This is a genomic window from Thiospirochaeta perfilievii (genome assembly GCF_008329945.1).
GTDB lineage: Bacteria > Spirochaetota > Spirochaetia > DSM-2461 > DSM-2461 > Thiospirochaeta > Thiospirochaeta perfilievii.
On sequence record NZ_CP035807.1, the window covers coordinates 173,015 to 230,685 of the forward strand.

Here is a 57,671-nt window from a genome sequence, read left to right on the forward strand (position 1 = left end):
GCATTATCTAGAGTAATTCCGAAAATACCGTTTTCATCCTTTCCTCTATAAGTTGATGCCATACATTCAAGATATTCAGATTCCTTCTCTTGAAAATATTTAACTAAAGTAATATTAGGTTTATCTTTTCTATACCTTGCTACAATAATAGGAGTAAATAAAAAATACTTAGCTCTAGTTTGGATTGTTGATAGACCAGGAAATAGAGAGTCAGATATAACATCCCTACTAACACCAATTCCTAGTTCATCGACTACCCCTTTACCTTTTAAAACACTTATAATAGCTAAACTTCTATCTCTATCTTTACTTGAAAAGTTTATCCAACCCCAACCTGATTCCATATTTTTTATTTCCTATTTATAGATTTAACTTAAAAAGTATCAAAATAGCTTATTTTATTAGCAATTTTAACATTTTATCTATATAAGAGTTTTTGTCGTCTGTCATAAATAGAACATGATTGTCTTCAAGTTTTTTCTGATCAACACCCCAACGTAGTTGTGGGAATTGGGTCCATGAAATGATAAAACTATTAAGAATAATATCCGGTTTATTGAAACGTAATTCCAGGTCTTTTATCTTTTTATGGAATTGGATTTTTGGATCTCCAAGGCCACTTCCTGTTAAAATACCATGTGGTTCTATAAATGTTATATATTGCTTATCACCTACTATCATCCAAAGGATAAAATCGGGATAAAAGCCACCAGCCTCAAAGAAGCCAACACCTTTTCCACGGCTTAAATTACGTAATAAAAAGAGTTCAACTCCATCATTAGTTAGTTCTTTTTCATTAACTTCAGACCACTCTTTAAGGTCAGTTACAAACTGGAACTCACTTTCATTTAGTGAAACTGGCAATATTGTAATCTTACCCCCTTTTCGTACATGGAATAGGGGTTGGAAAAGATGCATTCCAAATCTACAAGCTTGTAAATCTCTTGCTTTTAATAGTGAATCTTTATTCTCTTCAAGATCTTTTTGCATTTTTTCTATTCCGAGAATAACTTGATCTTCATTTCCGTCTACAATTAGCTGATAATACTCTTCCTGGGGAATATTATCATCATCGGGACTAAGTTCTCGAAGTTCTAGACGTGGCTCTATAAAAGCTCGTTTACAATAATTATAATAATGATCTGCAAATCTTTTAAGTAGTTCAGTACATACTTGTTGTAAAAGTAATACTCCCTCAAAATTTACTGGATTTAATCTAGCTGTGGGTAGGAATAATGTGTACCAGTTTTTATTTAACAATAGTTGTTTTATTGCTGCTTTACTTATATTTAAATTGTACCAACTTCTTTCTCTTTTAAATCGCTCAAGCTCAAAGTAAATTGAATCAATATTTATTAAGGTTAGATGTTTTTCATCAATTTTCACTTCATCTTTGATTGACGAATCAGCTGTTTTATTCGATTGGATACTTTGAATTCTTGGATACCAATCTGAAATAATAGGATGAATCTTTAAATAGTCATCTAATGTTCCTAATGTTGGAACAGGTGCATCCTTTTTAAAATCATATTCGTTTCCATCGTCTGTTTTTCTTTTTGGTCTAATAATTTGTAATTTTTTACCAAAATCGTATGTTACATTTAAAGGAATATTAAAAACCCGGCGTTTTTCGTTTCCTGGTAGACCTTCATCTATGAGAAATTGGCGAAATTTTTCCATAAAATCTGCTTCTATTCCAAAAACATTTAGAGTTTCCAGTTCAGAGATGTGTAATGGTATTGTTGGTGCATTAGCATGACCACTACGTTTTAAACTCCAGTCGTAACCTTTTAGACGAACACCACGTCCAAATAGCTGGATTATTTGTGCTCCTTCACTTTTACCTACATGCATTAGTCCTAAAGTACTTACTCGCCAACAGTCCCAACCTTCTACAAATTTCTTTGAACCTATTAATAAATTAACAGGAGATGTAGAATCTTTTACAGTTTCAAATGTAGCCTCTGAGAAGTCGCTATCATGAACAGTAAGGGATAGGCCATTTTGTCTTGAAACTGTTTCTATATGGTCTATAAGAGCTTTAGCATCACCAACATTAATTAATCCAAATGGTGTCTCTGAAGTTCCAACTCGTAGTTCTATCTCACCGGATTCACCTTTAACCCTATAAAGAGCTAAATGGCCCCCTGAATTTGAATTAAAAAGTTTGGTTAAAATTCCATGGTAAAGATCTTCATAAGTTTTGCCACTTTGGTTTTTAGCCAACCAGTTAAAACTGCCTTCAAAGATATCAACTCCATTAGTATCCAATAACCCTGTATCCTGTCCACTTCCTGTTAAAATTTCTTCCATACGTCTTAATGCATTTGTTTTATTTGATAAAAAATCTGCAAAAAAAGTTATAATTTGAGCGACATCTGTAGCAACAATCTCGTCATCTTTACCTAATTTTCCACTGGATACTGTACTTCCAACAAATACCCATAAGGGTTTTTCTATATTAAATGATACAAATAATTTTGATTTTTCATGATATATATCTAATTGCTGATAAAATTTTAAAAGACATGCTGTAAGGTAAATTGATTTTGTCTCATCAAAGGATTTTGGTAAGTTTAAAATTTGATAATCTTTTCCAAATCCATCTTCATAAAACCATCTATAGGAATAATCGAAGATAACTGTTTTGGCATAGTCATCTTCATGGCTTGTTCCAGAAACTGCCTGATCAAAGGTGGCTGAATATTCGAAGGTAAATCCCTTTTCACATAGTGATTCCCTATTTCTAAACCAAGTATTATCTACACTTCCACCTGATAGTCCTCTATGGCCTTCATCTACTAAAAGTAGGTTTTGATCCCCTAAACTTCTAGTTGCTATAGTATTAGGGCCTTCTTTATCTGCTAATTTTGTTATTTCAATAACATCTACTCGCATTGTACCGTTAGCATTTGTAAATAGATTATGACCCTCTTTTGAAAAGTGTGAAGCATCTATATTACTTTCTGAAAACTCAACTATATGCTGTTCACTTAATCTTTCATTTGGAGATATTAAAATAGCACGGGAAAGTTCTCGTCCTTTTCCATAATGCTTAGAAAAATGCCTATATTGTAGTACATTTACATGCATTAACAGTGTTTTTCCAGATCCTGTTGCGTTCTGTAATGATAATTTATTTAAATCATCGTAGGTAAAATATGAAATATTACTATAATCCAGCCATTTACTATTAAACTGATCGACATAGGTGTTTAGGGATTTTAATAAGAAATCCCTGTCTCCAAAGTATTTATCTAAATATATTTCTACAAAGAGTAATGATAGCCACTGGTAATATTTCCAGACAATTTTTCTATTTCTTCTCTCATTAATGGCCATAGTATGCCTTACGATGTTCTCTTCATATACTAATAACTGAGCTCTGGTTATTGGGTTTACTTCATCGAAAAAGAGTTCACTTTCTGTAAGTACATGGAAAAAATGATGTAGATTATCATGATCCAAACCTTCCATTTTAGAACCTTTTAACGATGTAGCCAGTTTATGAAATGGACGTGTTTTATCTTCTGATAGAGGATTTATGCCAAATTGAGTAAGTAACCACTGGTTTAATATTAGTTTATCCCTAAATTTATGTTGCTTAGGTCCTTTTGCTTTACTTTTTGCCATTATTTATGTTCCTTTTTACTGGAGGATTCTATCTTTTTCATCTCTCTATCTAGATCGCTCTCGAATAGTCTATCTTGAACTATTCTATATTTCTCAAATTCACTATGTGCAAACTCTTTTGCTATTTGTGCTGATATGGTTCCTGCATCCTGGAGTATTTCTCTATCATCAAACTCTAGGAACTGATCCAGTCTTTTTGACCAATCTTCCATGGTCATGGTAATTTTTCTAAGAGCTCTACCTTCTGCAAGCTCAAGGTATGCATTAACAATTCTACTAAGTCCATCTATCTCTTGTTTAGTTAGATAATTTTTGGCAACAGATACATCTGTTTTTACAATCTTTCCATCTGGGGAGTTTTTCCATGAAGTAAGCCCCATATTAGATTTGTCACTATCTGCCCTTTCTTTTATTAATTCTGAAGCAGTATGTCCATGTATAGCAAAATGTAGTTTGTTTTGAACCTTAGAGAAAAATTCTTTGGTTAGTGGTGCATTTTTATTGTAATCTACACTTGTTGCATAAATATCAGCAATTTTTTGGTAAAACCTTCTTTCTGAAAGTCTTATCTCTCTAATTTCTGCTAAAAGATGTTCAAAATAATCTTCACCAAGGAAAGAACCATTTTCCATTCGCTCTTTATCTATAACAAAACCTTTAATTGCAAACTCTCTTAGTATCTGGGTAGCCCACTGTCTAAACTGTGTTGCACGGACAGAATTCACCCTATATCCAACAGATATAATTGCATCGAGATTATAATGTTTTGTGTTATAATTTTTTCCATCAGAGGCAGTTATCCGGAAATCCCGGATAACTGAATCGATGTTTAATTCCTCTGATTTAAATATGTTTTTAAGGTGCTCGTTAATAGTTCTAACATCTACATTAAATAGTTGTGCCATTAGTTTTTGAGTTAACCAAATAGTATTATCTTCATACCTAGATTCGATACTCTTTTCACCTGATTGTGCAGTAAATATTAGAAATTCAGCTGTAGAGTTACGAATTAATTTCTGTTTAGAATCATCACTTTCTGGCATTAGGAGTTATCCCCTGTATCCCACATTTTTTTATGAAACTCTTCTTCTATTAACCGAACTTTCCAGTTCTCATCATCCTGTTTTAAATTAGGTAGATTATTAGAACCGTTAATATATATAGTATCAAATTCAAAATCTGTAGTAGATAGTCTATATTTCTTAAACCATTCATCTAACATTAAATTATCTTCTTCTAAATTACCTGTAAGGTTTCTCCAAACTATTAATACCTTCTCTTTTAGTCCATTATTAGGACTATTAGAGTTAGCAGGAACCCAACCTTCTATTTTTCTAAATAACCACTTACCTGTTTCAGATAGAGTAATTTTCCCATCTAATACAAGTTTTGTATGTTGATCTTCAGGTAGTTCAGGATCTGGATTTCGAATAAAACTAGCACTAAATGATTGTGTTCGTGCCATATTCTCCAAACGTAGCCCAATTAAATAGTTAAATGTCTCAATTATATCTATATTTTTTGTTACTTGTTCATCACTCCCTGGCTTTTTAACTTTAAGAGAATATCCAAATGGATTAGAAAAATTATCAATATTTAATAATGACTGACTTCCCCTAGTCTCTACATCTAACATATAACGAAGCATATAATCTTCCCGTAAAGAGTTATTCTTCTCCATTAATCTATTACGATTAGTATCTTCATCAAAGGATAGATTATTAAGTGTATCTTCATAGGATTCTAAACGTAGATATTTAAAACACTGTGATATTCCACTATCCCGAGAAACTGGTTTACCATCTTTCCAATCTGTAGAGTAAATAACCTTAACTATTCGTGGTTTAGTGACTGTATCAAAATAGTCACCCATCTCAACAAGGATAAACTTACGGTTACCACCATCTTCACGATTAAGATTGATAACAGCATGACCTGTAGTTCCTGAACCAGCGAAGTAGTCTAAATATAGGGAAGAATCTCCTATTTTTAATAAATAGCCAATTAAATCCTTTGGTTTAGGATAACTAAAATATATTTTCATGTGTTCTAGTTCATATTTCATCTTTTCTGTTGTAGTAAAATTTCTTAATACAGAAACAATATTTCTTGAAGCTTCTTTTTCCTTTATATAATAAACCGTACCTTTTTCTGATAAATAAAATGCTATAACTCCATCCTCGTCATAGTAAGAAACACAATCATTTTCTATAAACTTCTGAAGTTTATTTAAATTTGCCCAGCCAGCTGAAACCTTTAAAGGAGCTAATAATTTACCACCAGAGAAATAAGCATCATTGAATTTTATAGGAAAATTTACATTATATTTTTTGTTTAAATTACGTGGATAATATGACAAACTTCCTAATTCATCAAAATACCCAACAGATGGAACATCTTTATTAATAATACCTTCATTACCTTTAACAGGAAAACCAATAGGTAAAGTTACCTCTGAATAAGGATTTGCAACACCATTTTTTGTGATAGAATTTTCTGCTATATTCTTCCAAAGATTACTTTCTTTCCTTGTGTTCGGGTCTATAACATTCCCATATGTAGATTTAGGTGTTTTCTGGGCCAGAGTAATGTATTCATGGTTAACTTTAACTTCAAACTGATTATCTGTACGGCCATCAGTATTCCAAATAAGATTTGTTTTGAAATAAAATGTGTTTTGAAATAAAAGATTTTTTAGGTGATCATTTTCATTATCATCGTTGCTAATAAACAATAAAGAATCCGTAGACAATATTGTCTTAACCTTTGATAAAGAAGAATTCATTAGTGAACTCCAGGTAGAACTTCTATACCCATCTTTATATATAAAACCATCTTTCCCTGTATTATACGGAGGATCAATATAAACACACTTAACCTGTTCTCTATATCTGTCTTGTAATAAATTTAATGCCTGAAAGTTTTCTGAATGTATTAATAACCCATCACATTGTTCATCAAAATCATTTATAGATTCAATAAGTTTTGCTTTGAAATCTTCTGAGAAGAAGGCTGTATCTAAGACTAACTTATCATTAGTTTTTAGGAAATCTATAGTTAATGGATTTGTATATGATGGAGTTGTATTAGTTAATAGATCACCATTTGTACCTTGTATATCATCTATAGCAAATAGTTTTATCCACTCTTCTCTTTGTTCGTTGTTATCTGCTATTTCCTGATATAACTCTTTAGGAACTCTATCAAGGGTTATACAGTAGTTTGTTTCTGTTACAAACTTCTTTTTAAGCCACAGTTTTTTCTGGAAGTCCTCTAGTTGAGCAAGGAACTCTATAAGTTTTGTTGATATTTTTCTAATTACTTTTATTTTTGCTAAGTAACTCTCTACAGTTGGTGCTTCTGCATTTTCTATGTCATCAAGATTCATAACTTCATTTTTAATATAAAAATCTAACTCTCTTTTAAGGAAGCCACTTAAATCTTTATGTATAAAATAATCGCAGGTATTTCTTGCCGTATATTGGTTTATATATTTTACAAGTATAGGACGATTAGGGGATTTATCTGTTGGTGCTTTTAATGAAAGTAAGTCTTTGTATTGTTTCGATCCTTCTAGGTTTTCAAGGGTATCTAAGACTATTTTACCAATATTTAGATTAGGTAAATCGCCTTTATTAATACCTTTACCATAAATTTCTTTTAATTCTTTTTCAGTTTTTGCATCAACATCGTTCTTTCCACCTGGGAGAGTTTTATATTCAAAGTTTATTACAAGTTCTTGTTTCTCATTAAATTCTACAGGACTTCCATCGTATAAAACAAAGAATCTTTTTTTATCTTCAGTTGCTTTAACATTACCATGTTCACCCTCTGCGGCATCTACAATTCTAAAGTGAACCTTTAGGGATTCAGGAATAGAGAGAGAACTTCTCTCTAATTCACTCATTTTTTTAATATCTGCAGATTGAGTTATATCAAAAGTAAAGTTAGAGAAATATTCTGCTGTTTTAATATAATACTGGTCAGCATTTGCCCAGTGAAGTTTAACTTCCTCTCCATTATAAGGAATAGAAAATGGTGCAGCTTTTCCGCTGTTCTCTTTACTATAATAACGTCTTGAGATAAAGTCACCCTCATCGTAATAACGTTCAAAAAAACGATATAAATGATCGTAAACATCGGCTTCTGCACCAGCAGAACTTAAAATAGCATCATATTTTTTTCTAGCCTCTTTTACCCCATCTGTTAATTCTGGGTCTGGAGCACCATATTTTATTGCTTGCTCAATTGCTTTATGAATCTCATCGGAGACTTCTGTTTTTCTATTTTCATCAACCTGCCCAAATGCATCCTCAATAATTTGAAGTAAATCCTTATCTATAAAAGTAGATATTTGTTCTGCTTTTGCATGCATTATTCTATAAAAACCAAAATCTAGGTCAGGTTGATCTAATTGAAATAGTTCTGTTAGCTTATTTAAAAGTTTTTTCTTGTATTTTTCTGTAGTAACCATGTTATATCTCCTAAATTAAACAACAACCCAACGGATTGTAAATAAATCGTCTATTTTTGTTTTTTGTACCATTCTTTTTGTCAATTGAAGAACTAAAGAGTCTCGCTTTTCTGATATTTCATCTTCAACTTCAAATATCTTTTGCTGTTGAGTTCTACGTATTTTTTCAAGGGATTTTAACTCATTTTGTAATTCTGCCTGATCCTGTATGTTCTCAGCTAATCTCACATTTCTTCTTATCTCAGCTATTTGCCGTTTAGTATCATCCATCTCTTTAGACGCTGCTTTTTCCATGTCTTCTGCCCATTTATCCAACTGGATACAAGCTTCTGACAAGTGCTTATTATTTTCTTCAAGATTTTTAGCAATTGTAGATTGAATATGACATTCACTATCCTGCTTTAATCTTTTAATAATATCATCTGGAATTGTTATATCATCTTTTTCGTAACCTATACAATTGAAAATCTTTTCACAAGTCTCCTGGGATAAGTTTTTACCAAAATTATCAAATCCGCTAAAAAGCAGATATTCTTCAACTTCGAAGGATAAAACTTCTAATTTTTGCAATATTAACCAACCAGATTTACCCTTTAAATTTTCAACAAGACTAATTTTAGTGGGATTATTTGTTATGTCAAAATAGACAACCTTAGAATCTCCACTGTATTTAGATGCAATAGAGAGTACATTTTCACCAAGAGGGTGACTTAATCTGTAAAGAAATTCGTTATTTTGTATATCCCTATTTTTTGTAACAAGATTATATGTTCCAACTCTAATATTATTTTTTTGTGGTTCATGTAAATTAAAGCTATAATTTATATCATTAAAGTCTGCTTCTTTATTTAAAACATATTTTGTAACATCCCAGAATAGTTTTCCTATTTTATCTAGTTTATCTTTAGCTCCTGCAAGGTTTACTTTTAAACGTTCATGGACATCTTCATCGAAGTTTTCAAGGAGAGTCTTCCTTGTATCTGTCATTCTAGCCTGTATTGTTTGATCTAATTCATCTTGTAATTTTTTAAAGGCCGATTTAATCTCTTTTTCACTTCTGCATTCCTGATAAATTTCCAACACTCTTCTTTCAAAGTCAACACCGGATTCTATACTTCCTAAAACATCATCAGATGCGCCAAAAACTCCACTAAATAGATTGAACTTTTGATCTAGTAGTTCGTAAACTCTTATATCAGCTTGGTTTTTCTCATTTAAAAAATTAATTACTACAACATCAAATTTCTGCCCATAACGGTGACAACGACCAATTCTCTGCTCAATTCGTTGGGGATTCCATGGTAAATCATAATTTACAAGTAAGGAACAAAATTGCATATTTAAGCCTTCAGCTCCTGCTTCAGTTGCAATAAGAATCTTTGCATCATTTTTAAAAAAATCAAGAATTGCAGCACGCATATCTATTTGCCTTGAACCTGTTATTCTCCCTGTATCTTTATTATCATTAACCCAATTAGCATAAATTGTTTTATTTAATTCACTTTTGTTAGTTCCATTAAATGTAACTACTTTATTGGCATAACCATTATTTTCAAGATATGTATATAACCAGTCCTGACTACGTCTTGATTCGGTAAAGATAACAGCTTTTTCAGCTGCACCCATTTCTAACATTTGTTCAAAACCAATATCTAAGGCTGTTAAAAGAGCTTTAGTTTTTGTATCTACCCCAATATCTTCAGCCCAGTGGATATAACTCTCTATTTCTTTTATCTCTTCTTTTAGTTTTTTTATCTCAATAATTTTCTTAGTATTTAAATCATCAGTTGGAGCAATATCTTGTTTTTCAGAATATTCATCATCATCTTCTAAGATTTCATCTAATAGATCAGAATCAATATCGTCTTCTGCAATTAGGATTTCTGTAAAGTTTGCACTTTCTTTGGTATTGTCGTAAAGTTTTACAAGCCTATCTTTTATTATATTTAGGGTTCCAATGAGAGCTATTGGAGATGATGAGAGTACTTTTCTAATAAGCATTATTAACAAGTGCTTTTGTCTAATTGGGAAAGCATAGGTATCGTCACGCATTAGATAATCTGAAATTTCAACATACAATTTATGTTCTTGTTCTGTTGGCTTAAATGGTCTGGTGATTAAATTTCTTTTTGTATAAGGGACATATTCAACAACTTGACTTCTTAGGGTTCTACTACAAAAACTTTGTAGACGGTCCCGTAGAGTGCTAAGATCCCCGCCATTATTTATAAACTGTGACCTGAATGAGGATAAATCTCCAAAAATATTTTCGTCAATAATAGTAGATAACCCATACAGCTCTAAAAGGGAGTTTTGTAAAGGTGTAGCTGTTAATAGTATTTTTTTTCTACCTAAAGTAGCAAGTTTTACTGCTTGCCCTATTCTATTGCTTTCACGGTATGCATTTCTTAATTTATGTGCTTCATCAATTACAACTAGATCCCAGGGTATTGAAGTTACTTCTATAGATTTGCTTGCTATAAAATTCATGGAACAAATAATAATTTTTTTTTCATGGAATGGATTTGGGTTTCCTCTCTTTTGGATATCTTTAAATGTTTTAGAATCCAATATTTGGGAAGGTAGATTAAATTTCTCTTCCATTTCCACAGCCCACTGTTTTCTTAAAGAGGCTGGGCAAATTACTATAATGCATCTTTTATTCTCGGACCAACTTTGACATAGGACTAAACCGGCTTCTATAGTTTTACCTAGCCCTACTTCATCTGCTAATAGTACACCTTTAGATAGTGGTGATCTTAGGGCAAACATTGCAGCTTCGATTTGGTGTGGATTTAAATCAACACAAGCATCAAAAAGTGCTTTACCTAGTCGGTCTACGCCGTTACCACCAACTCTATTCAGTTCATGGGCATAATATTTTACATGATATTTTGTTAGTTTGGAATCATTCATTTTTAATTATTACCCCTTGAACTATGTTTTTTAAATTTGTATTAGTAAAATCCTTACATTAAAATAGTAAGCTGCATGTTTTAATAGTTTACAATAATTATTAAATTCAGTGAACCATATTTTTTGGCTATGATTTAATACAAATTGTCTTTTTTAATCCTATTTACTAAAATCTAAATATGTTAGATAGTAACTCTTGTTATGTTGGTATAGACACATTGTTGTCCATTTTAAATATATTTTTATTTATTAATCCCTAGCTTAATACTTCCTCCAAATTTAAAGTACTTTCCTCTATTTCAAGAGTACCAACATCTTTAAGCTTTCTAATTATTGCATTTGTTCTAGTATTTTTAAGATGATCAATAGAATTTGCAGCTGAACTTATTTGCTTATGAACTTTTTCTAAGTGATCTTCGAATTTAACAAACTCTGTTTTTACCTCTTCTAAAACCTTCCAAACTTCGCTACTTTTCTTTTGTACTGCCAAAGTTCTGAAACCCATATTAAGGCTACTTAATAACGCAGAAAGTGTCGTAGGACCTGTTACAGAGATTTTATATTTTTTTTGTAACGTTTCTACAATACCTGGTTCCCTTAATACTTCTGCAAAAAGACCTTCTACTGGTAAAAACATAATTGCAAAATCTGTGGTGTGTGGAGGATCAAGATATTTAGTTGAAATATCTTTTGCAAAACTCTCAATAGATTTAATTAGATTTTTTCTTGAAAGTTCTATCCCTACAGTATCACCTTCATCATAAGCTGTTACAAGCCTTTCATAATTTTCAATTGGAAATTTAGAATCAATTGGTAACCACACCTCTTTTTCATCTGACTTCCCAGGTAATACTACCGCATACTCAACATTAGCCTGACTACCTTTTTTTGTAGCAACATTATGCGAATACTGCTGAGGTGATAAAATCTCTTCTAAAATATTCCCTAATTGATATTCACCTAGAATACCTCGCGTTTTAACATTAGATAAGACCTTCTTTAAATCTCCAACACCTGTTGCTATTGTTTGCATTTCTCCTAGACCTTTATGAACAAGTTCAAGTCTTTCGCTTACCTGCTTAAAAGATTCCCCTATTCTTTTTTCTAAAGTGGATTGAAGTTTCTCGTCTACTGTATTTCTCATTTCGTTAATCTGTTTAGTATTCTCTTCTCGCAAATGATTAAGATGTTTTTCAATTGATTCTTTTATCTCTTTTAATCTAATTTCAGAATCTTTATTCGCATCTGTGTTTTGTTTATTAAACTCTGTAAATCGAGTCTGTAATAGATCTTTAATTTCTTTAATATTTTCTGTAGTATTTTTGTTTAGATCTTGTTGGTTCATTGAAAACTTAGTGAAGTTCTTTTCTAAAAGTTCTCCTAAATCCTTAGTATTAGTTTTAAACTCTTCTTTAAAAGAGTTAATTGTTATTATCTGAGATTCTTTGAAGGAATTTAACGTAGTAGATTGTTCTTCTCTATTATTCTTAGCCTGTTCATTTATCTCTGTTCTATTAGTTTTAAAGTCTTCTTTAATATCTTTATTTGATTTTTCTAATAAAATATCAAATTTTAATATTTGATCTTCCAATTCTTTTAACTGGGGTTTAATGTCTATATTAACTTTTCGCTTTATAGTCAGAATTATATTAACTATAACTACAAGAATTAATACACCTAATAAAATATTTGTCATAACTACCACCTTTTTATATATATTTTAAAATAATTATCTAATCTTAAAGCGAAAGGTTGGTTCGCATTATAAGTGTTCTAACTCGATTTTCAATTTTTTGTGTAACTACTACATAACAGATGTATTGTAAAACGCAATTTCATTTAACTGTTATATAAGTTGGCCACTCTTCATATCGTCTTAAGTATACTTTTTTATCCCTCTCTTTTAATTCTATTATCTGTTTTTGTATATCAGAATGAAATGGAAAGTATTTTAATTCTCTATCGGTATAACTAGGTTTCCAGGCACCCACACCCTGATCAAAAATGATCTCAGTTTTTGTATTATTATCCCATGTAATTGTTAAAACTCGACCATGGGGTAAATTTCTCTGATCGATTACAGTAAAATGCACATTTGTATCTAATTTTTCAAACAACCAGTTGTTGGCTACTTTTTCTAAGTAACTCTGATTACTCCAATCATTATCTAAGAAATTGCATTCACCAGCGCCTCTGTAATTCATCGATGTCTCAATATGTATTTTAGGTTTATTTTTTCCAATTATTGCTTCAAGAAGGTTACCAAGTAATAATATTGACCAAGGAGACCTTAAATACCTATCACTATAGCTAACTTCAATAATGTTATTAGTTGTCATTTTATTATAAAAAGTTGAAGCATGTTCTTTGAATAAATTGTGTAGCTTATTCTTCATATTATAAGTGGGACCATCTAGCTCTCTAATAACATTAATAATGTTTGCATTTGCTTCATTTTTTATTTCAGGTATATCTATTTCTACTAGATCTGCAGAGACACTGATAGTTGTACTAACCCATGTAGCAGGTTCATTAGAGTTTAACCAGAACTCTCCTGGAATGTTAGAATTTTCATTATTTGAATATAAATTATAGCTATTTAATTCAGATTCTATTGATACTGAAATAAAACAATTATGAGCGTTGCTCGTGTGTGTATAAAATGTCACTTCATTGTCTATAAACCTTCTAATAATATTTGATTCTATTTTTTTAAAATTGTAATTTTCCGAAAAAACAAGATTCAAGTTAAGACTATACTCTAATTTCCATAACAATAATTTGTTAATAAAATTAGGGTTCATAAGATCAAATTCATCACTATCTGAATTTAGATATACATAGATATCTTTAATTTTGTCATTAGAGTTATTCCTTAATGAATTTTCTATATAAGGAATGGGGCCATAGGAGCAATACCTTGGATTCTCTAGTGTATCGAAATCATTTGAAGTTGTTAAGTAATTAAGTATTTTTGTTCTTTCTACCCACTCGAGAGTTAGTTTCCTGTCTAATTCACTTCTTTCTATTCTACTATCACCAGCAGCTAAACAATGTGAACATACATTTTCGCAATTTGCCGGGCAATTTAATTTATTAAAAGCATTTCTAAGAATATTATTGATATCTTCAAGTGCAGTTGTACAAAAACCAGCTCCACCACTTGCATTATCATAAATCTGAATTACAGTTCGTGTTACTCCTGTATCAATATCCTTTTCAGCCCTTGTATTAAATCCCATTTCTGTACTTAAAACTCCTAGATAGTCAGCAATTGAATCTCTAATAGCAACAGACAAAGTAGTTGTTATTATTTTATCTTCAGGACTGTCAGAAAGCCATGAATTTTCGATTAATGGATTTCGTAGAATTATTTCAATAACATCTGTATTTATATGAAATCCTAAATTTAAATCTTTAATAACATGCTCTGCACTACATTTTATATCTTTACCAGAAGGAGCTATTCCACCTAAAGGTCTATGTTCTGTTCCTAATTTCAAAGATGAAGGTAATTCTCCATTTTTTGTCATAGATTCTGCTTTTCCACATTGAAAACAGATAGCAAACCCTTTATTAAACTCTCCTGAAGATTGATATAAAACTTTTCCACCATCTCCATAACGAATAAAACCACATCTGTAATCAGGTAATGCTAATTGGATTCCATCTAACTGAACCTTTGGTTTATCCATTTTAATAAATTTCTGACTACTTACATCGTTTGTTGTAGGTGTAAAAAAATCTGTTCTAAAACCTAGTGGTCTTAAATATTTTTTTATTTTTTCGTTAGGAATCTCTTTATTACAATTTGAGCAATATACTTCATTATTACTATAGAATTTTTCAACTATTCCGGTCTGACCACAATTAGGACAACTCCATGAAATATTTATTTTTTGTGATTTCCAGTTTAAATTTACACCATGGGATGTATAAACCCTTCCATCAATAACAATCTGAGAACCAGGTGCATATTCTCTTATAGCTATTTCTAGACTTCTAGATGGTTGTTCTTTATAGTCGAACATACTATCTTCCCGGGAGTTAATTATCTTTTTCTTTTCTTGATATTTAAAATCAGCTATATTGTAAGTATTTAAATTAACTACATTAGTTGGGAATCCATAGACAGGAAGATAACCTCTTGTTGAAAGCTCTCTAAGAAGATATTCACTTTCATGATTTTTTAATTCAAACTCTAGTGCTTTTTTGTAAGCTTGTTGATCAGCATCTTTACTTTTTTCTACACTTTCTATTTTTGAATTAATTTTATTGAAATCATTAATCCATCTTTCTTCCAATGTTTCTATATATATTATTGAATCATTTAAAATAATATTTAAATGTTTTGATTGTAAAACCGTTCCAAAAATTAATTCACGAATATTTAGCCCAATATCATTGTTACAATTTCTTAGCCAATCTTTATATCCTTTACAATTTGAATTATTACCTTTATAAAACCATGAAACAGTCAACTTCATCCTATCACCATTATTATCTGTGCAAGTTCTTAGGTATGTAGATAGGAGTAAAGAGTTAACATGCCTTTCTACTATTCGTTTTGAACTAAGTGTTATAGAAGGTGCAGGTATTTCTGTTACAAAGGGCCATTTAGAGTTTAAAAAAGCTCTTTGATTGTGGGGATCTGATTTACAAAGAGTATATGCAATGGCTCGTGATTCATTCCTTCTACCTGCTCGCCCAGCTCTTTGTAAATAATTTGCAGGATGTGGTGGAACATTATTCATTACAACTGCTGATACACCACCTATATCAACTCCCATTTCCATAGTTGTGGAACAATTAAGTACATTGATATCCCCAGTTTTAAATAGTTCCACATATTCATCTAATCTTGTAGAAGATTGCTGGGCAGAATGCTCTGCCGTTCTATAATAAAAGCCCCCTTCTACTATTCTATCACTAAGGTCAGTCCATAAATTATGACTTCTTAGTTTCTGAATCTCATTATTACTTAATATTTTATTTCGAATATCAGAAATCTGATCTTCAACATTTGATGGAGATGACAGAGATACAAAGTTTGGAAGCTTAACTTTTTCACAAAATAACTTCGTCCTTTTCTGTTATTAGGTAGATATGGTGTTAAACCACAAAAAGTGGTATCTAATAATCTATTAGTTACAGGACATATCCAGGCTTCATTTGGTAAAGAAAATGTCATTGAATCTAAATCTAATGAGTAGTTTGGCATAAATTGGCTAATTATTTTTGTTTTATCTACTAAATCTATCCATGCATGTTCAAGCCAGCTATTAATTTTGTCTTTATCCTCAGGATTTTTTTTATCTAAACCTGTAGCTTCTTCAAGAAGTTTAACAAGCCTATTCGCTTGACCTTGTTTGTATTTGGGCCATTTTTTGTGTTGTGTGCTATCTTTAGATTCACTTTTAGGAGGTAAAAAATCTTTGGGATAGAATTTACTTCCCATCCACTGTTTTGTATTATCGTCTATACGAATATAACTACTTTCCCGAACAAAAAAATCTAATGTTACTTTTAGAAAATCTAACCAATCTTTAAGTGTTAGTGCTACAACATACTCTTTGTTTTCATCATTTAATTTGGTTACGGAGGTCGATTCCCAAAATAGTGGAGAAGTTGATATAGTATCTAAATTTCTATAGCCAACTTTTACAATTCCTAAAGACTCTAAACTGTTTTGATTTTTTGGTCTTCTTGAAAACTCTCGAGTTAACAATAACCTTGCCATTGATTTCCCGCTATCATTGTCTGAGAAAAACATTGGATTTGCATATTTATTGTATCTAAGAATAGATCTTTTTATATCATTTAAACTTGAGAGTTTATGAACCATGTCATCCCATATAATTATGGCAGGGATATATTCTTTTGAATTATCTTTTATATTTAATGCCTTATTTTTAAAATCTTCAGACATGTTTTTATCTATTGATTTAAGATCGTCATGAAGTTTCATTAGTTGATCATAGGTATAACCTTCATCATTCCGTAAAGGATCAGTAATTATCCTTTTACTTTGAGCATTTCTTAATATTTCAAAAACTAATCCCCTAAGCTTTGATCTTTCAGCTTCCTGTTGCATACGTACAGCCATTCTAGCCGTTCCTTGTCTACTATCCGTGAATGTTATTAATTTACGTCCTCTGCCTGGTAATTCTTCTGGGGTTCTATCCTTACTTTCTTTTTGATCTGCATCAGGACAGTACTCTAAAACGGTAGGCACAGCATTAGCTATGTAAAATGGTGCTCCTAAATAAGCAAAACGCATAAAACCTTTATCTGTATTAGAAAACTCACATTTTGAACACAAACTCATTGATTCATCTATAAATTTAATATCTATTCTATTAGTTCCCAGTAAAGAACCTATTTCCATTGTATCCGTATTAAAACTAATCTTTTGATAAGAATCATTTAAGGAATAATATGGTGCGATTATCAACTTATTTCCAGGAGTTTTCATACTCGGTTCATCTGTATTAGATTCATCATAAATTTCATCTGATAATGAGAATTCATCTTCAGTAAACTGACTCTGTTGTATTAGCTTTCCTTTTTTATCCTCTACGATCAAATGGGGTTCATTACAGTCATTACAAAATCCAACTTCATATACTGGAGCACCACAAAAACATCGACTTTTCTGATTAACATAAACATTCCCAAAACCCCAATCTGATAAATGCTGACTTTTACAATTACATTTTGGATCTATGCAACTCCAAAGGCCATGAAACATTCTTTGAAAAAGATGCATTCTAATTTTTAGAAATGGAGGGTCATATTCTGTTTTTTTTGTCCCAGTCATGAGATCTATCCACTCTAAAATATTCATTTCAGAAATAGAACAACCCCTATTTTCTTGGAATGTTTTAATTTCATCAATTGTCAGAGGTCTTAAACTACTTAAAATACTATCTCTTATACTGTATGCAATTGTAGATTTTTCTAATGAGCTATATCTATCTACAGAGATTTCTTTATCCCTGTCTATACCTTTTAATTCTAAAAGACTAAGGCTATTCATTTCTTTATTACTTTTTAATAATGGCCATGTTCTTGAGCCGGTAATAACTTCTACTTGATTAATAAGAACTCCAGCTAAATTAGATAAGTATAATCTAAGCTTTTCAGTAGCTCCTTCCCCTGCAATTGTTGCAGAAGTAGCGACAAACCTTATTTCTTTAGATTTTTTACCAAAGGCCTGTACGACTCTCCTTAATAGTAGAGAGATTTCTGCAGCTTGAGAACCAACATATGTATGTGCTTCATCTAATACAATCCATCTAAGTGATTTTGCATTCTTTGATATTTCTAAAATGGGGTTATCCACTTGTCTAACAAGCATATACTCTAACATTGTCGCATTTGTCATTAATATTGGGCTTGGTTCTTTTCTTAATAACTCCCTAGATAAAATTTGATTGGGAGCAATATTTTTTTGCTCTTTTCTAACCTTAAATTCATTTTCTAGAGTCTTCCCATTATATAAACAAAATCTAATGTTGCTACCATAATCATTTGTCCAGGCGTTAAGTCTTTCTTGTTGTGAATTAATTAGCGCATTTAACGGATATAAAAAAAGAGCTCTAACTCCTATTAATGGCTGTTTAATTTCTTTGTGTTCCCGTATTAAATCCTGTAATATAGGAATCATAAAACACTCTGTTTTTCCAGAACCTGTACCAGTTGTAACAACAATTGATTTTGGAGTTTTATGAGAAAGTGTTTCCCAGGCTTTTATCTGATGCTCATACGGCATCATATCGGATTTAAAACTATATGTTTTTGCATTTTCTAACGTTGTTACTATTTCATTTGATAATAGTTTTCCACCTAAATCTTTAAATGATTGAGTACCCTGCTTCCATCCAAATGTATGCTCAATAACTGGCTTTGATAGAAAACAATTCTCATCACCTAGATTATTTGACATTTCTTCTGATAAGTGTTCTCTAAGGCCAGAATTACTAATACCAAGCATGCTTAATGTAGCTTCTTTTGTTCTAGAAAGACTTTGTAATATCAATTTTTTATAAAATGCCACTATTTTCTCCATTTATAGAATATTTACTATTAACTAAAACTGATAACATCATGGAATAAACTGATGAATACCAACTATTATCAAAATCAGATATCTTGTAGATATAGAATTTAAGCTTATTTAATGTTACGCCTAAGTCTTCTAATTTCGCATCACCCATGGTTACACGTGCCATGAACATAGGTAAGTAGGTAACAGAATTGCTAAAGTGTGTTTTTGAAGTATTAATCTCAACGATATCAAGATTTTTGTTTGCCCAAAATAATAATTCATCATTCAATCCCACAGGCCATCTATCTTCCATGTGATCTCTTCTTAAATTTTGATACATTATCTCTAATGATTTACAAACAGAGAATTTTAGAGGTTCATTTATTTTATGAATAATAAAATCTTCTATAAATTGTATTCCACTAATAACCTTTTTTAAAACTTCAATCTTATTTAAACCTAATCTTTTTATCAATTCTTCAGAGAAATCACCATTACGAACCTGCCAACTAATAAAATTGTGATATCCATCTATCCACTTATTTAATGGTATAGATTCCCAAACAACGGATAGTTCATCCCTTAACTTATTACAGAAATCTAAATTACAATCAATTCTATAAAAAAAAGTAACAAGGGCATCTATGTTTCTTGATAAAGAGAGCCATGATTCAAAGGCATTTAAATGTATATATTGAAAGTTTTCTTTTAAGTAATAAATATAATTCCAGCTCTTATGATTATAATTATTTGCCATGGAATTTATAACTTTATCAATAACGTATGGATTATCTATTGGGTGATATACTTTCGCAGCTCTTTCTAATGTCTCTGCATTTGAGGATAAGACATAATTATTTTCTGGTAGAAAAAGCTTAGGCCTAAATTGAGGAGAGTCTGAATCAGCCGGAATAATTAACCATGGTCCTTCTTTACTCATTATTGGTCGAAGAGAATAGTAACCCGTAGCTACGTCCTCAGATAGTATTTCAGGCAATATATTATCGTTTATTTTAGGATCTGAGAGCTGAATTGCTATTGGTTTAAACTTCGCAAGAGAGTATTTATTATCAAGATCTATAATTTCAAAATTATCATTGTATAACTGCACATAACCCTTATATCTCCTTATATTTAATTCGAGGATTTTTTTGGACTTAATATGGACTAATAATTTAATATATGCGTCTTGGTCATCCGTTGTGGAAAGGATTTGTAGGAATTCAGATTTTAGACTAAAGAGACTTACTTTAACAGTTTCATTTGATACTTTATAGCTGGTGTTAATTCTTGGGTTGAATTTATGTTTTTTAGAAATTAATTCTAATTCAAGATCAAATGTTTCAATACTATCTGTGGTAGAATTAAGGTACAAATACTTCCCTAAAAGCTCATTTAAAGCGATATTATTTGATTTTATTCGGACTCCATTTTCATCAAAAACAGAGGCTCCTAAGACAGGGTAAGAACATTTTATATAAATTGGGTTGTTACAGTTTATACTCTTCAATTTTATTTCAAAAAGAGGAGTCCTCTCTGAATCTAGTTGCCTAAGTATAAACTTCTTGCTTATTTCAGAATCTATCTCTATTGAAGAGATATTATCACCTAAAATAAACAGCTCATCATCATTAATGCCCCAAACTTCTAAAATAGCATTGATATTTCTAAAATCAGGAACAATTTTCATTTTAAAATCTTTAGGAAGTACACCTATAAATTTACGTAATAAAGTCGATCCATTATTATCCTTTATAACATAAGAGAATTTCCCTGAGATCGAACCGTCCCAAAATTTATTTTCACAGCCATCTATGTAGACCTTAAGATCATTATAACTAGAAACGTTGTCTTGATCGTTTATTAGTCGAGGCAGCCCATGATAAGTAATTTTAGGAATGGTATCTAATATGCTACAGTTACCTGCAAGTGACAATTTTAAAGGATTATTATTACAATTAAGTTTTATATTCAAGATATCATCCTTTAATTTAACTATAGCATTATTTTCAATACCTACCCAAATAGAGAATTTATTTCCTATTCCAACTCTTTTCGCATTTATAGATTCAACATTCCAACCTCTTGGTTGCCAAATTACTAATTTATCATCTGGAGAATTATAACTAGCATTTGAAAGAAGCTTTATTTTAATATCATCTGGATTATTAATATTTTCGAATATTAATGGCCCTGAAGTATCTAAAATACTATCTTCGATTGTTATACTCTTTATAAGTACTCCATTTGTCATTAGTTTAATGCTCAGCTCTTCGTCGATTTTTTTTCTTCTGATTGTTACAATATTCTTTGGAAATTTAAACTGAACACTTAATTCTAGTTTTTCACAATAAGTAGTTCCTAAACACTCTCTTGGTGTCGATCCTTCGTATAGATATATTTCAAACCTTAAAGTTGATAATAAACTAAAGTCTATATCAAACTTATAACTTTTAGGAAATACAATTTGTGATTCAATATTCCAAAGTGATAATTTACCTACCTGATAATGACTCGATTCAAACAGATTTTGCTCCGCTATCAACTTTTCTCTATGCTCTTTTTTTGCATCTAAAAGCCATTCAGATACGAGTTTTGTTGCATTTTCTTCATCAATAGGTAAAGGAAAAGATGAACGCCAGTCTGGAGAGTATCTATCTAAATATTCAATTATATTTTCATGATCTTTTAGTTTACTACTTCTTACAATCATCATTAAACTATCTACAATACCTGCTAGAAGATTTAATGTATCTTTATCTTGATGAGCATTAGGTAAATAGTGACTATACCCATCAATTATTTGAGTAATGTCGGTATTACCATTTAAAGTTTTATGAAATTCTTTAATTCCTCTGTTAACTATTCGCCCAAAACCTGTATGTGGATTTTGTACAAGTGTCCACGGAAGGCCACCTTCTAAGAAAAGAGAGCCGAGGAGGTCTCTATCTTTTCCATTAAGCCCTCTTGTTCTAATAGGCCTTTTCCAATATTCATTTAAACCAATTTCAACTGCTTTAGCTCTATCATTTTGTTTTAAATTACATCTAATAACATTTTCAATAGTGCTCCATGACCAGCTTTTATCATAATCACGCCGATAATATTCAGAAACAAAAAGGCAAAAAAGTGCAGCCCAACTTCTAAAGAAGTATTCTTCATTTTTACTTGGTAAATGTTCATTAAGGATTTGAGGTATCCTATTATATTCTTCTTTCGTTACTTGATACCGAAACAATAATTTTCCATCTGGTTTTTGTAGTTGCCTTTTTTCGAGAAACTGGTTTAACCATGTTTTTGGACTTGGACTTTCATAAAGTATATTCATCTTTTTCACTTCTTTTTATAAATATTTTTTTATTCATTATACATAGTATTTTTCATATATCAAATACTTTTATAGATCATTTAATGTATTGGAATTTTTAATTTTTTCTGTCATTTCCTTCATTTCTTTAGATTGATAATCCACTAAATGTGTAATACTATAATTTTCACCCATTAATACTAAATGTATTTCTGTTTTGTCGTCTTCCCAGTCTGAAAAATACAATAGATCTCCAATACTTATTGCTAGTCCCCAATCAGAAAAATCATCTTTATATAGATCATCTCTCCATATAACATCTTCTTTTATTGCATTGCTATATTTATCAGTGAGTAGCTCCTTGATGGAATTATAATCCAGTATAAAATCATTTTTATTAGAGTGTTTTTCTGTAAAAAAATATCGTGCTGAAGTTAATATATCCTGAGTAAAAAAATATATTATATAACAGTCTTTACCAGCTACTTTTGATGTGTACATTAAATTGTTTTCATTTGAACCTTCAACTAAACTTGTAGTCTCAATACCCATAACTTCTTTTTTCGTCATACCCCATATTGTTTGTCTAAAAGTTGTACCTGACGATATTAAACTATTTTCTATGACTTCCCAGGTATTATCATCTTTTAATAGGATTTTATTGCCTGATTTTGTAAATACAGTTTCTTCTGCTTGTAAAAAGGATACTGCAATAAGTAGTAACGTTAAAACTATTTTTTTATTCATTTTAATCTCCAATTATTTTTTATATATGGAAATTATCTAACTTGTGTGCGAACGGTTGGTTCGCAGGAATACTAATTTTCCAGAATTTTATTTTTATATAGTGATAATACTTAACAGATTTTATGTAGTTAACAGATTTAACCCATATGTTCTTAATTTCTTAAAACTTAAAGATACCATAAGCTTAAATGTTGTACTTTGGATTTGTTATATTTTAATATAATCCTTAGTCTTGTAGATTAGCCTCAATTGTATCTGCTGATAAATCTGCTCCACAATCCCATTCTACAAAATAACCACCATTCTGGATTTTTTTAAACTCACTATCATTTTTTAATTCACTAAAAGCTTCATATATAAGATATGGGTAGACATCAAAGGTTCCCTCTTTACCATTATCAAATTTGATTTTTAATTTGTAATCAATATCTGGCTTTACTTCTGATATTATCATTGATCTAATCCTTTAATTTTAAATGGAGTTTTACCATTAACAGCAAGTTCCCAATCTGCTAATAAATCATCATGGTGAATTTCTATCCATGCAACAATTAATTTTTGTTTTTTAGGTGGTACATGACCTGCAAGTAATATACCATCAGAAATAGAATATACCCCAACATCACCTTGATATTCAGCATGTATATGTGGAAGTTTATGTTTCTCTATATCCTTAAAAAACATTCTTATTATTATTCCATAAAACATTGATATCGTGGGCATCATTCCTCCAAATGTATTATAAAAAAGTTTAACTGTTTAATTGTTTTTTTTCTACTATTTTTATTTAAAATATATTATCTAAATATTTAACACTTCAAAATTTATTCATATTTAGTTCCATTATTTTTATTTAAAAGATTTAAAATATTTCCGCTATCAATTGGTAAAAAAATAACCCTCCTATTCTATTTTTACCAATATCTAATTTTTAAATATTGTAATAGATCGTAGTAAGTTTTATCCTTAATTCCATTCATTAGTTTTTCTGGCGTAATAATAAAATATTTTGATTGGTCTTCTAAATGAAATCTCCATGTGGCCTCCATTCCCATACCACTACATTTATATTTTTTTTCAAGTAAGTCTGAGTTCTCTGATGGAATAACATGTACGTGTAAAAAGTTTGTTGCTTTTAATGTTTCATTTTTACTATTAATAATCATTTGTTCAGCCCAGAGAGTTTGTCGCATAAGTTGATAAAATGGTTCGAAATAATAGCAGAAATGATTTTCTGATCTTAATTGAGAAGAATTATTAATTAGTTGAGAATATCTGTTCTTTCTTGTTTCACCTTTGCTGCCCTTTGTTTCTTTTGTACAACCTTCAGTTGCTTTATTTTGATTATTATAAAACTCCGTATATTTCCATTCAATTGGAATAAGCCAATGTGAGCCGTCATTACGAACCCCAAAAATTAAAGCATCAATTGATGTACAATTACTTCCTCGATTTGGAACACCTTCATTGAGATTATCGTTATCGCTAACTGCTTCAAATTGTATATATGCAGGTTTAAATTTGTCATTTACAACAGGTAAAACATCAGTAAAATCATCTGATATATTTTTTAAAATGGTGAGAACAGCTTCTTTGTCATTTCTAATTTGATATAAGTGATTAATACATGCAATTTGTGATGACAATGAATGTCCTGTAGGCTGTTTACCACCCCACCATGAAATTTTATTTTTTTTAAAGTATTCCACGGCATCAGACCTAATTGGTTCAAATAAATTTTTAATATTATCAATTAGAACAAAATCCCTAAACTTTGTCATGAATTTTTTTCCACCTAAACTTCCATAAAAAACAGGATTTTTGCTTTGAATTAAGTCTATTGCTTTTTCCCTCTGTGATTCTTGATAAATCGATGCCATTTTTACCTTTCCATTTTAATTTTAATTTTAATTTTAATTATTAATAATATTTATTACCTATAAAATTCTATTTATTGTTATTATTTTTAATTGGTAGAGTTATTCCGTATTTATAAAATTGTACAAATTGCTTAATAGTTTTATTTTTGATTTTATCAACTTCTATTTCTTGATTCCCATTGTCCATATCTGGGTATATAATTAGACAATCTAAATGTGGTATAGGTTGAGTAATATCAATATCCAACTGCTTTATTACTTCGTAATCCCTTGCATATCCACTTAATTGTCGAATATTATCTTTATCCCATTTATCATTACAATAAACCTCTTTGTATTTTGCATCGATAACTGTTTTTTGTGAAATATGAAGATAATCTAGCTCTGTACGTCCAGAACCTAAGGCTTTAGCCAAAATATCCTTGCCATAGGCTTTATCTAATTTAGTTAATACATACATTTCAAATAGTAGAGACATATCTATATAGAACGGAGGGAACTTCTCTTCTTTGTTATCTTCAGAATTATGAATTGAATAGGAAAATCTTTTTAGTATCATCTCTGCGACTTTAAGTGTTTCATTATACTCTTTATAAAGAGAGTTTGTTGTTATTCTTTTTAAATCACTTAAAGTTACACTATCTGAAACTCCATAAAAGGCTGGATGTATATAGTTATATAAATTTACTATTTCTGCATGACTATTATGATGATTTTTTATATAGCTAAAAACAAAGTTTAATGTCTTCTTTAATATACGATTTTCTGTACAATCTATAGAATAATCCTGATAACGGCAGATATTTCTATCCATTCTTTTTTTTAAAATATTAATCTTAATATTCTGGTTAATTAATAACTTTCCTTTAATTTTTGACTTAAGATTCTCTTCGATCCATATATAATCTCTTTTTAATCCCTTTTGTACTATTTTTTTTAATAACGTTAAAAAGTGAATAATTATTAGTGGGGTTAATTCAAAAGTGTTCGCAGGCAACGGTATAGGATCTTTTGTGAAGTCTATTGAATAGATATCTGAAACTGTACTTGTGGTTCTTGGATTTTTAAGGCATTCTAGGAACATTGTAAGATAATCAATGTTTTCAATTTTAGGCTCTACTATTAAAGCATTGACACCCTCTGTTAACCATTGTGTTCCTATAAAATAACCAACATCATATTTAGATGAAAGACCAAGAAGAGTAGGAATATCATTTTTATATGATAGTTCCAACCCTAAATTCTTTAGTTTATCAGTATCTGTATCACTAAAACCAGAGTGTTCCATAGTTCTGAAGACTGTAATACCATTCATTATAGTATAATGTCCTCTATCTCTTTATAATCTCCATTTTCATTTGGAGTTAATATAAGGATACCATCTTTTACATACTCTCTTAATAGCGGTTTTATTTCATACTTAAGTTTTAGTTCTAAATCTTCTTTAGTTTTAGCCATAAAATAACTATGACCAATCATTAGATCATGTTTATCAAAGTCGGGAGAAATATTCTCCATTACTTCTTCTATTTCTTCAAATAATTTTATTGCAATATCACTAGGAGCATTATTATCTGCTAGTTGTGTATAATAATTTTCTATTGCAGATTTATGAGACTGTAGTGTTATAAAGGAAAATCGTCTTCTAATTGCATAGTCTATATGACCAACACTTCGGTCCGCAGTGTTCATTGTTCCAATTATGTATAGGTTTGAAGGTATACCAAATGGCTCATCTTCAGGTGAGTAAGGTAGTTTAACTCTTAATTCATTTTCTTCACCGATTCTTTTATCACTCTCTAATAGGGTAATTAACTCACCTAAAACTTTTGATATATTACCTCTATTTATCTCATCGATTATTAATATATATGGTTTTGGAGCCTCTACAGTTTCAACTTGTATTATTTGTTTATCAATCAAGTGTTGTGCTAAAACTCTTGCATAGCTATAGTTTGTCTTTCTTGATTTAATTCCATGTATATAACTAATTACTGTATTTACATTGAATCTATAACTTGAGTTAAACTCTTCCTGCTTCTCTAGTTTGAATGAGATATTTGTATTACCTTCTTTATAATCAAGGACAAAACTTGTGTCAGCGGATTTTGCATATTCCTTGTCTTTATTTTTTAATACATATTCAAATATTTTTTCTTGTAAATCAAAATCACTTAGTGGTGTTGCAATTTTACTTTGTGCTTTATTGCACATCTCTTTAAATATACCTGGCTTAACATTATACGTTACATCACCTTCATCTGTTATCTCCGGTTTAAGACCTTCAACAAACTCTTCATAATCCATAGATTGATGAAATGTAGTAAAAGCAATTCTACCTTCTTCAACAGCCTTTTGGTAATCTGCCATTATTTCTTTACGATTATCATATTTTTTACTTTCATTTATCAGATTCATTGCAATCTCAGCAGATATATATGTTTTACCAGTACCTGGAGCACCTTGTAATATTATTTGTTTTTTATGTTTTAATACTTTTTTTGCTTCTAATATATTTTTATTCATTAATAATTCCTTATGCCAATTTATAATAATTTTTGAAGTAGGTGCATCATAGTTTCCACACCTTTTTAATGTACCCCTTGGATCTGGTAATATCAAATTAGGATTATTATTCCAATCTAAAACTTTTACATTCCTCCGCAAATTAAACCATATATCGCTATTATCTTCTTCATAATATGAGTCACTTGTAACCTCAGTAAGTGCTATTAGTTTTCCACCTCTTTTTATTGCTACTATATCTCCAATCTTCATTGTCTCTTCAAAAAATTCTACTTCAGTTTTATCATCACCTAGACCAATGATTCCTAGTTCACTTAAAACTTCTTTCTCATTTACTGATCCTTGTTCATTTGGATGTATTTGCATATGCCAATAGTTCATTTTTTTTAACTCCTTTTTTTTGTATATTTTTTTATTATTGCATACTTAGTCGAAACTTTATATTTAAATCTTCAACTGATAATTTGCCACTTATAACGCGAATTAAAAGTCTGTCACGAATAGTTTTTAAAATGGTATTTTATATGCTAGTAATCTTGTCAAATAGATCGTCTGAATTCGCTCTAAATGAGTGTAGTGTTCCCCATGACTATCTTCCAAATCTTTTAATTGTTCTGGATTCATACCATCCTTTTAATATAAATATATTTTTATTTAAATATTGTACACCGAAATATGTTTAATCAATATACATAAATTATTTTGATATGTGTGTGCGAACGGTTGGTTCGCACAAATTGGCATTATTAGATATATTTTGATAATTACAGAACAAACTACAGTACATATTTTAAGTAGTTTGTCTTGTAGTTGTTTAATATCAGCCATTCAGGCAAAAAGAACCTTCATCTACATAGTTTAGTTCTTCTTTAACCTTGTACAAAATAACTTCATCGCTTTCTTTTCCCTTAAGTTCTATATAGTTGATAAAAGCCTGCACTTCAGCTGAAAATCTCTGATAGGACAGACTAATTCTAGATCTAATATCATCTAAATTAACCTTTTTAAAAGCAGAATTTTTAATTGGATTTAAAGTTTCAAATAATTTAAGTGATGCAGAGTTTAAATCATAATCTGCAAAGCCTATAGCCACAATTTCTGATAACCATCTTTCTATTAAATCTGAATTCTCTATCTCTGGATCGATATCACCAACTCCAACTAATTGTTTTTCTATACTCTCTCTTAATAACTGTATAACTTTTGTTTCAATACTTTCTTGTGACACGTTGTTTTCTCCTATAATAATTTTATAATTTCTATTTTTAAAATTTTCATTTTCCAAATTAATTACTGATTGTATATCCTGTTCTGATACATAACTAAAACCATATTTGTTGTTTAATTCTTCTTCTGTTGTGAATGGTTTAATTATCCATTTTAGACCTTCAGCTATACCCATGTTTAGTTGTATATTATTTGATTGACCTTTATTTACCTTTTCTCCTATGACAGTGTTTATAAACATGAACATTTTTTGTATTGTATTTATGGATCTAATACCACTGTTAAAATTTGAGCCTGCATCACATGACCAGCAATATTCAGTATTAAAATGTTTTTTATTTTTACAGTTATTACAGGCAACAACATTAGGTCTTATTGAACCAATTTTACTTCTAAATGCTATTTCTTCCTTTGTTTCTTGTTTATAAAAATTAAAGCTTGCAATAGCATTTTCTATCTCTTTTGGCTCTATATAATCAATTGAATCTTCCATAATCATTGTAGAGAATTCATGGAGAATAGAATTTATATTTCCATATGGTTCTAATACAAATTTTAATGCCTCAATAAATCCATTTTGCATTGTGATTATATATTGATCACTATTATGGTTGTCTTTAGCAATCTTTAAACCTTCATTTAAACTTAAAAACATGAGCACTATGTTATAAACTGGAAATGTCATGGGACTGTAATTTGAACCTGCATCACATTTAATGCAAATGCCAGTTTTTATATCAAGATTACGGCAACTGCTACACATAAATTCATCTGTATAGATATCATTATATTTATTCATTTTTAACTCCTCGATTATTATATTTATAATATGATTTTTTTAATATCATTTTTAAGATTTTTATCCCAGATCAAGCACTGTCAATTATTGGATCAATATCTGTTTATACTCAAATAATTTTCCTTCATAATTTTTCTAATATAAATAGAAACGGATTTTGCTAACAACATTAGAATAAAATGAAATATAAAGATTTCAAGAATCATTGGGATAATATATATCTTTAAATTGTGAACAAATGTTGTGTTGAATTGTAAAGTCTCAATTAAAGATCTAACAACTATTGTTACTCCTGTTATTATTGACCCAAACGTTGATGATAAAGTTATAAAATTTACAACCCCATCCAAAGCAAAGAATAAATTTACTTGTTTTTGTAAAGTTATTTTTTTATCCCTTTCTTCATCTTCAGTTATTACACCTGAATTATAATCAACCTCAATAGACATCTGCCTACCAGGCAAAGCATCAATATTGAATCTAGCACAAACTTCAATTATTTTTCTTGTAGAAGATAGAACAAAAACCGATAAAACTGACATAATGAAACCAATAATCAATATAACAAAGTAGTTAACGATATAGTCTGTGTACGTACTAACAGTTACAGAACCGATAGTTGATATAAAATAAATAAATTTTATTTTAATAGCTACAACTACTAACAAATCTAAAAAAAACAGTGTTGGCGCAATTGTTATTGGAATTTTATTTGATATTTTAAAGCCTATAGTAATTACAATAAGAATAGTTAAAGCCATTCCAATTAACAGCTTAAACATTTCAATAGTTTGTGGTGTTGTAAGTATCAAGCTAAAAATAATGACTATACCTATAATTAATTGTATCTTTAGTAATTTATTCATTTTTACTCCTCGTTAATTAACTGAGACAAGCAAATGTCTCTTATAAAAATTCATATACTTATATATGATTATCTATCTAACCTTAAACTCTAAGGCAATATTTGCTGCTGCTCTTGCATCACTTAGTGCTTCATGGTGATTTAATTGAATATTAAAATGTTTTGAAACTGTAGAAAGTTGGTGATTTTCAAGACGTGGCAGATATTTTCTTGCAGCTCTTAAAGTACAGTAGACTGTAGGTAAATTTGTCTTTATATCATAAAAATCGAGTAAACTATTTAATACTCCAAAATCAAAATGGGCATTATGGGCAACAATTACAGGAGTGTTTATTATATAACCTGATATAGTTTCCCATAATTCTTTAAATGTGGGTGCATTTTTAACCATTTCTTTGGTAATTCCGTGTATATTATCAGTAAACTCTTTTAGAAAATAATCCGGTTCTGGTGGTTTTATATAGCTTGAAAATTCTTTAATTATTTTACCATTCTCCACAACGATAATACCTATTTGGCAGGCACTGGTTTTAACTTTATTTGCTGTTTCAAAATCAATTGCTGTAAATGTCATATTTTCTCCATTGATTAGCCATTTTTATTATTAAATTAAAAATCAATTAAACAAATCTTTTTTATTTTTTTCAATTTCCGCAAGTTTCTGATATTCGGTGATAGATTCTTCATCAAAAATTGATTTAAGCTTATTTAGTTCCTTCATACTGAATGTTAAGGCAGAACCAAACTCACCATTATTTACATCATCCACAGATCTATATCTGTAGGAATAGATAGCTACCAACATCACCATTAATTTCACTTATGAAAAACATATAATTTATAAATGTGGGAGAAGCTTCCCAATTACCACCCCAATTATAAAATGCCATTTGTTCATAATAATTATTAAGTTCGTTTACATATTTTGACATTTTATTAATTTTATTTGCCTCTGCAACTTTATTCCACTCAATAGCTTTATTAATGACATTAAGGAATTCCACTCTGCGATCATTATCAAATGAGAATGCAATAGTTCCATAAAGATCCTGGCCCTCTAGTGCATTATTTAGACACTCAATTGTTCCAACTTCTATTTCAATACTCCAGGTAGCTAGCTGAACTAATGTAATAAAGATACTGATAAATAACATTTTTTTCATAATTTTTTTCTCCTAATTTTTTCGTATTATTAATATTTTCTTACTGACTAAGGTAGGCTTTTATTTTTTTAATTAAAAAGTTTACACCTTTTGAATTTGATGAGTTTTCAATTAATATTTCTAATATGCTTATAATATTTCTAATTGATATTTGCTCTTTTAATAACCCTTTAAGCACCTGGAGAATATCGCTAATGGTATACTCTTTATCTGTTTCTTCTAAAATAGCTGGGTAATTAACCTTTAAAGTATCCATTATATTTACCACGTCCTGTAAACCTAATAATTCATGGGCATAATTATGAATAATCTCATCTAAATGAGTAGCAATAATCGAAGGTGTATCGGCTACGGTATAACCTTCCACCTCGGCAAAAACTCTTATATCTTCAGTTATCCAGATTGCAGGAAGACCAAAAGCTGGATCTTTAGTCTTCGTACCTATTAACTTTTTCCTCTTTCCACCGGGATTTATTGCAAGATACTGACCTAAATTTATTTCACCCCTTCCAACTACAAAACCATTAAGTTTAATGATGTATTCTGAAGGATTAATTTTAATATTTTCCATAATTCTAATTTCTGGAACTGGTAAACCTAAACTCATAACAGTTTCATGTCTTATTTTGTTTATTCTGTCTAAAAGTTCTGAACCATACTCTTTGTCTATTAGTGGAATTAACCCATAGCCAAGGTCCAAACTTAATGGATCAATTGGAGTAAAGGAAGTTACATTATGCTTATCTTCAATAGAATCGAGTAACTTTTCTTCTATACATGATTGTAAATAATCCTTTCCTATATCACCTAATAAGGTTAATTTTTTCCACAGAACATCGATTATCCCTGGCTCTATATTTTGTCCATGCCCTATACCTCTAATTTTAGTAATTGTTCCATTGGTAAGCTTTATTAAAATTCTGGGAATGGAGGCTTCCATATTCAGGTCATTAGAATAATAGATGAGATATTCACCTTCTAATAATTGTTCAGTAACTGATGTTTCAGCACAAATACAGTAAGATTTTCTCTCAAAAGTTTTTTTATTAAGTAGCCCTTCTTGAAAAACACATTTATATTCTAGAAACTGATCCCAGTTAGTATTTTTACCCTTTAAAGAATTAACGAATGTTAATTGATCAGATTCATTGTTGTAGCTTATCCAGATACCATTTGTTATATTTAATTCATCTTCTGTATTGTTCATAATAGAATAATAAAATGTGGTAATGACAAATACTGTCACCTATATAAAAATAATTAAAAAAATTAAATATATCTATTCATACTTCTCAAGAAGTCTATTTGCATGCCAAAGAATTGATTCTATTACTCTATCGGATTCTAAAACTGTTATATGGTCTCCAAAAGTAATAGTCCATCTTGCAAACTCTTGAAGATTATGGACTTGTAAACTGAAAATATGTTTACCATTTTCATTTATATATTGTTGTGTAGAGTGTAAAGGTTGGGATAATAGTTTTAAATACATGGAATCGTCAACCTCAAACTTAACATCATCCTCAAATTCTTGTGGACCACTAACAAAAGTACCCCAACGGTTATTAATATATGCTAACTTCTCTCCAATTAAAATTTTGTTGTTACATTTATCCTTGGGAGTAATATTAACAATCTTACTAATAACAAAGTTTAATATTTTTTCATATCCATCATTAAAACAATAAAGATTGAGATACTCTGTCCCAGTATTTGAAATGATTCTTAGAGGTAGGATTAGGTAAGTTTTAATATTTCCTTCTTTATTATATTCGACCTCTAATATTCTATTTTGAATAAGAGCATCTAAAAGGTGTTTTAGGATCTTGTCATTAATATAATGTGCCCTATTTAATTTGGGAGCAATTTTATTCAATATATCATTTTTGAATATATTATTACTGGTTAAAGTTTGACCAAATGGAGATGTTTGAATAGCAGCGATAGTATACATATTATCAATACCTTTTAGCGTATCAAGGAAATTTGTATCGTATAGTCGATAACCTTCCCTACCACTCTCTATTAAACCAATTCCTCCCTCTTCAAAAGGAATATTAATATCATTTATATATCTAAATACTGTTCGCTTGTTTACACCTAACATATCAGCAATCTCTTGACCTGTCATCCAACTATATTGAGATAATTTGGCAAGAATCCTCATCATACGTTCAAATTTATTGCCCTCTTTTTCTGCCACTATAACCTCCAGGATCAAATAATAATTATAACTTTAATTTATCATGGATAAGAATAATTTACTATTTATGGTTTTTTTATTCATTAAAAAATCATAAATTTAACTCATCTAAAGTTTTAAAATCATTAGGGTAATTAACTTTTAAATATGCAATTTTATATCCATATAAGATATTATTTAAGTTACGAAACTTAGAAACAACTATATTTGAATAACTTATTAGTAGGTTTAATATTTCTTTTGCTTTTATTATATCATAACCATTTCCCACAGCCTTATTAATTAGTGTATCAATATTTTTATTATCATTTATATAATTGGTTCTAATAAACTCTGCTTCTTGTGAATTACAACCTAATAAGATAGTAAGTATATCAATTATTTGTTCTTTGAAAATTAAAACACCGTGGGTTTTGTTCAATACACATTTTATATTTTGATGAATATATTTTATTTTCTCTGGATTATTTTTTCCTTCTAAATATTTTGTTGTTATTTCTAATGGGGAAAAAGTAAAAGAGTCAATTGTAATTAGATCTTCAATGTTTTTTGGTTTATAAACTAATATATTACTTGCGCCTAGATTAAAGTCAAGATTGTGTAAATCAGAACGTTCTGCATCACATAAAAACTTAAAAGTAGATTCATCATCAGTGGGTATTTTAGCAATATTAAAGTTAGGTTCATAAGTTTTAATGGATTCCTCAATTTTTTTTAGCCTACTTAGTAATTTATATGGCATTAAAGATATATTCAGAACACCAAAATCCCAATTATTTTCCAATTTATATTGGCTTACAAGATGCCCACTATAAGGTTCTTTGTAAAATGGGATATAATTATTTATACTCTCTTTTGTAATTAATAAATTTGTAGAACTTACTTTTGTCTGCAATGGTGCTCCTGAAACAATATTTATATCTGCCATATAAGAACTAGATTTTTTAATTTTATACACAGAGATACCTAAAGCTTTTAAAGCTCTTTTTAACAGTTTTTCCCCGTTCAATCTAGGGAAGAAAAATATAGTTCTAGCACAATTTGCTTCACCATATTTTTTAATTAAATAATCAACGATTTCTTCTTTTCTTTCATAACATACATCGAGTGTAATAAATGGTATTTTACTTTTATCCAAGGAATAAAATAGATGAAGATTATATTTTATTGGATCTATATCTGATATAAATAACAAATACGCCACTAATGAACCCTTTATTTTTCCAGAACCTATAAAGAAAAAAATATCTTTATCTTCAGCAAATATTTTTAAATCCCAATGAATAAGGAAGTATATTGATAACTTTAAATCTGTAATCTGTTTAAGTTCTAGATTAATTCGTTCTACAACAGTCTTGGACTCTTCTATTTTTCTCTCTTTTAGCCCTTTAAAGCACAAATAATGCAAATATTCTTCAGGACTGTTATATAATTTGGGTATAAAAAAATTAGGCATTTCAACGTCTTTTACTTCAATATCAAAATGACATCTTTTGGCTATTCTAACAGTATTTTCTATTGCTTCTGGAAAATGTTTAAATAAGTTTGTCATTGTTTTGGTGGGTTTTAAATAGTATTCACTAGTTATGAAATCTTTTGTATTTGTTATCTTTCTTAGTAGACTATGGGCGCTGGAATGATTTTTTTCTAAATAACAAGCATAATTGGTTACTACTATAGGAATATTATTTTTGATTGATAAATTTAATAAGAATGCGTTTCTCTTTTCATCTTCTTCTAAGCCATGGTTCTGTAATTCTAAATAAAAATTATAATTTCCAAAAATATTGTGTAGTAGTTTAGCATGTAATTCTATATCTTCTTTTTTGGAATTAATAAAAGAAGATGTTGCTATTATCCCTTTCTTGTAAAGCTTTAAATCATTTAAAAAGATAAATGGATTATCATAGTCACCTTTTTTATAGCCTAAAGAAGATATCTTCATTAAATTTTTATACCCTTCAATATCTTCTGCAAATAGTAATAAGTTATGATTGATAACTTTATTAAAAACGACTTTTATTTCTAAACCTATAACTGGTTTTATATTGTTTTCTTTACATTTGGTATAAAACTCAATTATTCCGAACATGTTACCATAGTCAGTTAAGCCTAAATAGTTCATCCCATTTTCTTTTGCTTTAATTATTAGATCTTTGATTTTTATGGTACTTCTTCCTAGAGAGTAAGTGTTGATTCCCGAGCTATATGTAAACAAATATAATAATCTTTCCGATTTAATTAATTAGACCTGTAAGAGGAGATATTAAAAGAATGCGGGATTTCAATACCACGATCTTTCCCGCATTCTAAACAAAAAACTTACTATTATAATAATTGCAGATTTTTTTATTACAAGCTAAATAAACAATTTCATAAAAAACAGGATTTTTTGAACTGCATATGTCCTGTATGCTCAAATACATGCTTTACATACCACTGCAAATACCAAAAATATCATTACCACAGATCAATAATAATAATCAGGATTAAGTGCTTAAAATGTAAAAGTACTCATGCTCTAATTCCTGAATTCTCTCTTCCTAATACGAGTATAGGAACATTAGAAGCACAATTATATAAAAATCTTAGAGAGCAAAATGTATCACAAGTGAATGCATCACAAATCTTTTTGAACTTAGGTTTTAGTTCCAATTACGGGATTTCCCTTGAAAAAAGATTTAGAATCGCAGATCTAAAATCAAAAGCTCTTTTTACTAACCCAAATGATGAATTACATATACCGTCCAAAAGATCTATTTTAGATGTTAATAGATTATTTCTTGAAAGTGGATATAACCCACTCTATTTTTCCCGGAATAATATTCTGAGGATAAGAAAAATTAAACAGGGATTCCATTTACCACTTAATAAGCAGGGTTCCGTTATGAAAGATAGAGAACTAAATTCTTCATAGATATATTTAAAGGAGAAATTCTATGACAGAAGAAGAATTTAATTTAAAACGTGTAAAAATCTGTGAGTTTAGATACTCAGTCGTAGCTGAGCTGGGGAACCCCTATCTTGGGAGAGGTCAGCTAACACGATTAATAAAAGAAAAATCAAATAGAAATTATGCCATCCCTTATTCTAGCAGAAATTCACTCACCGAGGGCTGTATTAGACGCTGGTTTGCTCTTTACAGAAAATATGGAAAAGATGGACTTAATCCCAATATAAGAATAGATTCCGGGAAAAGCAGAACTATTAACGATAGAGAACAAACAGCCATAATAAGTATGCTGGAATCTAATCCTAAGTTGACGGCTACTGCTGCTGTCAAAAAACTTATTGATCAGGGAGTAATTAAAAATGATATCCCAAGCTCTACTTTATCTAGATTTATCCAATCAAATAGTTTGAGTTCTAAGAATAGGCAGTTAAATAGTGATAAAGAGAAGAATTTAAAATTCAATTTTTTCTATCCTATGGAATGTATTCAGTCCGATGTAATGTATGGTCCAAATATTCTAGATGATAAAGATGGAAAAGTAAAAAGAGCTATGCTTATGACGTTTTTAGATGATGCAACAAGAAGAATCATTTATGGTCGTTTCTCATTCTCAGAGAAATCAATTCTTTTTGAAGATGGAATAAAGCATATCCTACAAAGTCAGGGGATGATTGGGAAGCTGTATACAGATAACGGTTCAAGTTTTGTATCCAATCAGACAAAAAGAATTCTGGATATTCTTGGAATAACTCTACATCATAGCAAACCTGGGAGACCCCAAGGAAAAGGTAAACAAGAAAGATTTTACAGAACTGTAAGAGATCAGTTTCTTCGTCCACTGGATATAGATAGCGTAAAAGATATAAATGATCTGAATGCCAAATTTAATACATGGCTAGAGTGTGAATATCACCGCTCTCCACATAGAGGTTTAATAGATTTTATTACACCTATTGATGCCTGGATTGCTAAATCACAGCATATAAAACAGTTACCAGCAACCATAAATTTGGATAAGATATTCCTGCATTTTCTAACCAGAAAAGTATACAAAGATTCAACTTTTACCTTAGGGGGTACTCTTTTTGAAACACCCTCAATATTGATAGGGAAAAAAATAAATATATATTTTGATCCACACCCTCCAGTTAGTCGTGTTTTAGTTACATATGCTGGGAAAGAGTATGGATATGCTAGAATTGTTGATACATATGCAAATAGTATGGTTAAAAGGGGTTATTCTAGAAATGGAGATTTACAATCAGATGATATTAGTAACGAGTTTCATATAAATTTGACTGCTACTGATTTGGGAGATATTTATTATGACAAATAGGGAAATATTAGCTCATTTTAATCTATCCTCGGAGCCTTTTACTAGAGAAATAAAAACATCAGCACTTAAAAAACTTCCAGGAGTGAATAACGCTCTAGATCAGTTACAAATATTATTTGATACAAAGGGATTTGGAATACTCACAGGTCAATCTGGATCTGGGAAAACCTGTATATTGAGAATGGCTGTAGATGCTCTTAATCCAGGTATGTTTAAGCCATATTATATATGTCATACTTCTGTGGGAATACAGGAGTTTTATACTCATTTGTGTACCACATTTGGTTTACAACCTACGGGAAGAAGAGCTGCGATGTTCAAAAGTATTCATGAACATATTTTGAATATGCACAGAACTACTAATATTCATCCGGTTCTTATAATAGATGAGGCGGATAAATTAGGGACAGATATTTTACAGGAACTACGATTAATTGCAAATTTTAATTATGATTCTATTAATGCAATTACGATACTGCTTTGTGGTCAGGAACCACTTATTCAAAAACTAGGTCTCTCATCCTTAGAATCCCTTGCTAACTCCATTTCTGTAACGGTGAGGATAAAATCTTTAAATAAAGAAGAAACATTTTCATATATAGAACAGCGAATTAATGATGTTTCAACTGGAGGAAGTCTGTTTTCAAAGGGATCTATGAATTTGATACATGATGCTTCAAATGGAATTATGAGAGTAATTAATAATATGGCTCGAAATTCTTTATTAAAGGCACATTTAACCAATTCGCCAATTGTAGAAAAAGAGCATGTTCAGGCTGTATTAAGCAGATAAACATTTAGTGTCTCATTTTTATAGCGGGAATTCCCGCTATTTTTTTGCTCTAAATTATTTAGGGAATAGTTAAAGATATTAAAGGCAGGGAATTTTACTCTAAAGTTAATAAAATTTGAACTAATATTACAAGGGAATTCAAGCTATTTTAATTCGGGAATCAACAGTAAGTAGAATGTATGTTTAAATGTGCGAATTCCATAATTTAGTCCTTTATTTAATAGATTAAAGGTCTTTATGATTTAATTTTAAAAATTTAAATCTGAATAATGACCCTTTTTTTGTATCTATTTAAATGATAAAAGATGATGATGACAAAAATAGTCACCTATGAAATTATGTTTTATAAACTATATAAATATAGTTAGTAAAAATTTTAAATTACTGGAAAACCTTTGAAGTGTAATTGTGCCTCGTTAACCTTTCCTAGCTTTAATAATGTATTACCCACAGCATTAAAACTTTTTTATTAACATAAGTAACATATAGAGATAAAATATTTACATATTGCTATATTTAAATAACAATAATAAAGCGTAGCTTTAAGCCTTACGTTAGGGATACGTAGGGTTGCGCAGCAAAACTCACTTTTGTGAGGTCGAAGCGAAGCGTAGCCCGGAATAGCCCGGCCTGTTGTCTAACAGGCAACGCCCAAATCATTTATCAAACCTATTATTCTTTAAGTTTTTAACTAATGTCTCTAAGGAAGAAGCTATGACAAAATCATCTTTATTCATTTTAGGCAGGGTGTTTACTGCGCTACTATAATAATTACTGAATGATGTTATGTTTAACACAACGCGACTACAAGATGAACAATATCCTGTTGCTGAACCTCTTCCTGATAATGGTGACCCCCCGACGCTAATGACATATATTTTACCTGAACAACATTCACAATCTGTAGTCCACTTATCATTTGTCCACAAAGTTAATAAATCTCCTAAAAATAAATTTACTCTGCCTAAATTTCTAATATAAGCTGCACCTGCAAAAGAGTGTTCTATTGGTATCTGATAGTATTCTGGGGTTGATAATATAAGATCCAGATTATCTATAAATAACTCTAGATTTTCTATTAAAATTGTCACTACTGATGATATTTTTTTTACATATATAACTCTATCTGTTTTATTTACTCTATTTAAAAAACTAGAACTATTTTTGGTTGAATTACTTCCGATTATTTCTAGGTGTTCATTGTTATCTGGTTTTAAATATAAATACTCCATGTTTTTCCTCTTTTTTAACTGTCTTTTATGATATTGTAGTAATTTATATTGAGATTTTAAAACATGGATGCGAAGGGTTGTTTCGCACAAAAGAACTAATTTTATGTATTTTATTGTTTGTTAATTTACCATGTAACAAATTTAATGTAGTTAACATAACTTTTAGATGTTTGGTTGGTTAATTCCCGGATATTTATCTAAATGTATGGTTACTTTTTTAAAACAGAATCATTTTAAAATGGAATTCACACTTAGACTCTACTTTTCTTTTTCCCAAAAAGTTAATTCTTCCCACTTAGTTTTTTTACCTTTAGTAACTTCAGGAATATAAATATCCCTGAAACCTATAATCATCTCTTGTTTTTCTTCTTCTGTTGGGGGTCTCATATAAACCTGCCTTTAATTTCTTCATAACAATCTACTATGTCTTTTAATATACCTTTAGGTTTATCCTTAATAAAAATATTCAGATTATCCATTGCTCTTGTAAAAGCCACATATAAAAGATTACGTAATATTTCATCATTAGTTTCTGAATCATAATCCTTGGGCTCTTTAATATAGGGTATAGAGAGTAAAACAACAGGAAAATCTAACCCTTTACAACTGTGTAGAGTTGTAATTCTAACAGCATTCTCCTGGGAGAAATCAAAATTAGCTTCTGATGTATCTACATAACTAATATTTTCTGATTCAAGGGCCTTTAAAAGTTTTTTTGTTGTTGCATCCCTTAACGAATTAACTATTATTGCAATATTATGTTTTTCATACCCTAAATCGTCAATATAAATCCGTAATTGATCAGTTATGGCTTTAGTAATACTACCTTTAATTACATTAACTTCAGGTAGTGGTCCATCCCGATAGGAATCTATAACCTCTAGATCAATTTTATCATTGTGTTGTTTTAAAAAAGAGTTTGCAAAGTTTAAAATCTGATTAGTATTTCTAAAATTTTCATTTAGAGTGAAAGTACTTCCATGAAGATTTATTCCAGCTCTTTTATATGGGGATGTTGATGCAAATATCTTCTGGTTATTATCTCCGGCCATAACAATAATTCCTATAGTTAACTCCTTTAGGGCTGCCAAGGAAGCTGGTGTCATATCCTGAACTTCATCTACAAACATATATTGAACATCTCTTATGTTCTTATCCCCAGGGTGTTCTAATAAATAATTTAAAAGTTTATATCTTAAATATGGGAAGGTTACAGTTTTTTTATCCTCAAGCTCATGAATATATTTAATAAAACAACTCCAGACTTGTTCTCTTTCAGCTACTTTTAGGCCTTTAATCTTCATACCTGAACGAATAATTCCATCAGTTTTTACATATTCTGATTCAGTTACATTTCCTGCTAATAGAAAATCCTCGATCTCTACTAATAACTCTTTTTCATTTAACTTAACCAGATCACCTAATGGGATGTCGACTTTGTAATAAGGATCCAATGAATAATCTGGAAATATTGTTTTGAATTTATCAAGTAAAAATGAGTCTACGGTATTAATATCCCTATCATCTATATGATTTTCAAGAATATCTGCCATATAACTGTTATATTTTTTTAATGTTTTTGAATAAGTTAAAAGAACAATTCGACCTGTGCTTATATCTTCACCAATAAAATTTATTTTTTAGCATTAATTAATGCCTTAATAAGTACCAGGGATTTTCCTGTTCCTGCTGAACCTTTAATAAGGAAATCTTTTTTAGTGTAATTCTATTTATGGCTTCTTTTTGTGGAACTGATAATTTTAAAACACTCTTCTCATAATCGGCTCTAGTTCTTGTATATAGGGAAAACCTGCTTAAATAATGAATATAATCTTCTAAGGCCTTAGTATTTTCAGTCGATCCAGATAATTCTTGAATCTTACTCTCTAATACTATTTTATCTTCTTTTAAAACATCTAGACTTTCATTTTTGCTTTTTAACTTATGGTCTAAAACAGCTTTTTCTTTTTCAAGTAGCTCCAATTGATTTGAAATATTACGGCTATCCCCTACTTCAACTTCTAGCTTGGTTATCTTCTCTTTAGCTTTTAGAAGTTCTAATTGAAGTTTCTTAGCCTCAGACTCCCCTGTGTTAATACGATAATCCCAACTATCCAGAATTGTTCGTAATCCATTATAATCAATAGGGTCAATCTCACTTTTTTTTAAAAATGTAATGAAATTATGTGTAGATGATTCCGCATCAGTTGAAAATATCTGGCTAAAATCATGACGTACCTTATTGGTATTTATATGATCGACCTTTAACTTAGATATGAAGTTACGATGTAATTCTGGTTTAGATTTTCTGGAAAGATAACTATTATAACTAAACAGGGAATCTAAGAAGTAATCGCTACTCTGACCTGTAACATCTTTTATATACGACTCCATGAATGAGTGTAACCCCAATACATAGAATCCTAAATCTACTTTATGTAATTTTTCTAATCTTTCAAAGCTTTTTAAATATGACATAAGATATTATAGCTTAATTTATTTTATATCTACAACAAAAAAATTATGTGCCGACACAACCTTTCGCATCAAGTGATTATATTTTAAATATATTAGAAAAGAAGGATGAAATTATGGAAAACGAATTTGACAAAGAAAAACAGCAAGACGCCGTAAATGACTTTAAAGAACGAATGAATGAGTTTAAAGAAGAGGATGTTAAATCTACTGCACAGGATGGAGAACTGAAATTCAAAAGACTTTGGGAATCAATTCCTAAACCTCTGCTTGATTTATGGGATGATATTAAAGAGCTAATTTCCCTATTAAAAGACTTTGCAAGTAAGAGGTATACAGATATTCCCCTAAAATCAATTATTGCAATAGGAGCAGCTGTCGCATATTTTGTATCACCTTTTGATATTATCCCTGATGCTATCCCTATTATTGGTTATTTAGATGATGCTTTAGTTCTTAAATTTGCAATGGATTTAATAGTTGACGATCTTATCCAGTACAAAGCATGGAAAGCAGAAAAAAGGGAAGAAGATTAATTTTAAGATCCCCTTACCTGGGGATTATTTTACCTATTTGGAGTAAATAATGAATAAAAGTCCTGTGGATGATTTTAATGATAGAATGAAAGATTATAAAGTAGAAGATGTAGAATCAACAGTAAAAAGTAGTGAGGAGAAATTTAAAAATCTTAATGATTTTATCCCAAAACCTCTACTTGATCTTTGGGATGATATTAAAGCCCTGATATCCTTATTAAATGATTATTCCCATAAAAGATACACGGATATATCTATTAAGGTGATTATTGCAATTGGAGCTGGTATAACCTACTTTGTATCACCAATAGATGTAATTCCAGATACTCTACCTGTTATTGGTTACTTGGACGATGCAATAATTATCAAACTTGTTTTGGATCTTATATCAGTGGATTTTAATAAATACAAATTATGGAGAAGGAATAAAGATGTCTAAAACCTAATCATTTTTAAATGTTGTAGGCACTTGGCATCTACTTTAGCTTTTTCAAAAAAAGTTAATTCTTCCCACTTAGTTTTTTTACCATCTGAAACTTCTTTTATATAAAGATTCCTATAACTTTTAAGCATTTTTACTTTATCTTTTGGCCTTTGTGGTATAAATCCATTTAACATAAAAACTCCTTTTATTTTGTTAAATAGAGTGATAATTCATTATCAATACTCTCTTTTAATAATAAAGGTTCAATAACTTCTAATCGTGGAATCCAGTATTTAACCAATGCCTGTATCTCGTCTATAAAAGAGACATTTAAGATAACAGTTAAAGATCCATCTTCTTCTTTGATAACTTCTACTTGTCCTGGAAGTATAATCCTTTCTAAAAAATACTCACAAAATTCTGGTACTACTCTTAATTTTACAGTTGTATCTTCATTATTTCCCATCCATATGGAATCACTATTTTCAATTATTTCTAAAATAGAATTATCAGGAATAAATGTAGTTCCTAACTGATTTATTTTAAATATTTTTATCAGTCTGAAGGTTTTAAGTTTACCCTCATCCACACAACATACATACCATAATCCACTAATATTAAATAACTTATATGGTTCTACAGTATATCTTTTATCGTTGTAACTAATTCGAATATGATTATGTTTTTCAATTGCTTCGGAAATTATATTAAACTCATGTCTTTTATCTTTAGTGCTTTCTTTGAATGGGGATTTAATTAAAAATGAGTCTTTGAACTTGTGTTCTAGTATATCCTGGATAAAATAGTCATCTATATCTGGGAAGATTTCTGAAACACCGGATAATACAGCAAAGTTTTTAAGGTCGCTCATTGTAAGTATTCCTTGATATCTTCTATCCATCCAGTAGTTACCCTTCCCATCATCTTCAATGCCAAATATTGACAATCTTTTATTTAGGTCTGTCTGGATAGTTTTTGTACTAACATTAAATTCATCTGCCAATGCACGAACATTAACACTGGTATTACTGTTTAACTGATACAGTATATTTGCTATTCTTTCTGCTAGTTTTACTTCATTTTCGCTCATAATTAATACTAATCCATTTAGAATATATTTAAAAACATTTTATATATAAAAATTTGAAACGAAATATTTTTGATAATGATATTTCTGTTATGTTATGGAATTAAAAAAAATAATCACAAGAATTAAAGGACTATTGTGATAAATAGCACTAGAAGCCATTTTTTGTTTTTAAATATTTAACCCGTATTATTAGGTCATTGGCTTGATATGTTCCAGAAGTCACTGGGTAGATATGATATTGCTGAAATCTACCCAGAACTTCGAAAATGTCGAGAGTGTTATATTACTTATATAAAAAAATTATACTAATACCAATTGTATTAATTAAAACGAGTATAAAACTAATAATAGATATGATATTGTTTTTTGTTATGAATCTATAAATTATTTTATCTTTTGTATCAATACGATCCATTAGCTCATTAATATAAACTCTAAATTTATCGAGTTCTTCTTCAGACTTGGTATTATATGACTTAATGTCATTAACAATTTCTGATATTAAATTATTATTTTCATCTGATGAAGTTATAAACTTATCGACTTCTGTAATTAAGCTTTGAATTTTATTAACATTATAATTGTAACTAATTAAAGTTTTATTAAGGGTTTCAGATATTTTTTTATTATTGATATCAATATCAGATGCTAACTTCGAAACATCATCAATCGAGGTTTTTAGAACTTTATTACTTTCCGAAATGATTTGTTGAGTATTTTCTTTAAAATCTCCATCAAAAAAGATGAAATTGTATCATCTAACCCCTCTATCTTTTGTTTAAGAGGTTTAATAAGACTAGCTTCAATATCTTTAAGTCCAATACTTTCAATTAATATATCATGAAACATATTTTTAACATTCTGATTTAAACCTTCAAGAACATTATCATCTTGTTCATTTTCTTTCATTTTTATTCTCCATATTAACCAATCTCATGTTTAGTAAATCCTTCAGAGCGTTACTCATTAAATAACAATGTGTTAGATTTTTTAATCTTCTATTAACTGATATATTTGGTTTATTAATAATTTGTATTTTTTTATTCCAAACTTTTATATACTCTTCTTTTAGAATATGTGGATAATCTGTAAGTTGTTCAATTTCAATTTCAAGAATACGATAATTATTAAATATCACTTCATAATCATCTTTAATTTTAGTTGCTCTATTTACTAAATAATGTATGTTATGTAATTTCTTTGAATGATCAAATTTTTTATCTATATTTATTGGCACGGAATTAATATATTCATCAAAGTCTTTGCTAAGTAATTTTTGTAGACTTTGTGCGTCTCTATTTAGAATTGTAAATTTACTTTCATTATTAATTAATTTAATCTTATTATTAATAATATTATTATAAATAGAATCGTATTTGGAATTGTGTTTATTCAGAAAATTCTTTATATCTAAATCTAAAGAGAATAATTTTATCTCATTATGTGATTCATACTCTTGCAATGATTTTCTTAACTTATTTGTAAGTTCCGTATAATCAAAAAAACTAATAATTATTTCATCTATAGTTTCATTTATAATTAATTTATTTATTTTTTTATCTTTATGGTTAAGATTTTTGAAATTATTCCAGTTAATGTTTGATAAGTATTTGATTCCTTTATCATCAGCTATTTCACTGACTTTTTGTTTATATAATTTAATATGATTTCTAATTTTTTCATTATCATTATTAAAGTTGTCTATTTTATTTTTTTGATTTTTTATTATTTCATTTAAATTATCTATTCTCGATTTGAGTTTATTTAATTCAAATAAGTACTTGTCTCTCTGTCTTTTTTTAGATATCGGAGTACTAAAGATCCGCATAACTTTGGACATTGATGGTTCAATATTGTCCATCCAACTGACTATCTTATCTACCGATCGAATTCTTTCATCATCAATATTTTCATAGTCTACTTCTTTAAAAGAACAGGAGATGACAGGAGGTATGATATCTAATTTTAATTCTTTTCTAATTGTAGATGTCCAGTTTTCACCTGTATCATTAGCTAATTCTGTTGCAAATGTTACCAGAAGTAAACTATTTTGAGGCGAAACTTCTATCCTTTCTTTCATTTTATATTCGAAAGAACCTTTATATCCACCAAAATCACTAATTGCATTACCTGGAGCGACAAATACTACAATATCAGCAGTATTTACGAATTTTTCAGCTGCCCGTTGTGCAATAATAGCTTCAACTTCATCACGATTAGAACTGTAACCAGGTATATCAATGAATACAAGATCCTTCCTTCTCCACTTACCAGGTAATTCTATTTCTATATAACTATCATTTGATTCAACAAAATGTTTTTGTGAATCTCTTAAGTGTGCTATTTGACTCGTTAGACTTTCTAATTCAACTGAATTAATTTCAACAATTTTTCCATCTCTAGTCTTTGGAATATATCTAATTGGAACAGGAGTTGCACTATTACACTCTTTTTCATTACCTCTTAATGCTTTTATAACAGAATCAATTGTATAAAAATCTTCATCTAAGATTAAATGAACAAGTGCAGTAGTTTTTCCAGACTGAGCTTTACCTATAGTTGCTATAACTAATTGATTGTCTATGTTCGTTGTAGTTATATTATCAAATGTCTTAGCTGCATTTAAAGCCCAACTCCAATGGTCAAAAGATTTCTTCATTTATTATATTAACTATAAACTGTAAGACAAAAATTGCTTATGTGCTTCTTTTAACTCAGCTGATGTCTCTAATAATGTAATTATACTTGAGTTCTTAGCTGTTACACCGAACCTATTTTTTAGATCAATTTCTAAACAATACCATACTTTTTCACCTAAATCTTCCAAATCTTTAGTAAACTGTATAATGGAATTTTCTGCTATGTACTCTAAGTATGATTTAAAATGAGAATGTAGACTATTGTCTAGTTCTCTTTGTCCTACACGATACGATGAGATTAAAGAATGTGAAGCCATAAGTAAAACCGCACCTCCTATTACTCCAGCTAAGACACTAGCAGAAATACCAGCGAAACCAGCACCTGCTAATTCAGCTGTAGTAGCAGCAGCACCACCAGCACCAAATAATATTTTAGTCACATTTCCAGCCCCTTCACCTATGGGGGTTAAATTAAATAATGCTTCTCCTAAGGAGACTGTTTCTTTTTGTTCTTTTGATTTTTTATCTTTCGATTCTATTTCTACTTTAAAGTTATTTAAAATTGTTTTGGTATTTTTTAGTTTATCTGAAATGGATTCCGTCATTTCATTTACAGATTTACTTTTACCAGCAGGGATTTTTTTATCAAAGTCATCAGATAAAGAATTTATAAATATCCCAGCTATAAAAGTTTGTAATACACTCGCACTATCAAAATTATTATCAGTTAATTCAGAATTCTCTAATTGATTGACAAGTACTTGTAAGGTTTCTTCATAAATAATATTCAAAAAATCAGCATCTAAAAAAGATTTTTTTAATTTTATAGCTAAATCACGAAGTTTTTTTCCTTCAGGTGTGTTTTTTGAAAAAAATAAATCGATTTGATTTTTTGCTCCACCGGTTATATTTTTAGAAATTTCATCATCTAGAGTTTCAATTAAATCATCTCTCAATTTGTATATAGACTTTGAAAATGTTTTAATCATATGTTTCGATAAATATGAGAATTGTTGATTATATTGCTTCTCTAAATGACCAATAACTTCTAACTGCGTATGAGAAGTATTTTCAATTTTTATTTCTGATATAGCTTTATCTATTTTTCTAATCACAGTTCGGGTATCTTTAGCAATCTTTTTCATTCCAGGAAACATTATTGCAGATTTAGTCATCTTCTCTACAGCCCAAACAAATAAGTCATCATGAGAATGATCTCCTTTATTACTTTCTAAATCATTAGAAATCATAAAAATCTCTGAACCGTAATCTTCTAATTTAGCATAAAAGTCAGATTTTTTATCATCAGATAAAACATCAACAAAAGTGCCTACAAATGCTGTTTTAGAATTAGGGACTTTATATTCTGAACGCCAGTTATCAATAGTATTAAGCCCTATTTGCGCTGCTCTCGAATGTGTTGTAGCTATGATAACAACATCACTATTAGCAATTGCTACCTCTATAGAACTATTGAAACTAGCACTTTCTTGTATTCCAGGCAATACAACAACTGGAGACATCTGTTCTAACTTCTTTGAACCATAAATATTCCATATAGCAAAAAGATCATATTTATTATTATTGATTACTCGTTCCCGAGCTTCATCATAACTTAAAGATTCTTCAATAATATGCCCTTTATTTGATGAAAATATTTTAACTAGTTCCTCACTTTTAGAGGCTACATTCTTTAATAATATAGGAATATGTTCGCAACTACCCCTACCAGAGACTAATTCAGCTTCTTTTGGAATCTCAAACATGATATTAGCTAAAGTACTTTTACCAACCCCTTGTAACCCTGCAATTGTACAAACAGAATCCTCAGTAAACATTGAAGCAAACTGATATGATAAATGTATTTGTTGTAAATCTTCACGTATATCATCTGCATCTTCAATAGGGAGATCGGATGAAGCTAAGGCTTTGTGTAGTTTTTGTATACCTTTTCCTAAAGGTCTAATATAGTTAAATGCTTGCTCTCTAGATATTATTTGTTTTTCCATAAAAAATCCTATTTATACTTATTTTTTAATTATTCTTATATTATATGTTTATTGGATATTTTAATACATTTTTTATATAATTTACAATCATAATCAAATAAAATTGTCTTAGTCAAACTCCTTTAAGTTATACTGTTGAAAATTGAAGTGATTTATAATAAAAAATAAAGCGAAGCTTTAAACCTTGGATTAGGGATACGTAGGGTTGCTACGCAAAACCAAAGGTTCGAAGGGAAGCGGAGCCCGGAAAAGCCCGACCGGGTTTACCCGGGAATCCCCAAACTTCACTTCTAACAATACTAATCCTCATGAGGAAACATAATTGTCAACACAGGATCAACAGTATCCCCAGGACCAATAACAGCTTTAATCTTAACTGTCATTGATCCATCTTTACTGGCAAATACTACATTTATAAAGACTGTATCACTTTTAGCACTCTTACTTGCATAATGTAAATGCATTAAGATATCCCAGATCCTCCCGGAACTGCTCTGACCCTGGTTTTTACTCCATTGATCAGGTTCAATCCAACTATTATATAAAGTATCAGTAACAGCTACTGGTACTTTAAATCCTGCTTCTTTTGCAATATCTGATATATCTATTAGAACCCCATCAGCTATAGCCATTGCTCTTGTATATGAAAATATATTATTTCCAAAGAACTCTCTTAAATCATCACTCATCTTTCCCCCCGGAACCATCTACAATTTCTAACCGTTTAATCTCTTTATCAACCTTAATTGCTAAATTATAAGTTTTAGACTCTTTCCCTTCCTGATAACTCCAATACTTTCTGTTAGTTATCTGATTAAGAACTTCCAGGCAATCTTTGAATAAATCTATTGAATCTTTATTAATATCACTCATTTTAATTTCCCTTATTTGTAACATAGATAAATCCCTGGGCTTAATTGCCCAGGAACATCTTTTATTCTTTTGGTATAGCTGATAACCCTTCATCCAAAACATCCATAGCCTTCTGTACCACATTCTTTAAGTGCTCGTTTTCAACTAAGACATCCTTGTTAATATCCTCTACCCTTAATTTCTCCAGCCAATTTACATACTCTGCAAAACTAGCTCCTTCAACATCCTTGTCTGTTTCAGCCTTAAATTGCATTCGTAATTTGTATTGTCTTATATCCATTACATCCCCCACTACGAAGCTGTTTTAATGGATTCTGGTTTTACATCAGAATGATCCATTACAAACTTATAGGCTTTCTCTGCTTTAGATGTGGCAGTAGTAAATAACCTGCTGTTTTCAGATATCTTCTTATACCAGGAATCAATATAGGCTGAATTATTATCAACAACTTCATTAATTATCCCGGCCTCATAGGATAGATAAGCACTACCTATCTCAGCTATTAACTCTTCAACAGCCCGGAACTCAATTGAATCCTCATTTGTTAATCTATCTAACCTAGACTTGTGCCCTGTTGAATGAATCAGTTCATGGAACCATGTAGAGTAAAATTCTTCTACTGTTTCAAATTGGCCTTTAGGTGGAAGTTTAATAACATCAAACATTCTGTAGTAAGCAGGATTGCTGAAAACATTAATCTGGATATCAGGCATCTCTTTGTAATTCCTTAAAAGATTTTCAGCCCTCTCAAGTGGAGAGAATTCCTTCTGTTCAATCTCCTTAGATTGTAACAACTCGATTTCTTTTTTAGATAACTTAATATCTTCACACTGATCAAGGTTAAATACAGTAAAATACCGGAGTACAAACCGGGACTTCTTTTTATCTTTCTCCTTATCTTCTTCATCAACCTTAGCATCAATCATTTTAAAGAAGACAACTGGAAACCCCTTCTCGCGTTTCTTAATGTAGCCACCTCTCTCCTCAGCTTGTTTGTATGTCAGGAAGAACGGATTTTCGGTGTACTTCATTGCAAGGCAACTTAATATTATTTGATTTATACCGCTGTAGACTTTACCAGTTGTTAGACTAATTGGAGGAAGTCCCTGTTTTGATTTCCATAATTTCTTCCATGGAACGACACCTTCTTTTAATTTATCTAGGATTATTTTATTAAGCATATCGTAAACACTCATAGCACTTTACCTCCATCCATTAGACTTTGTGCATACTCTTTTAGTAGTGATCCCTCTGGTAAGATTTCACTAACAGCTAAGAGCCTCTCCTTAAATGGAAAGAAATTACCCATTTCAACATCTAAATCTTCACCCCATTGATCAAGCTTTTTCTGGATAACAGATGCCTCTATCTCAACATAGTCCGTACTATTGTTAGATTTAGAATTACCTTTCCCCCTACCCGGAACCTTAAAATCATCCTTAACTTTATTGGCTATTCGGGGCTTTTCATTAGACTTATCTGAGTGTTGTTTCTCCTTATTCAGTAAGGACTTATATGCACCGTTAATCGTTAACATCCCGGAACAAACAGACTCCTTAGTCTTATCTGAACCTCTAGTAATTACAGTGATATATTTCTGGGCAGTCCCGACTGATACTGATAAGATCTCAGCTAACTCATTTTTCTTTCTACCGGTCTTCTTTACACCGTGACCAACGTTGTTCACATAGGTTTCTGAAAACATGAACCTATCAGCGTCTGTTAAGTTTCTTCTTTTAAATTGAAGACCGTAGGCATAGACAAGTGCAGCATCAACATCTGGAAATGATTCATATATAACCACTACTTCTTTTAGACCAGCATTTTTTGCTGCTTCACATCTGGTATGACCATCGATTAAAACATTGGTCTCCTTCCAGATAATTACTGGTTGTGAAACATCAAACCCATTAGTTACCATATCTTCAGTAATGGATTTTAATGTCTCAGGATTAATTGGAAACAAGTCAACAAACGGTGTACCTGTTTTAATTTCTTCTAAACTTATTGTCTCGTACCCATTATTTTTTAATTTAATAGGCTTGAAAGACGGTTTTATCTTTTCTTTTAAGATTGATATAGCATTCATATCATCCTCCTGTTTGAGATTTTTTATTTTTATGTATTTGATTTCTATTGGGTAAGAACTACCCGGAACTATTAAACGACTTTGACTTCTATACTTGCTATGACACTTAAAACATGCTCATTCATTTCTAGAACTTTGTTTCCAGTTGTATCATTTTTTATTTGGTCAATTATCCATTGAAAATGAGTATTACTGAAAAGATCCTTGCTCTCTTTCATTAACTTATTAAGTTCATGATGGGCATCACTTGTTATAGGAAATAAGTGTTCTTTAGGATCATGACCAACGTTGTTCACGGCTTTTAGTTTTATTGGTTTAAGTTCTTGATGAACCCCTTCAGATAACCAATCTTTTAAAGCTTTACCAAAATCTTCTCCAGGTCTATCAATTATTTCATCCTGATATTTACCAGTTCGATCCTTAATAACCTGACCTATGTGGTCTGTAGATATCTGCATAAGTAAATCAAACTCGTATTCGATACCTTTACCCTGGGAAGGGGCAAGGCTTACCCGAACCGGTTTAACTTTACCATTACCATCTCTCTCTGTTGTCCATTCAGTCTTTGCCCTCATTGTGGCAATAATATGACCATCAAAGTTCAAGATTGCATTTATTAAAGCAGTCTGTTTTGGTGTTCCCTCACTCCATGCGCTCCAGGTGTTACCTTTGTATTTAGATTTTGCAATTCTATCCACTTCTTCTAGTAGTTCCTGCCAACCGTGGGATAGTGAATCAAGAATTAATACATTGTAGTTCCGGGCTTCATGAATCAGCTTAATATAGTTCTCAATTGTGGGTTTTGGTAGCTCTGCAACGTCGAAATTGAACCTATCAGCGTACTTACTGGCACTGCCCTTCTCACTGTCAATTACTGCTATATTACCGCCTATTCCAGTGGCTATTCTTAAAGCTGTAAATGTCTTTCCACCACCGGATGGTCCAAACAGTGCTAATCTTAATTTACTTTGTTTCTTTGATGCTCTATTAAACATTTGCAACTCCTTTAAAATCTTCTTCTATACATACAAAAACCTTTTTAATATTATTTTCATTACTCAAGGCATCATCACCGGCTTCAATGGAAACTGTTTTTACTACCCAAGATAAATGACTTTTAGATAGTAGAGATAAGTTTAACTGTATCTCATACACAAAATTCATCCCTTTATTTGGAATGATCATTAATCTAATAAAATACTGATCTCCACTATCTTTCACAATTTTAATTGAGGTCTTTGGAGAATATAATTTTGTCAGCAGATTAAAGATTGTAACTTTATTTATTTTCATATTACCTCCCTTAATAGTTATCTCTATTAGGTTCTAGGTAACGACTATCACCTTCAGCGAAACTGTAATAATCCTTAGTCCCTATAATCATGTGATCTAATACTTTGATACCTAATATATCCCCTGCATTAACAAGCCTCTTTGTCACAAGTTTATCCTCCTCACTTGGTTCAATATTACCGCTTGGGTGGTTATGAACTAAAATTATAGAAGCTGAGTTGTCAGCAATAGCAGGTCTAAACACCTCTCTAGGATGGATAAGGGTTCTATTCAAAATTCCAATAGTTATTAAACGAACACTTATAACTTCATGGGCTCCATTTAATGTTGCTACAATAAAATGTTCTTTCTCCAGGTCACGATACCTTTTTAGGCATGGCAATAAATCCGTGGGGTAAGACACCTTAACTTCGTACTTTTCTGTTCTTTCACTAATGATTTGATATTTCATTCTCTACACTCCTGTATTTATAAATAAAATAAGCAGGCCAACGACCTGCTTTAATGACAAATATTACTTTCTTAAATCTTTGTTTTTAAATTCTTTTACATTCATTTTTTTAAATGGGTTATTACTTGTTTTATTAATTGGTTATACTTTGTTAATTAAACCATTTTGTATGGCCACACATCATCTTTACTTAGAGTAGATAGATTATTTTCTGCATAACTGAAATAACCAGTTCCTGAAACTAGGAGATGATCTAGAACCTCTATCTTTAAAAATTTCCATTTCATTACTAAGTCTTCAACTATCTTTATATTTTCAATTGAAGGCTTTGATATTTTGGATTTCCGATTATGGATTGTGACTATAGATGATGATTTTGATAATAAAGCTAGGTTAAATATTATATGTGGTAGTTCCGGGTCTAGTTCTTTAACATCCATAATATGTATTTTCTGTAGATAACTTGCTCCATCTAATAATAGGACAAAAAGGGTATTTTTCTTTTCGTCAATAAACTCTTTTACAACGTCAAAAACTTCTCTTGGATGTCCAATCCTTAAGTCTTCATCTGATTTACGGTCTATAACTATTTGATATTTCATTTTTATTATTCCTTTTAGGGTTATAAATAAAAGAAGCAGACCAATGGCCTGCTTTAAACGCGTTATTATTAGTTCCGGGTATGGGTTTTTACTTGAGGTTTTGTTTAGTAGATTTTATTCTTCTGTAGCCTGGTATATTTCAGTATACCTGCCATCTACACAATGGAGTGCTGTCCAAACCGGGACAGAGTTCTTCCCACCTTCTGTTATGATTTTATCAAAAGCCTTTTTATACTCACTCCCAAGATTGGTACTTTTGGGTCTTACATTATATGCTAAAGATATATAGGCTGCTTTATCTACAGAACTTAGAACTCCTATTTTATTCAGTTGGCTTTTAAAGCTATCAAGTCCTTTAAATGGAAACAGATGAAGATTACTAAGTTTCATCTGATCATTTAGTATTGCTACAAAAAGTGTGTCTGCTTCACTGATTATTAAACTCTTTAATATTGAGTTAAACCGGTATGAGTTTCGTAACTCAAAATCTGTATTTGTTTCTACATGTTTTATTATCCAGTATTTCATTTTCCTTAACCTTTTTCATCGGGACATAGTCTATGCTCCTAGTAATATTGTTTTTTAAATAACTCCCAAGGGCATTAAACCCCTGGGTTATAAATAACAAGAGCAGGCCAAATAGGCCTGCTCTAGATCTCTTTCCGGTTTTCTATCCGGTTAGGCCTGGTCGGCCTCAATTTTTCTACTCTTAGAAATCCTACCTACGCAATAATGATTTTAATTAAAGCCATTATTGCAGTAAATAAAGATCCTCCTCCACCTGAACTTTCGATAATTCTCTTCATAACCGTTCTCCTTTTAGTTAATTGGTCACATGAATAATATATAAGTTGAAATGGATCTGGTGCGATTATTAGGATTGTTGTGGAGGGATTTGTTTATGATGCATAAAGAAAAAGACCTTAATAGAAAATACTGCCATTAAGGTCTTTTTTATTACATGACTAATGCAAGAATTATCTCGATATAAGTTGTATCTGTACCGACAGGGAATGATATTGTTTTACTTTCCCAATTGATATGCATGTTTGCATCAATAGCATCTTCCATGATTATTAATGATTGATTCTCTACAAAATCTTCCCATTTTCTATCAGATAAATTATACCACTTTTTAGAATCATTTTTCATAGGGATAATTGTTTTTGAAGCATCTGGATTAAATGTACAATTTTTTTCATCAATTAAATGTGCAAGTTCTTTTCTGGAATCATTATCTCCATGGTTTAAGAAAACCTGTATCTCTTCTTTTCTTGGTTCTTTTGGATTATTATATATAAAATCCAATAAAGCATCCTTATCAGCATGACCTGAATAATATGCACTCATATTTATAATCTTAGATTTAACATCAGATAATCTACAATCCATATTATTGAACCTTGTATTATGCTTCATATCATTTTCATAAGTATCTAGGTTTGATAAATAATATCCATTAGTGTCTTTTGCCTGATATCCTGTAATAAGAACTGTTGAATCTTCTCTAGTCAAATTTTTATTTAGAATATCAACAATAGCGCCATCATTACACATGCCTGAAGAACCTAAAACAATGGTCTTATGACAAGGGTTATTAGTGTATGAAATTCCACCATTTGTTACACGTATAATATGGTCTTTAATCTCAAGGTGTTTCTTTTTAACTTTATTAGTTTTTTTCTTATAAGATTTATTACTTTCGAGAACTTCACCTACCGTAAAAATATTTTCAATAAGGTCATCATAACTATCAAAACCCTCAAAATCTAAAGTTGAAAATATTGAATCATTTCCATATAAATATTTCTTAGAATTATTTTTGAATTTATATTCTAATAGGCCTTTTTTATATATAGGAATCAGTTTCTCAATTAAAGGAGATGTAATAAAAACTTGTAATTTTATAGGTATGACAATTTCTGATAATAATTCTATAATTATTTGAGAATCGTCATAATCTCTTACATAGCTATAATACTCACCATTTATTAATTTAAATGACTGATCTTTCTCTTCAAGTAAATCGATTAAATATTTAGGGAAATTATCATTATTGATAAATGTGCGTACTTCATCTTCTGATACTTTAAAATAATATTCCTTAAAGTTTAAGAGATAAAATAAATCAAATAAAATTTCTTGGGCTCTATGCAATGAAAAACTAGGAATAATTAAATTTTTACCTACATTGAATGATTCTTCAATTATTGAATTTAATTTCTATAATCGTTGTTTATAATTAAAACATTCCCTTTTTCTAGCGCCATAGGTTGATTCTAAAACAATGAAGTCATTTCCTCTTCCATTATGCGGATATTGATTATCTTTTATTAATAACGATTGCTCATTTTGTAATGTTGATGCTCCAATATCCCCTGAAAATACAATTGTCTTTTTTTCAAAATCTGCTTCTTGCCAAATAAACCCAACTGAGACAGCACCTAAGATATGAGAAGATCTGAGGAAATAAAAGAAAAAATCTTTACCTATAGAAATATGTTGACCCCAACTAAACTTAGAATCTAAATCGACACAGTTAAATTTGATCTGATCTACATCAGAAATTTTGTATAGTTCACCATTAGAGATATTAGCACTATCTAGTAGTATTTCTCTAGCACAATCAGCCGTCATAGAAGTACAATATACTTCCCCTGTATAACCATATTTATAAAGAAGAGGTATTGCTCCACAATGGTCTAAATGTGCATGTGTTAAAATTACCTTGGAAATATTTTTTGCATCAAATGGTAAGTTTTTCAGATTTTGAGCACCTTCTCCCTGATACATTCCACAATCAACTAAAACTGTTTGTTTATTTTCTCCATTTATATATTCTAACATTGAACATGAACCTGTAACTGTCTCAACACCTCCTATAAATCTAACTTTCATTTTCCGAATTTGTAAATCGTTGTTTTCTAATAGCATTTTATCCTCTTTTTTAAAAAATTTTCAAATATCTTATTGCAAAAACCATGCCAAAATTATTGTTAGGTATTTATCGTATAATAAAAGTCTTGTAGGTTTAATAAATCATTGTATTGGTAAATATAACTAATTCTTTTAGTATCGAACTACC

Annotated in this window: 48 protein-coding genes (1 of these 48 cut by a window edge); 4 read left to right on the forward strand and 44 right to left on the reverse strand. The window is 30.0% G+C overall.

Going from position 1 to position 57,671, the window contains the following annotated elements; all coding sequences use genetic code 11:
* The 23 genes from EW093_RS00785 to EW093_RS00890 form a co-directional block, all read right to left on the reverse strand.
* Positions 1-344, reverse strand: the start of a protein-coding gene (locus EW093_RS00785; protein ID WP_149566560.1) for a DUF6361 family protein. 865 nt of this gene lie to the left of the window's left edge; 344 of the gene's 1,209 nt are visible here — the first part of the coding sequence; it begins with the start codon at positions 342-344; its stop codon lies beyond the left edge, outside the window.
* Between the two features lie 49 nt (positions 345-393).
* Positions 394-3,633: a DEAD/DEAH box helicase family protein gene (locus EW093_RS00790; protein WP_149566561.1), complete on the reverse strand. Its 3,240-nt coding sequence runs from the start codon at positions 3,631-3,633 to the stop codon at positions 394-396.
* The gene (locus tag EW093_RS00795) at positions 3,633-4,676 is read right to left on the reverse strand and encodes a virulence RhuM family protein (protein WP_149566562.1); all 1,044 of its coding nucleotides are present in this window, start codon (positions 4,674-4,676) and stop codon (positions 3,633-3,635) included. The genes EW093_RS00790 and EW093_RS00795 overlap by 1 nt, the downstream gene beginning before the upstream one ends.
* On the reverse strand, positions 4,676-8,107 hold the full coding sequence (locus EW093_RS00800; RefSeq protein WP_149566563.1) for a site-specific DNA-methyltransferase: 3,432 nt from the start codon (positions 8,105-8,107) through the stop codon (positions 4,676-4,678). The genes EW093_RS00795 and EW093_RS00800 overlap by 1 nt, the downstream gene beginning before the upstream one ends.
* Positions 8,108-8,122: 15 nt before the next feature.
* Positions 8,123-11,023, reverse strand: a complete 2,901-nt coding sequence (locus EW093_RS00805) for an SNF2-related protein (protein WP_149566564.1) — start codon at positions 11,021-11,023, stop codon at positions 8,123-8,125.
* Between the two features lie 256 nt (positions 11,024-11,279).
* Positions 11,280-12,719 carry a DNA recombination protein RmuC gene (locus EW093_RS00810; RefSeq protein ID WP_149566565.1) on the reverse strand — a complete coding sequence of 480 codons (1,440 nt, stop codon included), beginning with the start codon at positions 12,717-12,719 and terminating at the stop codon, positions 11,280-11,282.
* Positions 12,720-12,858: 139 nt separating this feature from the next.
* Positions 12,859-16,062, reverse strand: coding sequence for a helicase-related protein (locus EW093_RS17410; protein ID WP_342781927.1), 3,204 nt, complete (start codon positions 16,060-16,062; stop codon positions 12,859-12,861).
* Positions 16,005-19,082 carry a DEAD/DEAH box helicase gene (locus EW093_RS17415; protein ID WP_223111628.1) on the reverse strand — a complete coding sequence of 1,026 codons (3,078 nt, stop codon included), beginning with the start codon at positions 19,080-19,082 and terminating at the stop codon, positions 16,005-16,007. Before EW093_RS17415 ends, EW093_RS17410 begins: the two co-directional genes overlap by 58 nt.
* Positions 19,069-22,401: an STY4851/ECs_5259 family protein gene (locus tag EW093_RS00820; protein ID WP_149566566.1), complete on the reverse strand. Its 3,333-nt coding sequence runs from the start codon at positions 22,399-22,401 to the stop codon at positions 19,069-19,071. The genes EW093_RS17415 and EW093_RS00820 overlap by 14 nt, the downstream gene beginning before the upstream one ends.
* 69 nt (positions 22,402-22,470) lie before the next feature.
* Positions 22,471-23,127: a hypothetical protein gene (locus tag EW093_RS00825; protein ID WP_149566567.1), complete on the reverse strand. Its 657-nt coding sequence runs from the start codon at positions 23,125-23,127 to the stop codon at positions 22,471-22,473.
* Between the two features lie 226 nt (positions 23,128-23,353).
* Positions 23,354-23,581, reverse strand: coding sequence for a DUF2442 domain-containing protein (locus tag EW093_RS00830; protein ID WP_149566568.1), 228 nt, complete (start codon positions 23,579-23,581; stop codon positions 23,354-23,356).
* Complete coding sequence (locus tag EW093_RS00835) at positions 23,578-23,850, reverse strand: DUF4160 domain-containing protein (RefSeq protein WP_187759768.1); 273 nt, start codon at positions 23,848-23,850, stop codon at positions 23,578-23,580. Before EW093_RS00835 ends, EW093_RS00830 begins: the two co-directional genes overlap by 4 nt.
* Before the next feature lie 191 nt (positions 23,851-24,041).
* The gene (locus EW093_RS00840; protein ID WP_149566569.1) at positions 24,042-25,007 is read right to left on the reverse strand and encodes a PGN_0703 family putative restriction endonuclease; all 966 of its coding nucleotides are present in this window, start codon (positions 25,005-25,007) and stop codon (positions 24,042-24,044) included.
* A gap of 67 nt (positions 25,008-25,074) precedes the next feature.
* A complete protein-coding gene (locus tag EW093_RS00845; RefSeq protein WP_149566570.1) occupies positions 25,075-26,322 on the reverse strand; it encodes a 5-methylcytosine restriction system specificity protein McrC in 1,248 nt (415 codons plus the stop codon).
* A complete protein-coding gene (locus EW093_RS17760; protein WP_149566571.1) occupies positions 26,322-27,914 on the reverse strand; it encodes an McrB family protein in 1,593 nt (530 codons plus the stop codon). Before EW093_RS17760 ends, EW093_RS00845 begins: the two co-directional genes overlap by 1 nt.
* A 439-nt stretch (positions 27,915-28,353) precedes the next feature.
* Complete coding sequence (locus tag EW093_RS00855) at positions 28,354-29,559, reverse strand: hypothetical protein (protein WP_149566572.1); 1,206 nt, start codon at positions 29,557-29,559, stop codon at positions 28,354-28,356.
* A gap of 92 nt (positions 29,560-29,651) precedes the next feature.
* Positions 29,652-30,425, reverse strand: a complete 774-nt coding sequence (locus EW093_RS00860; RefSeq protein ID WP_149566573.1) for an FHIPEP family type III secretion protein — start codon at positions 30,423-30,425, stop codon at positions 29,652-29,654.
* Positions 30,426-30,497: 72 nt separating this feature from the next.
* Positions 30,498-30,998 carry a 3'-5' exonuclease gene (locus tag EW093_RS00865; protein ID WP_149566574.1) on the reverse strand — a complete coding sequence of 167 codons (501 nt, stop codon included), beginning with the start codon at positions 30,996-30,998 and terminating at the stop codon, positions 30,498-30,500.
* 42 nt (positions 30,999-31,040) lie between these two features.
* Complete coding sequence (locus EW093_RS00870; RefSeq protein WP_149566575.1) at positions 31,041-31,235, reverse strand: hypothetical protein; 195 nt, start codon at positions 31,233-31,235, stop codon at positions 31,041-31,043.
* Positions 31,198-31,587, reverse strand: a complete 390-nt coding sequence (locus EW093_RS00875) for a hypothetical protein (protein WP_149566576.1) — start codon at positions 31,585-31,587, stop codon at positions 31,198-31,200. Before EW093_RS00875 ends, EW093_RS00870 begins: the two co-directional genes overlap by 38 nt.
* A 40-nt stretch (positions 31,588-31,627) precedes the next feature.
* The gene (locus tag EW093_RS00880) at positions 31,628-32,794 is read right to left on the reverse strand and encodes an FHIPEP family type III secretion protein (protein WP_149566577.1); all 1,167 of its coding nucleotides are present in this window, start codon (positions 32,792-32,794) and stop codon (positions 31,628-31,630) included.
* 72 nt (positions 32,795-32,866) lie between these two features.
* Positions 32,867-33,790, reverse strand: coding sequence for a helix-turn-helix transcriptional regulator (locus EW093_RS00885; protein ID WP_149566578.1), 924 nt, complete (start codon positions 33,788-33,790; stop codon positions 32,867-32,869).
* A gap of 91 nt (positions 33,791-33,881) precedes the next feature.
* Positions 33,882-36,008 carry a PHP domain-containing protein gene (locus tag EW093_RS00890; protein ID WP_149566579.1) on the reverse strand — a complete coding sequence of 709 codons (2,127 nt, stop codon included), beginning with the start codon at positions 36,006-36,008 and terminating at the stop codon, positions 33,882-33,884.
* 721 nt (positions 36,009-36,729) lie between these two features.
* Between EW093_RS00890 and EW093_RS00895 the strand changes: the two genes are divergently transcribed.
* Both EW093_RS00895 and EW093_RS00900 read left to right on the forward strand, forming a co-directional pair.
* The gene (locus EW093_RS00895) at positions 36,730-38,079 is read left to right on the forward strand and encodes a DDE-type integrase/transposase/recombinase (protein WP_149566580.1); all 1,350 of its coding nucleotides are present in this window, start codon (positions 36,730-36,732) and stop codon (positions 38,077-38,079) included.
* Entirely contained in the window at positions 38,069-38,872 is an 804-nt protein-coding gene (locus EW093_RS00900) for an ExeA family protein (RefSeq protein WP_149566581.1), read from the forward strand. Before EW093_RS00895 ends, EW093_RS00900 begins: the two co-directional genes overlap by 11 nt.
* A gap of 656 nt (positions 38,873-39,528) precedes the next feature.
* Here the strand turns inward: EW093_RS00900 and EW093_RS00905 are convergent.
* From EW093_RS00905 to EW093_RS17205, 4 genes are all read right to left on the reverse strand, one after another.
* Positions 39,529-40,104 carry a hypothetical protein gene (locus EW093_RS00905; protein ID WP_149566582.1) on the reverse strand — a complete coding sequence of 192 codons (576 nt, stop codon included), beginning with the start codon at positions 40,102-40,104 and terminating at the stop codon, positions 39,529-39,531.
* A gap of 258 nt (positions 40,105-40,362) precedes the next feature.
* Positions 40,363-40,491: a hypothetical protein gene (locus EW093_RS17765; protein ID WP_281283456.1), complete on the reverse strand. Its 129-nt coding sequence runs from the start codon at positions 40,489-40,491 to the stop codon at positions 40,363-40,365.
* Positions 40,488-41,657, reverse strand: a complete 1,170-nt coding sequence (locus tag EW093_RS00910; protein WP_149566583.1) for a 3'-5' exonuclease — start codon at positions 41,655-41,657, stop codon at positions 40,488-40,490. The genes EW093_RS17765 and EW093_RS00910 overlap by 4 nt, the downstream gene beginning before the upstream one ends.
* Before the next feature lie 97 nt (positions 41,658-41,754).
* A complete protein-coding gene (locus EW093_RS17205) occupies positions 41,755-42,582 on the reverse strand; it encodes a coiled-coil domain-containing protein (RefSeq protein WP_187759769.1) in 828 nt (275 codons plus the stop codon).
* A gap of 113 nt (positions 42,583-42,695) precedes the next feature.
* On the opposite strand from EW093_RS17205, the gene EW093_RS00920 reads away from it, so the two are divergent.
* A complete protein-coding gene (locus EW093_RS00920) occupies positions 42,696-43,115 on the forward strand; it encodes a YkvA family protein (protein ID WP_149566584.1) in 420 nt (139 codons plus the stop codon).
* A 49-nt stretch (positions 43,116-43,164) separates the two neighbouring features.
* The gene (locus tag EW093_RS17980; RefSeq protein WP_149566585.1) at positions 43,165-43,554 is read left to right on the forward strand and encodes a YkvA family protein; all 390 of its coding nucleotides are present in this window, start codon (positions 43,165-43,167) and stop codon (positions 43,552-43,554) included.
* Here EW093_RS17980 and EW093_RS00930 read toward each other — a convergent pair.
* From EW093_RS00930 to EW093_RS01010, 17 genes are all read right to left on the reverse strand, one after another.
* On the reverse strand, positions 43,551-43,733 hold the full coding sequence (locus EW093_RS00930) for a hypothetical protein (protein ID WP_149566586.1): 183 nt from the start codon (positions 43,731-43,733) through the stop codon (positions 43,551-43,553). The genes EW093_RS17980 and EW093_RS00930 overlap by 4 nt on opposite strands.
* An 11-nt stretch (positions 43,734-43,744) precedes the next feature.
* Positions 43,745-44,629 carry a helix-turn-helix transcriptional regulator gene (locus EW093_RS00935; RefSeq protein WP_149566587.1) on the reverse strand — a complete coding sequence of 295 codons (885 nt, stop codon included), beginning with the start codon at positions 44,627-44,629 and terminating at the stop codon, positions 43,745-43,747.
* Positions 44,630-45,307: 678 nt separating this feature from the next.
* A complete protein-coding gene (locus tag EW093_RS00940; RefSeq protein ID WP_149566588.1) occupies positions 45,308-45,538 on the reverse strand; it encodes a hypothetical protein in 231 nt (76 codons plus the stop codon).
* Entirely contained in the window at positions 45,525-47,288 is a 1,764-nt protein-coding gene (locus EW093_RS00945; protein ID WP_149566589.1) for a hypothetical protein, read from the reverse strand. Before EW093_RS00945 ends, EW093_RS00940 begins: the two co-directional genes overlap by 14 nt.
* 12 nt (positions 47,289-47,300) lie before the next feature.
* The gene (locus EW093_RS00950) at positions 47,301-49,277 is read right to left on the reverse strand and encodes a hypothetical protein (protein ID WP_149566590.1); all 1,977 of its coding nucleotides are present in this window, start codon (positions 49,275-49,277) and stop codon (positions 47,301-47,303) included.
* 299 nt (positions 49,278-49,576) lie between these two features.
* On the reverse strand, positions 49,577-49,966 hold the full coding sequence (locus EW093_RS00955; protein ID WP_149566591.1) for a DUF6573 family protein: 390 nt from the start codon (positions 49,964-49,966) through the stop codon (positions 49,577-49,579).
* A complete protein-coding gene (locus EW093_RS00960; RefSeq protein ID WP_149566592.1) occupies positions 49,959-50,150 on the reverse strand; it encodes a hypothetical protein in 192 nt (63 codons plus the stop codon). Before EW093_RS00960 ends, EW093_RS00955 begins: the two co-directional genes overlap by 8 nt.
* A 61-nt stretch (positions 50,151-50,211) precedes the next feature.
* Complete coding sequence (locus EW093_RS00965; RefSeq protein ID WP_149566593.1) at positions 50,212-50,430, reverse strand: hypothetical protein; 219 nt, start codon at positions 50,428-50,430, stop codon at positions 50,212-50,214.
* 11 nt (positions 50,431-50,441) lie between these two features.
* Complete coding sequence (locus tag EW093_RS00970) at positions 50,442-51,347, reverse strand: ArdC family protein (RefSeq protein WP_149566594.1); 906 nt, start codon at positions 51,345-51,347, stop codon at positions 50,442-50,444.
* Positions 51,344-52,240 carry a ParB/RepB/Spo0J family partition protein gene (locus EW093_RS00975; RefSeq protein ID WP_149566595.1) on the reverse strand — a complete coding sequence of 299 codons (897 nt, stop codon included), beginning with the start codon at positions 52,238-52,240 and terminating at the stop codon, positions 51,344-51,346. The genes EW093_RS00970 and EW093_RS00975 overlap by 4 nt, the downstream gene beginning before the upstream one ends.
* A gap of 71 nt (positions 52,241-52,311) precedes the next feature.
* Positions 52,312-53,235, reverse strand: coding sequence for an ATP-binding protein (locus EW093_RS00980; RefSeq protein WP_149566596.1), 924 nt, complete (start codon positions 53,233-53,235; stop codon positions 52,312-52,314).
* On the reverse strand, positions 53,228-53,533 hold the full coding sequence (locus tag EW093_RS00985) for a hypothetical protein (protein WP_149566597.1): 306 nt from the start codon (positions 53,531-53,533) through the stop codon (positions 53,228-53,230). The genes EW093_RS00980 and EW093_RS00985 overlap by 8 nt, the downstream gene beginning before the upstream one ends.
* Before the next feature lie 10 nt (positions 53,534-53,543).
* On the reverse strand, positions 53,544-53,984 hold the full coding sequence (locus tag EW093_RS00990) for a JAB domain-containing protein (RefSeq protein WP_149566598.1): 441 nt from the start codon (positions 53,982-53,984) through the stop codon (positions 53,544-53,546).
* A 155-nt stretch (positions 53,985-54,139) separates the two neighbouring features.
* Positions 54,140-54,586 (reverse strand): JAB domain-containing protein, encoded by a 447-nt coding sequence (locus EW093_RS00995; protein WP_149566599.1) that lies wholly within the window; start codon positions 54,584-54,586, stop codon positions 54,140-54,142.
* A 114-nt stretch (positions 54,587-54,700) separates the two neighbouring features.
* Entirely contained in the window at positions 54,701-55,114 is a 414-nt protein-coding gene (locus EW093_RS01000) for a hypothetical protein (protein ID WP_149566600.1), read from the reverse strand.
* 429 nt (positions 55,115-55,543) lie between these two features.
* Entirely contained in the window at positions 55,544-56,743 is a 1,200-nt protein-coding gene (locus EW093_RS01005; protein ID WP_149566601.1) for an MBL fold metallo-hydrolase RNA specificity domain-containing protein, read from the reverse strand.
* Between the two features lie 66 nt (positions 56,744-56,809).
* Complete coding sequence (locus tag EW093_RS01010) at positions 56,810-57,520, reverse strand: MBL fold metallo-hydrolase (RefSeq protein WP_149566602.1); 711 nt, start codon at positions 57,518-57,520, stop codon at positions 56,810-56,812.
* Positions 57,521-57,671: the final 151 nt, after the last annotated feature.

Coding starts and splice junctions, on each gene's coding strand:
- EW093_RS00955 (WP_149566591.1), bottom strand. CDS start 49,966: ATGAGTGATGATTTAAGAGAGTTCTTTGGAAATAATATATTTTCATAT.
- EW093_RS00805 (WP_149566564.1), bottom strand. CDS start 11,023: ATGAATGATTCCAAACTAACAAAATATCATGTAAAATATTATGCCCAT.
- EW093_RS00990 (WP_149566598.1), bottom strand. CDS start 53,984: ATGAAATATCAAATCATTAGTGAAAGAACAGAAAAGTACGAAGTTAAG.
- EW093_RS01010 (WP_149566602.1), bottom strand. CDS start 57,520: ATGCTATTAGAAAACAACGATTTACAAATTCGGAAAATGAAAGTTAGA.
- EW093_RS00830 (WP_149566568.1), bottom strand. CDS start 23,581: ATGATAATATCAGAAGTAAAGCCAGATATTGATTACAAATTAAAAATC.
- EW093_RS00970 (WP_149566594.1), bottom strand. CDS start 51,347: ATGAGTGTTTACGATATGCTTAATAAAATAATCCTAGATAAATTAAAA.
- EW093_RS00840 (WP_149566569.1), bottom strand. CDS start 25,007: ATGGCATCGATTTATCAAGAATCACAGAGGGAAAAAGCAATAGACTTA.
- EW093_RS17765 (WP_281283456.1), bottom strand. CDS start 40,491: ATGAGACCCCCAACAGAAGAAGAAAAACAAGAGATGATTATAGGTTTC.
- EW093_RS00875 (WP_149566576.1), bottom strand. CDS start 31,587: ATGAAAAAAATGTTATTTATCAGTATCTTTATTACATTAGTTCAGCTA.
- EW093_RS00965 (WP_149566593.1), bottom strand. CDS start 50,430: ATGGATATAAGACAATACAAATTACGAATGCAATTTAAGGCTGAAACA.
- EW093_RS00855 (WP_149566572.1), bottom strand. CDS start 29,559: ATGAATAAATATAATGATATCTATACAGATGAATTTATGTGTAGCAGT.
- EW093_RS00900 (WP_149566581.1), top strand. CDS start 38,069: ATGACAAATAGGGAAATATTAGCTCATTTTAATCTATCCTCGGAGCCT.
- EW093_RS00930 (WP_149566586.1), bottom strand. CDS start 43,733: ATGTTAAATGGATTTATACCACAAAGGCCAAAAGATAAAGTAAAAATG.
- EW093_RS17760 (WP_149566571.1), bottom strand. CDS start 27,914: ATGAACTATTGGCATATGCAAATACATCCAAATGAACAAGGATCAGTA.
- EW093_RS00800 (WP_149566563.1), bottom strand. CDS start 8,107: ATGGTTACTACAGAAAAATACAAGAAAAAACTTTTAAATAAGCTAACA.
- EW093_RS00980 (WP_149566596.1), bottom strand. CDS start 53,235: ATGTTTAATAGAGCATCAAAGAAACAAAGTAAATTAAGATTAGCACTG.
- EW093_RS00895 (WP_149566580.1), top strand. CDS start 36,730: ATGACAGAAGAAGAATTTAATTTAAAACGTGTAAAAATCTGTGAGTTT.
- EW093_RS17980 (WP_149566585.1), top strand. CDS start 43,165: ATGAATAAAAGTCCTGTGGATGATTTTAATGATAGAATGAAAGATTAT.
- EW093_RS00880 (WP_149566577.1), bottom strand. CDS start 32,794: ATGAACAATACAGAAGATGAATTAAATATAACAAATGGTATCTGGATA.
- EW093_RS00795 (WP_149566562.1), bottom strand. CDS start 4,676: ATGCCAGAAAGTGATGATTCTAAACAGAAATTAATTCGTAACTCTACA.
- EW093_RS00845 (WP_149566570.1), bottom strand. CDS start 26,322: ATGAATGGTATTACAGTCTTCAGAACTATGGAACACTCTGGTTTTAGT.
- EW093_RS00935 (WP_149566587.1), bottom strand. CDS start 44,629: ATGAGCGAAAATGAAGTAAAACTAGCAGAAAGAATAGCAAATATACTG.
- EW093_RS00860 (WP_149566573.1), bottom strand. CDS start 30,425: ATGAATAAATTACTAAAGATACAATTAATTATAGGTATAGTCATTATT.
- EW093_RS00975 (WP_149566595.1), bottom strand. CDS start 52,240: ATGAATGCTATATCAATCTTAAAAGAAAAGATAAAACCGTCTTTCAAG.
- EW093_RS00960 (WP_149566592.1), bottom strand. CDS start 50,150: ATGAGTGATATTAATAAAGATTCAATAGATTTATTCAAAGATTGCCTG.
- EW093_RS00940 (WP_149566588.1), bottom strand. CDS start 45,538: ATGAAAGAAAATGAACAAGATGATAATGTTCTTGAAGGTTTAAATCAG.
- EW093_RS01000 (WP_149566600.1), bottom strand. CDS start 55,114: ATGAAATACTGGATAATAAAACATGTAGAAACAAATACAGATTTTGAG.
- EW093_RS00945 (WP_149566589.1), bottom strand. CDS start 47,288: ATGAAGAAATCTTTTGACCATTGGAGTTGGGCTTTAAATGCAGCTAAG.
- EW093_RS00790 (WP_149566561.1), bottom strand. CDS start 3,633: ATGGCAAAAAGTAAAGCAAAAGGACCTAAGCAACATAAATTTAGGGAT.
- EW093_RS00865 (WP_149566574.1), bottom strand. CDS start 30,998: ATGACATTTACAGCAATTGATTTTGAAACAGCAAATAAAGTTAAAACC.
- EW093_RS00825 (WP_149566567.1), bottom strand. CDS start 23,127: ATGAATAAAAAAATAGTTTTAACGTTACTACTTATTGCAGTATCCTTT.
- EW093_RS00995 (WP_149566599.1), bottom strand. CDS start 54,586: ATGAAATATCAAATAGTTATAGACCGTAAATCAGATGAAGACTTAAGG.
- EW093_RS00985 (WP_149566597.1), bottom strand. CDS start 53,533: ATGAAAATAAATAAAGTTACAATCTTTAATCTGCTGACAAAATTATAT.
- EW093_RS00950 (WP_149566590.1), bottom strand. CDS start 49,277: ATGGAAAAACAAATAATATCTAGAGAGCAAGCATTTAACTATATTAGA.
- EW093_RS00910 (WP_149566583.1), bottom strand. CDS start 41,657: ATGGCAGATATTCTTGAAAATCATATAGATGATAGGGATATTAATACC.
- EW093_RS00810 (WP_149566565.1), bottom strand. CDS start 12,719: ATGACAAATATTTTATTAGGTGTATTAATTCTTGTAGTTATAGTTAAT.
- EW093_RS00870 (WP_149566575.1), bottom strand. CDS start 31,235: ATGGTGATGTTGGTAGCTATCTATTCCTACAGATATAGATCTGTGGAT.
- EW093_RS00835 (WP_187759768.1), bottom strand. CDS start 23,850: ATGCCCACGATATCAATGTTTTATGGAATAATAATAAGAATGTTTTTT.
- EW093_RS17205 (WP_187759769.1), bottom strand. CDS start 42,582: ATGTCATATTTAAAAAGCTTTGAAAGATTAGAAAAATTACATAAAGTA.
- EW093_RS00905 (WP_149566582.1), bottom strand. CDS start 40,104: ATGGAGTATTTATATTTAAAACCAGATAACAATGAACACCTAGAAATA.
- EW093_RS00920 (WP_149566584.1), top strand. CDS start 42,696: ATGGAAAACGAATTTGACAAAGAAAAACAGCAAGACGCCGTAAATGAC.
- EW093_RS00820 (WP_149566566.1), bottom strand. CDS start 22,401: ATGAATATACTTTATGAAAGTCCAAGTCCAAAAACATGGTTAAACCAG.